50 protein-coding genes (2 of these 50 cut by a window edge) are annotated in these 57,671 nt (G+C 51.5%); 22 read left to right on the top strand and 28 right to left on the bottom strand.

The genetic code is table 11. The annotated features are described in order from the left end of the window. The 5 genes from AB1656_20005 to AB1656_19985 all read right to left on the bottom strand — a co-directional run. Positions 1-23: the 5' portion of a PIN domain-containing protein gene (locus tag AB1656_20005; GenBank protein MEW6237675.1), read on the bottom strand. 400 nt of this gene lie to the left of the window's left edge; 23 of the gene's 423 nt are visible here — the first part of the coding sequence; its start codon is at positions 21-23; its stop codon lies off the left edge, out of view. Beyond that, positions 23-262 carry an antitoxin family protein gene (locus AB1656_20000; protein ID MEW6237674.1) on the bottom strand — a complete coding sequence of 80 codons (240 nt, stop codon included), beginning with the start codon at positions 260-262 and terminating at the stop codon, positions 23-25. The genes AB1656_20005 and AB1656_20000 overlap by 1 nt, the downstream gene beginning before the upstream one ends. 123 nt (positions 263-385) lie before the next feature. Next, the gene (locus tag AB1656_19995) at positions 386-1,807 is read right to left on the bottom strand and encodes a radical SAM protein (GenBank protein MEW6237673.1); all 1,422 of its coding nucleotides are present in this window, start codon (positions 1,805-1,807) and stop codon (positions 386-388) included. 17 nt (positions 1,808-1,824) lie between these two features. Further along, positions 1,825-3,228: an FAD-dependent oxidoreductase gene (locus AB1656_19990; GenBank protein MEW6237672.1), complete on the bottom strand. Its 1,404-nt coding sequence runs from the start codon at positions 3,226-3,228 to the stop codon at positions 1,825-1,827. A gap of 12 nt (positions 3,229-3,240) precedes the next feature. Beyond that, positions 3,241-3,987 carry a glycosyltransferase family 2 protein gene (locus AB1656_19985; protein MEW6237671.1) on the bottom strand — a complete coding sequence of 249 codons (747 nt, stop codon included), beginning with the start codon at positions 3,985-3,987 and terminating at the stop codon, positions 3,241-3,243. Positions 3,988-4,262: 275 nt separating this feature from the next. Here AB1656_19985 and AB1656_19980 point away from each other — a divergent pair, with 275 nt between their 5' ends. Further along, complete coding sequence (locus AB1656_19980; protein ID MEW6237670.1) at positions 4,263-5,318, top strand: hypothetical protein; 1,056 nt, start codon at positions 4,263-4,265, stop codon at positions 5,316-5,318. 280 nt (positions 5,319-5,598) lie between these two features. Then, positions 5,599-6,249 (top strand): prepilin-type N-terminal cleavage/methylation domain-containing protein, encoded by a 651-nt coding sequence (locus tag AB1656_19975; GenBank protein MEW6237669.1) that lies wholly within the window; start codon positions 5,599-5,601, stop codon positions 6,247-6,249. 40 nt (positions 6,250-6,289) lie between these two features. Here AB1656_19975 and AB1656_19970 read toward each other — a convergent pair whose 3' ends face one another. From AB1656_19970 to AB1656_19960, 3 genes are all read right to left on the bottom strand, one after another. Further along, positions 6,290-6,607, bottom strand: coding sequence for an addiction module antidote protein (locus AB1656_19970; protein ID MEW6237668.1), 318 nt, complete (start codon positions 6,605-6,607; stop codon positions 6,290-6,292). After that, the gene (locus tag AB1656_19965) at positions 6,585-6,941 is read right to left on the bottom strand and encodes a type II toxin-antitoxin system RelE/ParE family toxin (protein MEW6237667.1); all 357 of its coding nucleotides are present in this window, start codon (positions 6,939-6,941) and stop codon (positions 6,585-6,587) included. The genes AB1656_19970 and AB1656_19965 overlap by 23 nt, the downstream gene beginning before the upstream one ends. 115 nt (positions 6,942-7,056) lie before the next feature. After that, positions 7,057-8,373, bottom strand: coding sequence for a methyltransferase domain-containing protein (locus tag AB1656_19960; protein ID MEW6237666.1), 1,317 nt, complete (start codon positions 8,371-8,373; stop codon positions 7,057-7,059). Positions 8,374-8,715: 342 nt separating this feature from the next. Here AB1656_19960 and AB1656_19955 point away from each other — a divergent pair, with 342 nt between their 5' ends. Then, positions 8,716-10,062: a Gfo/Idh/MocA family oxidoreductase gene (locus AB1656_19955; GenBank protein MEW6237665.1), complete on the top strand. Its 1,347-nt coding sequence runs from the start codon at positions 8,716-8,718 to the stop codon at positions 10,060-10,062. A 26-nt stretch (positions 10,063-10,088) separates the two neighbouring features. Continuing rightward, entirely contained in the window at positions 10,089-10,877 is a 789-nt protein-coding gene (locus AB1656_19950; GenBank protein MEW6237664.1) for a HEAT repeat domain-containing protein, read from the top strand. A gap of 436 nt (positions 10,878-11,313) precedes the next feature. Here AB1656_19950 and AB1656_19945 read toward each other — a convergent pair whose 3' ends face one another. From AB1656_19945 to AB1656_19925, 5 genes are all read right to left on the bottom strand, one after another. Further along, positions 11,314-11,850 carry a VOC family protein gene (locus AB1656_19945; GenBank protein MEW6237663.1) on the bottom strand — a complete coding sequence of 179 codons (537 nt, stop codon included), beginning with the start codon at positions 11,848-11,850 and terminating at the stop codon, positions 11,314-11,316. A 299-nt stretch (positions 11,851-12,149) separates the two neighbouring features. After that, entirely contained in the window at positions 12,150-13,472 is a 1,323-nt protein-coding gene (gene galK / locus AB1656_19940) for a galactokinase (protein ID MEW6237662.1), read from the bottom strand. A gap of 160 nt (positions 13,473-13,632) precedes the next feature. Then, positions 13,633-14,376, bottom strand: a complete 744-nt coding sequence (locus AB1656_19935; GenBank protein ID MEW6237661.1) for a nucleotidyltransferase family protein — start codon at positions 14,374-14,376, stop codon at positions 13,633-13,635. A 108-nt stretch (positions 14,377-14,484) separates the two neighbouring features. Then, complete coding sequence (locus AB1656_19930; protein MEW6237660.1) at positions 14,485-15,597, bottom strand: hypothetical protein; 1,113 nt, start codon at positions 15,595-15,597, stop codon at positions 14,485-14,487. Positions 15,598-15,667: 70 nt separating this feature from the next. Beyond that, on the bottom strand, positions 15,668-18,667 hold the full coding sequence (locus tag AB1656_19925) for a hypothetical protein (GenBank protein MEW6237659.1): 3,000 nt from the start codon (positions 18,665-18,667) through the stop codon (positions 15,668-15,670). A gap of 239 nt (positions 18,668-18,906) precedes the next feature. On the opposite strand from AB1656_19925, the gene AB1656_19920 reads away from it, so the two are divergent. The 8 genes from AB1656_19920 (at position 18,907) to AB1656_19885 (ending at position 26,145) form a co-directional block, all read left to right on the top strand. Beyond that, positions 18,907-19,209 carry a nucleotidyltransferase domain-containing protein gene (locus AB1656_19920; protein ID MEW6237658.1) on the top strand — a complete coding sequence of 101 codons (303 nt, stop codon included), beginning with the start codon at positions 18,907-18,909 and terminating at the stop codon, positions 19,207-19,209. A gap of 329 nt (positions 19,210-19,538) precedes the next feature. Then, positions 19,539-20,696, top strand: a complete 1,158-nt coding sequence (locus tag AB1656_19915; protein MEW6237657.1) for a glycosyltransferase family 4 protein — start codon at positions 19,539-19,541, stop codon at positions 20,694-20,696. A gap of 289 nt (positions 20,697-20,985) precedes the next feature. Then, positions 20,986-21,819, top strand: coding sequence for an RNA polymerase sigma factor RpoD/SigA (locus tag AB1656_19910; protein MEW6237656.1), 834 nt, complete (start codon positions 20,986-20,988; stop codon positions 21,817-21,819). A gap of 201 nt (positions 21,820-22,020) precedes the next feature. Next, the gene (locus tag AB1656_19905) at positions 22,021-22,995 is read left to right on the top strand and encodes a CPBP family intramembrane glutamic endopeptidase (GenBank protein ID MEW6237655.1); all 975 of its coding nucleotides are present in this window, start codon (positions 22,021-22,023) and stop codon (positions 22,993-22,995) included. A 132-nt stretch (positions 22,996-23,127) separates the two neighbouring features. Continuing rightward, the gene (efp, locus tag AB1656_19900) at positions 23,128-23,688 is read left to right on the top strand and encodes an elongation factor P (GenBank protein ID MEW6237654.1); all 561 of its coding nucleotides are present in this window, start codon (positions 23,128-23,130) and stop codon (positions 23,686-23,688) included. A gap of 47 nt (positions 23,689-23,735) precedes the next feature. Next, positions 23,736-24,221: a hypothetical protein gene (locus AB1656_19895; GenBank protein ID MEW6237653.1), complete on the top strand. Its 486-nt coding sequence runs from the start codon at positions 23,736-23,738 to the stop codon at positions 24,219-24,221. Continuing rightward, positions 24,218-24,730 carry a hypothetical protein gene (locus AB1656_19890; GenBank protein MEW6237652.1) on the top strand — a complete coding sequence of 171 codons (513 nt, stop codon included), beginning with the start codon at positions 24,218-24,220 and terminating at the stop codon, positions 24,728-24,730. The genes AB1656_19895 and AB1656_19890 overlap by 4 nt, the downstream gene beginning before the upstream one ends. A 290-nt stretch (positions 24,731-25,020) precedes the next feature. Then, entirely contained in the window at positions 25,021-26,145 is a 1,125-nt protein-coding gene (locus AB1656_19885; protein ID MEW6237651.1) for a serine hydrolase domain-containing protein, read from the top strand. A 78-nt stretch (positions 26,146-26,223) separates the two neighbouring features. Here the strand turns inward: AB1656_19885 and AB1656_19880 are convergent, their stop codons facing one another. Next, positions 26,224-27,666, bottom strand: a complete 1,443-nt coding sequence (locus AB1656_19880) for a radical SAM protein (protein ID MEW6237650.1) — start codon at positions 27,664-27,666, stop codon at positions 26,224-26,226. A 250-nt stretch (positions 27,667-27,916) separates the two neighbouring features. Here AB1656_19880 and AB1656_19875 point away from each other — a divergent pair, with 250 nt between their 5' ends. The 3 genes from AB1656_19875 (at position 27,917) to AB1656_19865 (ending at position 31,780) form a co-directional block, all read left to right on the top strand. After that, positions 27,917-28,597, top strand: coding sequence for a hypothetical protein (locus tag AB1656_19875; protein ID MEW6237649.1), 681 nt, complete (start codon positions 27,917-27,919; stop codon positions 28,595-28,597). A gap of 360 nt (positions 28,598-28,957) precedes the next feature. Continuing rightward, a complete protein-coding gene (locus AB1656_19870) occupies positions 28,958-30,301 on the top strand; it encodes a Gfo/Idh/MocA family oxidoreductase (GenBank protein ID MEW6237648.1) in 1,344 nt (447 codons plus the stop codon). Positions 30,302-30,430: 129 nt separating this feature from the next. After that, on the top strand, positions 30,431-31,780 hold the full coding sequence (locus tag AB1656_19865) for a Gfo/Idh/MocA family oxidoreductase (GenBank protein MEW6237647.1): 1,350 nt from the start codon (positions 30,431-30,433) through the stop codon (positions 31,778-31,780). 200 nt (positions 31,781-31,980) lie between these two features. On the opposite strand, the gene AB1656_19860 is transcribed toward AB1656_19865, so the two are convergent. The 6 genes from AB1656_19860 to AB1656_19835 form a co-directional block, all read right to left on the bottom strand. Further along, a complete protein-coding gene (locus tag AB1656_19860) occupies positions 31,981-32,184 on the bottom strand; it encodes a cold-shock protein (protein ID MEW6237646.1) in 204 nt (67 codons plus the stop codon). Positions 32,185-32,354: 170 nt separating this feature from the next. Then, entirely contained in the window at positions 32,355-33,638 is a 1,284-nt protein-coding gene (locus tag AB1656_19855; protein MEW6237645.1) for a dihydroorotase, read from the bottom strand. Between the two features lie 221 nt (positions 33,639-33,859). Beyond that, positions 33,860-34,825: an aspartate carbamoyltransferase catalytic subunit gene (locus tag AB1656_19850; GenBank protein MEW6237644.1), complete on the bottom strand. Its 966-nt coding sequence runs from the start codon at positions 34,823-34,825 to the stop codon at positions 33,860-33,862. A 163-nt stretch (positions 34,826-34,988) separates the two neighbouring features. Further along, positions 34,989-37,073 carry a hypothetical protein gene (locus AB1656_19845; protein ID MEW6237643.1) on the bottom strand — a complete coding sequence of 695 codons (2,085 nt, stop codon included), beginning with the start codon at positions 37,071-37,073 and terminating at the stop codon, positions 34,989-34,991. Positions 37,074-37,203: 130 nt separating this feature from the next. Continuing rightward, positions 37,204-37,743 (bottom strand): bifunctional pyr operon transcriptional regulator/uracil phosphoribosyltransferase PyrR, encoded by a 540-nt coding sequence (gene pyrR / locus AB1656_19840; protein ID MEW6237642.1) that lies wholly within the window; start codon positions 37,741-37,743, stop codon positions 37,204-37,206. Positions 37,744-37,748: 5 nt separating this feature from the next. Continuing rightward, the gene (locus tag AB1656_19835; protein ID MEW6237641.1) at positions 37,749-38,684 is read right to left on the bottom strand and encodes an RluA family pseudouridine synthase; all 936 of its coding nucleotides are present in this window, start codon (positions 38,682-38,684) and stop codon (positions 37,749-37,751) included. A 152-nt stretch (positions 38,685-38,836) separates the two neighbouring features. Between AB1656_19835 and cysK the strand changes: the two genes are divergently transcribed. From cysK to AB1656_19805, 6 genes are all read left to right on the top strand, one after another. Further along, positions 38,837-39,772 carry a cysteine synthase A gene (gene cysK / locus AB1656_19830; GenBank protein MEW6237640.1) on the top strand — a complete coding sequence of 312 codons (936 nt, stop codon included), beginning with the start codon at positions 38,837-38,839 and terminating at the stop codon, positions 39,770-39,772. 95 nt (positions 39,773-39,867) lie between these two features. Next, positions 39,868-42,444 (top strand): beta-galactosidase trimerization domain-containing protein, encoded by a 2,577-nt coding sequence (locus tag AB1656_19825; protein ID MEW6237639.1) that lies wholly within the window; start codon positions 39,868-39,870, stop codon positions 42,442-42,444. Between the two features lie 231 nt (positions 42,445-42,675). Continuing rightward, positions 42,676-44,244: a sigma-54 dependent transcriptional regulator gene (locus AB1656_19820; protein MEW6237638.1), complete on the top strand. Its 1,569-nt coding sequence runs from the start codon at positions 42,676-42,678 to the stop codon at positions 44,242-44,244. Between the two features lie 207 nt (positions 44,245-44,451). Next, positions 44,452-44,832 (top strand): hypothetical protein, encoded by a 381-nt coding sequence (locus AB1656_19815; protein ID MEW6237637.1) that lies wholly within the window; start codon positions 44,452-44,454, stop codon positions 44,830-44,832. Between the two features lie 66 nt (positions 44,833-44,898). After that, the gene (locus AB1656_19810) at positions 44,899-46,383 is read left to right on the top strand and encodes an HIRAN domain-containing protein (protein MEW6237636.1); all 1,485 of its coding nucleotides are present in this window, start codon (positions 44,899-44,901) and stop codon (positions 46,381-46,383) included. 28 nt (positions 46,384-46,411) lie between these two features. Beyond that, the gene (locus tag AB1656_19805; GenBank protein ID MEW6237635.1) at positions 46,412-46,729 is read left to right on the top strand and encodes a hypothetical protein; all 318 of its coding nucleotides are present in this window, start codon (positions 46,412-46,414) and stop codon (positions 46,727-46,729) included. An 80-nt stretch (positions 46,730-46,809) separates the two neighbouring features. On the opposite strand, the gene AB1656_19800 is transcribed toward AB1656_19805, so the two are convergent. The 8 genes from AB1656_19800 to AB1656_19765 are packed head-to-tail and all read right to left on the bottom strand — an operon-like array spanning position 46,810 to position 55,541. Beyond that, positions 46,810-47,568 carry a 4Fe-4S binding protein gene (locus AB1656_19800; GenBank protein ID MEW6237634.1) on the bottom strand — a complete coding sequence of 253 codons (759 nt, stop codon included), beginning with the start codon at positions 47,566-47,568 and terminating at the stop codon, positions 46,810-46,812. Between the two features lie 9 nt (positions 47,569-47,577). Continuing rightward, positions 47,578-49,098, bottom strand: coding sequence for a hydrogenase (locus AB1656_19795; GenBank protein MEW6237633.1), 1,521 nt, complete (start codon positions 49,096-49,098; stop codon positions 47,578-47,580). Continuing rightward, a complete protein-coding gene (locus AB1656_19790) occupies positions 49,095-50,534 on the bottom strand; it encodes a proton-conducting transporter membrane subunit (protein ID MEW6237632.1) in 1,440 nt (479 codons plus the stop codon). The genes AB1656_19795 and AB1656_19790 overlap by 4 nt, the downstream gene beginning before the upstream one ends. 3 nt (positions 50,535-50,537) lie before the next feature. Then, on the bottom strand, positions 50,538-51,179 hold the full coding sequence (locus tag AB1656_19785) for a hydrogenase (protein ID MEW6237631.1): 642 nt from the start codon (positions 51,177-51,179) through the stop codon (positions 50,538-50,540). A 5-nt stretch (positions 51,180-51,184) separates the two neighbouring features. Continuing rightward, complete coding sequence (locus AB1656_19780; GenBank protein ID MEW6237630.1) at positions 51,185-52,093, bottom strand: NADH-quinone oxidoreductase subunit H; 909 nt, start codon at positions 52,091-52,093, stop codon at positions 51,185-51,187. A gap of 17 nt (positions 52,094-52,110) precedes the next feature. Next, positions 52,111-54,078, bottom strand: coding sequence for a proton-conducting transporter membrane subunit (locus tag AB1656_19775; GenBank protein ID MEW6237629.1), 1,968 nt, complete (start codon positions 54,076-54,078; stop codon positions 52,111-52,113). Between the two features lie 53 nt (positions 54,079-54,131). Beyond that, complete coding sequence (locus AB1656_19770) at positions 54,132-54,803, bottom strand: PTS sugar transporter subunit IIA (protein ID MEW6237628.1); 672 nt, start codon at positions 54,801-54,803, stop codon at positions 54,132-54,134. Between the two features lie 45 nt (positions 54,804-54,848). Next, a complete protein-coding gene (locus tag AB1656_19765; protein ID MEW6237627.1) occupies positions 54,849-55,541 on the bottom strand; it encodes a PTS sugar transporter subunit IIA in 693 nt (230 codons plus the stop codon). Between the two features lie 541 nt (positions 55,542-56,082). Here AB1656_19765 and AB1656_19760 point away from each other — a divergent pair. Then, positions 56,083-57,671 carry the 5' portion of a hypothetical protein gene (locus AB1656_19760; protein ID MEW6237626.1) on the top strand. The gene runs 520 nt beyond the window's last position, so 1,589 of the gene's 2,109 nt are visible here — the first part of the coding sequence; it begins with the start codon at positions 56,083-56,085; its stop codon lies beyond the right edge, outside the window.

The raw sequence follows: 57,671 nt of genomic DNA, 5'->3' as shown, positions 1-57,671 counted from the left end.
ACGAGCACCCGCTTAGATGTCATTAGCGTCCAAATCCTTCAAAATATTTTGGATTCACGCTCAAATCGGGAGGCGCATCCTCGATCATGCCGATAATGCCGTTTCGCATGGCAATGTCGTAACAATTCTCCGATTGGTTTTCTGACAATGTTTCTTGACTCTCTTCAATCGCAACGATCATCTGTTGATGCTCGCGAAACGTTACAGGCTCCAAAGGCCGGAATACTCCATTTTCATAGATTACTTTTACGTTTTTACTCATAAGTCAATTCTCCTATGGAAAAATTACGCAATTTATTGCGAATGAAAAATCTCTAGGAGATAGTATAGCATGAAATCGAAAGTAGATATTGAAGGATCAAACGGCGCGGTCTATCTCAAGGAACTACGAAATCAAATCCCGCAGTTGCTTCCATCCATATATGAAATAGTTCATCCAAACCTTGGGCGAAGGATTGTTCGCTAATGTCCGCAGGATATAGCGGGGGCGGAGGTAGAAGGCGCGCAGGGCTTCTTTGCGCAGGGGCATAAGTTGTTCTAGCGTCAGGTACTTGGTGGGGATGGCGGGGGCGTTGTAGGCGGCGCGGGGCAGTTCGCCATCTTTGAGCAAGTCTTCTTTTACGGCTTCGCGGTAAAATTCGGTTCCGTAAAAGGGGTAGGCGTAAAAGAATTCGATGAAGTCGGGATCGAGCTGGCGGGCGAAGCGGACGGAGCGCCGGAAGGTTTCCAGGTTTTCCCAGGGAAGGCCGATGAGGAAATAAACGCTGCATTTAAGACCGGCGCGGCGGCAGAGTTTGACGCAGGGTTCGATCTTTGCGAAATCGATCTGCTTGCGCATCTTTTCCAGCATATCGGGATCTCCGCTTTCGACGCCGAAGGAGACAAGCCAGCAGCCAGCGGCTTTCATGGCGCGCGCTAATTCCTCGCTGAGCGTATCGGCGCGGCTGTTGCAGGACCATTGAATCTTGAGACCCGCCTCCTGAATGGCCTGGCACAGCGACAGCGCCCAGCGCTTGTTGGCGGTGAAGAGATCGGAGCGGAACAGAAAATCGCGGATGCCGTGGCGTTCGACGCATTGCTTGAGCTCGCCTACGACGTTTTCGGGCGAACGGTTGCGTACGGCTTTTCCGGAAACTTCTCCCGCCAGGCAATAAACGCAGGGAAAGGGGCAGCCCCGGCTAGTGACTATTGTTGTCTGGAGTTCTCCAGTATCGGGACGGAAATAAGGCGTATTGTCGATGAGATGACGGGCGGGATAAGGAATGGCGTCGATCTCCTGGATGAAAGCGCGGTCGGGTGTTTTATGGATAGCATCGCCATTGCGGAAAGTAACGCCGTCCGTCTCCGCCCATTCTTTTCCCGCCGCCAGTTCGGCGATGGTCTCTTCGTACTCTCCGCGCATGACGAGATCGAGCTGGGGAAATTGCCGCAATGCGTCCTCGTCGAGGTATTTGAAATGCGCGCCCTTGGAAACTGTCGCAATGGCGGGATCGAATTGCTTGGCGCGGGCGGCGGCTTCGAGATCGTCCTTCAGCGTGGGCGTCGTGATGGATATGACGAGAGCGTCGGGATGGAATTCGTGCAAATCGCGGTCGAAATCGTCCCAAGTCAAATCAAGAGCAGGATAGTCGCACAGGAGGCATTCCATGCCCAACGGCTCCAGAACGCCCGCCATATACAACAAATCCATCGGCGGACGCAGCGCCACCGTATGCAAATCTTCCAATGGCGTTTGGCAACGCTCTTCCCGGATGTATTTTCCCGTGGGCGGGACGATGAGAAACACTTTTTTCCACGGTTGAGCCATGTCGCAATAACCTGCCTTCAATCCACGATGCGGTAGTCGTTGAATCGGGAAACGGAATCGTACCAATGGGAAAAATCGGATGCCTGCGCCATGATTTCCTCGGCGGCCAAGAGTCCCATTTGGATCGACTGATCGATGTTGTTGTGACGGAAAAGCCCCTGGCGTCCGGCGGTAAGAACATTGCCCATCGCGCGCAAATGAGCTAGGACGCGGCGCAACGGCTTCTCGTACCCCGCATGATAAACAGGATATCCCTCGCGCAGGTGCAGGGCGAGGGAATCAATGGGTTTGGATTGCACTAAACCGGAAGAGGCGAGAACGGCGTTAGCCTTATCCGCCAAATCGGCGTGATCGGAGTTCCAAGTTTGGTCGCCAGCCTCGCAGCAAAATTCAAGGCATAAACAATTCTTCGCCCGCCGGGAAGGTTCGGAATCGAAATTGCCGGGGACGCTGATGCGGGTAAAGGGAACGGCCATTTCCGGATAATAAAGCCAAGTGTCGGACAGGACGAGGTCGTTTTTATACAGCAAATAAAGCAATACCACGCCCCGGAAATGGAGTTCGTCCGACGCGCCTGCGATTTCAGCGGGAACGGAAGGCGTAAGCAGACGAATCATATCGGGAAGGGGAATCGTATTGATGAGAACATCGCAGGGCAGGCAATCCGAACCGCCCGAGCCTTTCAATTCGACGCTTTCGATGCGCCCCTCATGAACGCGGAGCGAGACGGCCTCGCGTTGGTAAAGAAACTTCCCTCCCGCCGCTTCGACCTCCTCGGCGAATTTGCGGGCGATTTCGCCGATGCCGCCGGGCGGATAGAGAAACTCGGCGACATAGGTTTCTTGTTTGGACAAAAAGCCGTCTATCAAGGAGCGCCAGATGTTGTCTCCCCGCAGCCGGACGCGGGCGGTTTCGGCGGCGATGCGGGAAGGATGAAGCCCCCAAACTTTGATGGCGAAGGGTTCGAAGATGCGGAGGTATAAACCATCGCCGTAATAGCCTTTGACGTATTCTTCGTAAGTCTCCGCCGGACGGGCTGGTTGGCGGAAAAGAACGGACAAGGCGGATAAGGCGAGAGCTGCCGCCGACCGCATTCCCAACGCCCGCAGCGTTGGCCAAGGGCTGATGGGATAGGGGATGTAGCATCCATTGAGAAACATGCGGCTGAAGCGTTTGACGCGGACAAGCCGCTTCAAGCAGAAGCCGCGCATAAATTCCTGGATTTCGGGAATTTCGGTATGGAAGCGATGGGGGCCGAGATCGAGAGATAGGCCATTCCAGGATAGGGTTTTGGCCATGCCGCCGGGGACGGCGTCCCGTTCGACGAGCGTTATATCGTATCGATCCGAGGATTTCAGGAGCTTCCACGCCGCCGCCAGACCGGTAACGCCCGCTCCTAAAATCACGATTTGGGGCTTCATGTTATACTTATGCTAACCTTTCATTTCCACAGGCGGAGCAGCTTTTTTACGGCTCCAAAAAAAGCGGACTTTGACGATCGTCCAGACGGCGACGATAAAATCGGGCCAGCCGATCTTTTTGCCTTCGGCGAAGGTGCGCGCTTTGAAAGTAACAGGGACTTCCTTGATCTCGCAACCGATTTTGAGGACCTTACTTGTAATTTCAGGGCAAAATTCGAAGCCGTGGCATTCCAAAGGGATTCGCTCGATGATGGAGCGGTGGAAGGCTTTGTAGGCCGTAGCCTCGTCCGTAATGCGACGCCAAAAGAGAAGGGATACGAGTTTGGCCAGCATCCAATTGGCGGCGCGATTGGCCAGGCGCATGTTCTTCACGACGCCGAGGAAGCGCGAACCATAACAGACGAGCGCTTCGCCGCGAGCGATCGGCTCGACGACGCGGACGATTTCGGCGGGATCGTATTCCATATCGGCGTCCTGGATTATGACGATATCCCCCGTGAAGTATCGCAAGCCGGTGCGGATAGCGGCGCCTTTGCCTTGATTAATTTTATGCGTCAGTACAATCGTATCCGGACGCTCTTTTTCCGCTTCCAGAATCGCTTCCGTGCGGTCGGTAGAACAATCGTTGACGAGAATAATCTCCTTATCCTCCCAAGGAACGGCGCGGACAAGCCGAAGTACTTCGGGAAGCAGCAATTCCTCATTGTAAATGGGGATGATGATGGATAATTTCGGCTTCGCCGCCAATGGTTCCCGCATCGATTCGATTTTCCTTTACCGCCGGTTCTTTCGATCCTCTATGGAATAAATATATAAAAAAATGGGCGAAAGCAACCCATTTTCGTTATCGGTTCTAAAAATCGGCTTTTATTGAATATTAAACACGAAGGGGGTATAGAGAGGAATTCCTTTGCGGTAAAGAAGCAGAATGAAAAAAAATAAAAATAAAATCGATTCTCTTCTTGATATCCCTATTCGCATTTTGTTTTTATGGATTGGTTTTTCGATTCTATACTTTTAGGGAGGATTAAAAAATGAGGCGTTGCGCAAGTCTAGCTTTGGTTTTGTTCATCATGGCCATCCCGGTTGTGGGGGATGATGCGGTTCGCGAATATACGGCGAACAAAGTGAAAGGAACTCCACCCGTCATCGATGGAAATTATACGGATGCGGGGTGGGCGGGATCGGAGTGGACCGGCGAATTTTTTGGATTGAGGAATGGAGCGGTAGGGGCAGCGTATCAGGGGCAGAAAGTCGACGTCAACTACCAATGGCGGGCGTTATGGGATGAGGATTATCTGTATATTCTCATGACGGCTGATTTTTATTATTTGACGCCCAACGGATGGACGTATGCGGGCGATATCGTTACGGCTTTAGCGGCGGACGATACGGGCTATGCGGGATGGGGAGTAGGAACCTGCGTCGACTTCGAGTTTTTCTTAGAACCGAATTGGAAGGACGGGGACGGGTATAACAGCAATCCGCCCGCTTATACGGAAGCGACGAATGGCGGGGGCGAACCTTCTTATCAACTTTGCTATTTCCCGCTCATTGAAGACCGGGAAGGAGATAAAGTATGGGAAGTCGGCAACTTTGGCGTACGCGATAAAGATGAAGGGCCGCCGTTTTTCTACACGGGCGTCCCCGCAGGATTAGGTGGAAACTGGATGCCCATCTTCGATGCGGCGTATGCGCAAAGCTTGGGCGCAAAACCGATGAAATTGGCTGCGCTGCCCCATGAAATCGCCGGGGCGAAAGAAGGACAAGTCGTCGCGACTCCTGTCCTGGAAATCGCTGTTCCCTTCAGCCAATTGAATCTGACCAGCCTTATGGGCGCCGGCGATATTACCGCCATCGCTCCGGCGGCGATCAACTGCGTCTTAGAAAAAGACGCCGACGGCCATTGGGTAAAGCCGGGTGACGAATGGCTTATCAATATCACCGGCTACACTGACGGCTATACGGCGGGGCACGGTGCGAGTTTGGTTACGTGGAATAACGTCGTGGGCGGCGGTTTTAGAACCTATCCCCGGGGAATCTTGCGCTTCGCCGCTGGAACTAGCGTTGAGAACTGGATGCTGAATTGAAGCCATGATCTAAGATGTTCTCTTAATACTAGAAATCCAACCGATCGACGGGGGACAGTAAATTCGTCCCCCGTTTTTTTTATTTATCATTCGACGATAATTAACGAATCCATCAATCCTATGAGGATTTAACTCGCATTGACAACACCCTAGTTCTTCCAGGAAAATCATGATTTCTTGGTGTGAATGGTTATACTATATTTGTTATTAACCTGCTTTCATGACGATCTAAGATATATAATGATAAGGGAAAAATTCTTTTTTTTGAAAGGCGTTAAAGATGAAGAGAACGTGCGGATTTACTTTGATCGAATTGCTCATCGTTGTGGCGATTATCGGTATTCTGGCCGCGATCGCCGTTCCCAATTTCTTGAACGCCCAAATACGGGCGAAACTGGCTCGCTCCTACTCCGACGTCAAGATGCTCTATAACCAAAATATGGTGAGAAAACTGGATGTCAACTTGTGGATGGTTGATGGAAACGACGAAGGCGCTCAAGGAACCGGCAGAGCGCAAGACTGCGTCTTGACGCCGTGGGGACCTTCCCGCTGGGGCAAGTTATGCAGTCAAATTGGATTGTCTTGCTACGATCCCAACAACGACGGGCGCATCTACGCCCAATTAACGACGCCGGTATCCTATATCACCTCGATTCCAACCGATCCCTTCGCCAAGGGGATTTTTTACACCTTTGGCACCAGCCATTGCCCGAACGGCAGTTTGGGGGCGTATTGGTGCGTCATCGCCGCTGGGACGGACGGGGATTATAGCGATGTAGCATGGTTGATCTCTCAAGGAGGATCGATCCCCTATATCTCGTCCAACGGTCTCGTCTCCAACGGGGACATTTGGGTGTCCTATAAACTGACAGGGCAATCGGACCGCGATTACAACGTCTCGTTCGGAAAATACGAGAATACGTTTTTCTAAAACGGCGCATTCAATGCCAAATGTTTGGCTCCAATGATTATTACACGCCTGTCGCTTCCAGTTTTCGCGGGGCAAGACGATAGCCTAAAGCGCGCATGATGGAATTGATATTATCAAGGCGGGGATTGCCTTTTTCAGACAGCGCTTTTTGCAAGCCCTGCCTGCTCATTCCAATTTCGTCAGATAGGGTGGAGATGCCTTTAACTCGGGCAATAACGCGCAAGGAAGCCAATAAAGCGGCTGAATTCTCATCTAAGGCGTACTCGTCGAATATCTCCGACAAGTATGGCTCAATCTCTTCCGGATGATCCAGAAAGTATTGCGTTTCGATTTCGTCAAGCGTTGGGTATTGCTTCATGTCTTTTGTTCTCCAGGTAATCGTTCCAATACTCGGCGGCGCGGATTATATCTTTTTTCTGCGTTTTCTTGCCGCCGCCGACGAGAAGAACTACGACTGTACTCCCATCTTCTGCAAAATATATGCGATATCCCGGCCCAATATCAAAGCGGAGTTCCAATAAACCTTCGCATCCCGCCAGCCCTTTGCAATCTCCATAATTCCCTTGCTCTACGCGATGCAACCGGCAAAATATGCGCCGTCTGGATTTAGTATCTTTAATGCTATACAGCCAATCTTTAACAGGAACTTTTCCGTTTTCTTCTTTGTAAAAAATTACTCTTTTAGGTTGCATGACTCCAGGCACTTTTGCATTCACCCCTATCATTATAACAATTGCCACAACAATTGCCAACTATAGTTGGCAATTATTTCGAAAGCAAGTCTTTTTATACCTCGTGCTTCGCTTTCTAAAGCGGTTTTTCGAGGATAAGACAACCGATACTGGAGGGAGTAAGGTTTTCGTTGGATTTGTTGCGGTAAAACGTCGCAGATAGGAGCGGCTGCAAAGGCCGCAGGAACGCGGCGCGCCAGGAACTGCGGAAAGGATCGAGCCATCGGCGGATGGGGAATACGCCATCGTCATAATATGCAATTTCCACAACGCGCCAGGGAGCGGCGGCGGCAAGACGGTTCATCATTTCGGCGGGGGAATAGTTGCGGCAGAAGACCTCTTCCCAATCCGTCTTGGTTGGCGACGCGCCCTGCGCCTGGTAGCCGATTTCGTATGGTACTTCCATCCATTGTTCGCTGAAGGCGGCGGATGTTTCCACCGTGACAATGGCGCGTCCTCCAGGACGGAGAACGCGGAATATCTCGCGCATACATTCGGCGTCGCCGTCGGCGGGGATATGCTCGATGACGCAGAGAGCGGAAACGCCGTCGAAGACGTTGTCGGCGAAGGGAAGGCGGCGAGCGTCTCCCATTGCGAATTCGGCGGAGTAAGAAAAGGCTCGCCTGTTCATGAAATTACGGCTATGGCGCAGAAGAGAGAAACCGTAAAAAGAGCCGTCCATGATCGTAACATCGCAGCCTTGAGATGCCCAATAGAGGGGGAGAAGATTTTTGCCCGTTCCAATGTCGAGAAGTCGGCGGGGAGCGCCGAAAGCGAGGGTGTTGGAGGCGAGAATTGCCTCTCGAGTTTTATGATAGGCGTAACTTTCCCGCCAAAACAATGGATCGAAGCGCATGAGGAAACGGATAAAGCGGCTTAATTGAAAAGGCTGTCCTTCCTTCTTATTCATCTCATCCCAAAACCAAAGCCCCAGCCAATTCAACCAAGTCAGAATCCATTTATACAAGAGAATCAATGGGTGCAAAAGAAATCCCCAAAGCGGACGGATGTTTTTTTGTAGAATAATACGCCTCCGGACGCGAGAGATTATCCGGGAAAGCGTTGGCGAGAAACCTTCCATGTCCTTTTGGCGTTGCAGCCAAAGGAGCGCTGTTTCGGAATCGCGGCGGGCTTGCGCCATTTCCGCCATTAGGGCGCAAATTCCGGCGTCGGGAAGAGCCAATGCGGAGAAGCGTTGGAATGCGCCGATAGCGCGGCTATAACGTCCGGTTTTGTAATAATAAAATCCTAAATGGGCGAGAAGATCGGCGGATTGCGGGAAGCGTTCGACCGCCTGCTCCAGGAGGCAACCAGCGGCAGACGCATCCAACGCGGCTAATCGGGAGGCTTCCTGGATATAATCGGCGGGAGAAGCGAAGTTAGGGTTCTTCATGAAAAAAGAGGATTCTCCTTCGCGTAAAGTCCTATTTCGAAAAAGCATAAAGGACTATTAGCGTTATTCCATTCGCCAGCCTAGGGGAAAGGCGCGATTCTCAAGACTAGGGCGAGTTGCCATACGCTTCTGCTGCCAATAATAAATTATTCATGATTAAATCGCATGAATAAATATTGTCATTCATGGCGTTTGATGGCTATTCATGGTTGACGAAGAGCAATCGTTTATGAGAGAATCATCTAAATCTCAATGAAATGGGAGAACTTTTTCATTTCTACGGGAGATATTTCGGTTTTACGTATATGCGCCCGAAAGCCATTATTTTATGGAGGCAGCACAATGATCGAATCGAAGAAAACTATGAAGCATTCGCCCTCAACGAAACCGAACCGGCGCCAGTTTTTTAAAACCACCGCGCAAGCCGGGGCGATCTTGATGGCGCCCACCGTCATTCCCGCGTCCGTCCTGGGCAAGGATGGCGCAGTCCCGCCTAGCGAGCGCATTGTGTTGGGCGGCATCGGCATCGGCGGCCGGGGAGAATTCGACTTGCGCATGTTGATGCAAGAAAAGGACGTTCAATGCGTTGCGCTTTGCGATCCGCAAAAAGCGCGGCGCGAAAAAATCAAACAGATCGTCGACAGCCGCTACGACAACAGCGATTGCGCTTCCTACAGCGACATTCGCGTATTTCTGGCCGAACGGACGGATATCGACGCCGTTTTGATTACGACGGGCGACCGCTGGCACGCATTGGCCTCCGTCATGGCGATGCGGGCAGGCAAAGACGTCTACTCGGAAAAGCCGTCGAGCATGACGATCGCGGAAGGCCAGGCGGTGGTGGAAACCGCCAAACGTTACGGGCGCGTCTATCAAACGGGCACCCAACGGCTCAGCGAAGACCAATTCACTTTCATTAACGAATTGCTGCGCCTGGGACGGCTAGGCAAGATTCACACCGTACGCGCGCACATCGCCCCTTGGGACGCGGCGGAAATGAGTTTCGATTGGCGGGAAGGCGTCCCCCAACCTCCAAAGGAAGAGGTGGACTGGGACGCATGGCTGGGACCTTGCCCCTGGCGGCCTTACCACCCAAATTATTGCAGCGGCGGCTGGCGCGGCTACTACGATTTCCATACCAGCTGCATCGGCGAATGGGGCGCGCATACCTTCGCTCAATGCCAAGTGGCTATGGGCGCGGCGAACACCTCCGCCATCGAATACAGTTATGTAGACAACCCCACCGGCGACGGCATGGTGACGAAATTCGCCAACGGCATCGAGATGATCCTGCATCGCGATATGGATAACAAATATTTCCACGGCTCCTGCGCCGTGCGCTACGAAGGCGACGAAGGCTGGGCGACGACGGGAGACGGCTACAAACAACCGGATGTCTCATCGCCCGCCTTGCTGGCCGATTTCGATAAAATCGTCAAGGATTATATGGAACGGACGATGCGCCCGATGAACCATTGGCGTAATTTGCTGGATTGCATTAAATCGCGCCGCCAGACCGTCGCGAATCCGGAAGTGATGCATCGATCTATGACAACAGTCCACGCCGCCAATATCTGCATGTGGCTGAAGCGAACCATGAAATACGATCCGGTCAAGGAAGAATTCATAAACGACGACGAAGCCAACCGGCTGCGTTCGCGCGCCATGCGGGAACCGTGGATATTTTAAAGCCAACAAATGAAGGAGAATCGATTATGTTGAATATAGCCAATACCGTCATCACCGCCGCCGTGGAGAAGAAAAATCTGCTGGCCGCCGCTTCGGGATCGCGAAAATCCGTCGCTAACGCTTGCCGGGAACTGGCCCGCGTCGCGACGAAAGAGGATGTTGCGCCGCTGGCCGCCATGCTTGGCGACGCAGATCAATCGCATATGGCGCGCTATGCCATGGAAACGATACCCGATCCGTCCGTCGACGACGCTTTCCGCGATGCGCTGGGCAAACTAAAAGGTTTGCCGCTAGTGGGCGTCATCGGCAGCATCGGCGTGCGCCGCGATACGAAAGCCATCGCCGCTCTGACTCAATTGCTGGCGAACGACGATGCCGTCGTCGCCCAAGCCGCCGCCCGCGCTTTAGGCAAAATCGGAACCGTCGATAGCGGCGAGGCGATTATCGCCGCCTTGGACAAAACGCCCAAGGCCAATCAACTCGCGTTTTGCGAAGGCTTGTTCCGCTGCGCGGAAGCGCTCACGGCGCAAGGCCTGTGCAAAGAAGCTCTGGCCATCTACGACCGCCTGCGCGCCGTCAAAGAGCCGCACCAAGTGCGCGCCGGAGCGCTGCGCGGCGCTGTGTTATTGCGCCGGGAAGAGAGCTTGCCCCTGCTATTGGAAGCCATCCGCGGCGACGATTACATCCTCACCGCCGCCGCCGCCCGCGCCGCGCAGGAACTGCAAATCGCCAGCGTAATCAAAGCTATTGCTGGCGAATTGGGCAGCTTGTCCGCCGATAAGCAAACGCTGCTGAAACAGGCTTTGGGACTGTAAGTTTTATTAGAACCTCTTCGTACAAAACGCCGCCGCGCTTGGATAGACTATCTGGACGCGGCGGTTTTGTTCTTCAATACTTTACTGTTTTTAGAGCGTTTCAGGATTGAGTAGACGCGATTTTCTGGTTGTATGTCAGAATTTGGATGGCCAGAATTTTCAGGATTTTCAGGATAAAAGAATCCTGTTCATCCTTTCATCCAGGATATCCAGATTCAGACAATGATAGCGCGTTAATATGGCGTTAGAATGTGATTGGCTTTGAAATGCTCTACCTATCTATGTAATCCAGCAAACGCTCTAAGTTTGAGATGTTTTAAAAATAGGACGTGTAACGCTTACCTTTAAACCCGCCCTGCTTTATTTATATTCGTTTATCTAAAAACGAGGGGGGACGCGGTGGGTCCCCCCTTAATCGTTTTTTATCCGCTATCGCTTATTTCATCGGCCCGATCAATTCGACGAAGGTTCCATCGGGGTCTTTCACTAGGACGAAATGATTGTCGCCGAGGGGAATGGGGGTTTCACCGGCGAATTTTACGTTATGTTTTTTAATGCTTTCCACGAAAGGCGTGAGATTCTTCACCCGAATGGTGAGGTACTGAACGCCGGTGTGGGTGGAGATGTAATCGTTTTCCTGCTTTTTAGCCTTCTCGCCGAAGGTCATCAGTTTCAGCTGCGTCGATTCGGAACCCGCTCCCAATTTCAGCACTTCGACGTGAATGGGGAGCGAATCCGTCAGTCCCGACTTTTTGCCGAAATCGGCGTTTACGTCAAAAGAAGGCCGGTCGGCTTCTTGCATGAAGCCCAATATTTCCTTATAGAATGTCAATGAGGCGGGCAGATCGGAGACGATCATGCCGATTTGGATTGTGTTGGAGTCGAATTCCATCTTGGCGGCTTGCTTTTCCGCCACGAATCCGGCCAAGGCGGCGAGGCTGACGAGGCAGAGGATGAGAACGGTCTTTTTCATTTTAATTTCTCCTTTATCAAAAAAAATCATAATAAATCGAACAACCAATGTACTCCAATCTTCGCTCCTTTGTCCAGACGGGAGTAAATTGGTTTAGCGGAGAAGTATTTATCCAAATAAATTCAACTAAATCGAGGCTCTTGCAAAATTTATAAAATCCGCTTTTAAATTCTCCCCCCAAACTTGGGGGGAGTTAGAGGGGGGTTGATTTTCTTAGACTTATCTCAACCCCCTCCTGACCTTCCCCAAGCTTGGGGGAGGAATAATAGAGTTTTGCAAGAGGCTCAATCGAATGGTTGTTAACAAATAGAAGATTCATTGACAACCTGCGCTCCATCGGCGGGATCGGTATTCAGGACGGTTTCTTCTATGGGCGGCTTGGGCTGCGTCATGGCGTAACAGGATTCATACATGGCTTGCCGGAAGCGCTCGGCTTCGTCGCTGTAGACCAGGTTCACGGTGCATCCGCCGAAGCCTGCTCCCGTCAGACGGGAACCCAAGGCGCCCTGTTCCCGCGCCGCTTCCGTGAGCCTATCCAATTCCGGGCGGGAGATTTCAAAATCGTTGCGGGCGCTGTCATGCCCCTCGTTCATCAAGCGTCCGAATCCCCGAACGTTTCTCTCTTGCAGCAACCGCTTTCCCAATTCCACCCGTTGCGCGTCCCGAATGACATGACGGAAACGCTTGCCGCAAGCGAAACTCAAGTTCTCTCCGTCATCATCAAAGGAATAATCCAGCAAAAGCGAGCGAATCGCCTCCTCATCGCCCAAAGCGGAGCATAATTCGGAGTAGCCGTAGCTATCCTTTAGCGCTTCTTCCGCCAAGCGCGCCAATTCGGGATAGCCAAGATTCCAAGGCGGCAGCAACAAGTCGCCGAGCCGTTGAAAATCGGCGGGATCGCCTTTTCGATGCAAAAACCGGCGCAGCAACAGAACCGCAAAGCGGCATTCCAAGGCGCGGAGATTATACGCCTTCAACGCCGTTTCGCTTTTTTTGGCGCGGATGAGGCTGTCGCAGATCACTACCGTAACGCCGTCGGGCAAGGAAACGGGAGCGGCGCGCAACGGGAAAAAATCGATCTTCAATAGATGCCCCGCCCGGCTTAACAAACAGGCCGCTTGATCCATCCCGCCTCCGCGAGTTCCCGTATAATGCTCCGCTTCGGCCATCTGCTCCGCCAGGGCGATCGGCGGCCTATCGATCCGATTGGCTTTTAGAAGCGCCAGCGCCGAGGCGACTACCAGCGCCGAGGAGGAAGACAATCCCACGCCTTGGGGAATGGTTCCGCTCACCATCAAGTCGCAGCCGCGAATTTCCTGCGTTTCCGACTGAGTAAGCGAATCGAGAACGCCCTGCATTCCCGCCTTGACGTAATTGATCCAATGCCCTTGCGGATGCTTGGGGATGGGGCTGCGAAGCGCGAATTCTACGCTCTCTTGCGGTATATCTTCCCGCGAGGCGGCGACCATAGCGTCCATACGGGGTGCGCCATAAACGCGGATGCGGCGATCGATAGCCATCGGTAAAACGGGCAAACCATTGTAGTCGGTATGTTCTCCGAGAAGATTGACGCGACCGGGAGCGTAAACAGTGAAGCGATTCGTGTTGGAAGAAATTGTCATATTATTTAAATCTCATGCAAAATTCTTTTATTCCTCCCCCAAGCATGGGGGAGGTTAGGAGGGGGTTGTTTTAAGTCTAACAAAATCAACCCCCCTCTAACTCCCCCCAAACTTGGGGGGAGAATGAAAAAAAACGGAATTAATCATTTTTGCTAGAAGCTCATTTTTCAAGAAAATGAGGATTTTGCCGGAACATGTTTTCCATCCATTCAAGGTCTTCCGGCGCGCCGATCTCGCAGCGATAGCCGCTCAATTTCAAAGCGCGCATCTCTTTTCTCGCCGCAATGGATTGGGCGACTGCTTCCGTCAATTCATATTCGCCCCGCGTTGAGAGCGAAAGATTATCGATACAAGAAAAAATGCACGGATCGAAGATGAATAGCCCCGCCTGGTTCCAGTTCGAGGCGGAGGTTCCGTAGGGCGGCTTTTCCACAATCTGCGTGATTCTCATCGACGGTTCCTCGAAATAAACCGCCGCTCCCAGATGGGGATCGTCAACCTGATTGACGGCGAGCAGGCCATCGGGACGGTTCTTGCGAAATTCTTCGATCATGCGGGGATAATTGGGAAACGAGGCGAGGATATCGCCGAAGGTCAACAGGAACGGCTCTACTCCAACAGCGTTGCGAGCGAGCCGCAACGCCCCAGCGGTGCCATTCTGGATTTCCTGGCGAACGTATTGAATATCGACGCCGAAAGCCGCGCCGTTTCCAAAGTATTCTTCTATTGTTTGCGCAAGATACCCGGTAACGATAACGAACTCATGGACGTCCGCCTTGCGAATGGCGGAGACGATCCATTCCAGAAGTCTCTTGCCGCCGACGGGCGTTAACGGTTTGGGCAAAGTATCCGTAATGCGCCGCATACGGGTTCCTTTTCCAGCGGCGAGAATAACAGCCTTCATCTTCTATGTTTTCCTTGATGGGAGGTAATGAAATTGGAAATGGCAATATGGAAAAGGGGCGCAAAACGGTGCGCCCCCATTCTTGAGCCGATCGGATTCTCTTAAAAACTAAAATTCGTAAACCAAACCGAAGACGTGCATAAAATCGCCGTCGCCGCCGGTATCGGTATAGAGGAAGCCGTAATCGAGCGAAATGGCTTCGTACATATAGCCCAAACCGCCGGAGAAGCCGCTTACGGAGGGACTCGCGCCGAAACCGCTATTCTCCGTATAATCGAAATCTTCGAAGAGGTATCCGGCGCGCAGATAGAGATTTTCAATAACTTCATATTCGGCGCCCAAATGGAGGCCCCATAAATCGTCTTCCGTACCGCCGCCAGTGAATTCCCGGTTTTCATACTTGACGTCGAAAGCGATTAAAAGCGGGAGATCGATCAACGGATTCCAGGCGGCGCCAGCGCGAACGGCCCAGGAATCCGCATCGCCGGAAGAACCGCCATTAACGTCCCAATCGCCCAGCCCAAGGTATCCGTCCAAACCCAGCATCAGGGTTTCGTTGACGCTGTACTGAACGCCGAACTGATTGCGGTGACCGGAGAATTCTTCCTCCACGCCGGGCAAAGAACCAAAGTTGGTCAAGTCTGTTATGTTCGTATCCATATTCCAATCGATATAGCTGTAACGGTATCCAAAGGAAAGTTCGTCCATATAGCGATAAGCGGCGGAAAGGGATATGTCATGCCGGCTTACCTCGCTGGACATGCCCATATCGAAAGTTCCCCTATCGAAAGAACCGATATCTCTATCGTCATCGCGATAGTTGTAATTCAAGCCCAAGGCGCCCCACTCAAAGGGATAAGCGCCTCCGGCGCCGATGCTCCAAATATTGGAGTCGCTTGTGGAAGAGTCGAATCCTCTCGCGTTGGGAGACGGCAGCGAAGTCGATCCCGAAATTTCATCCAGATCGCCTTTCAATATCGCCAGGCGATTTTCCAGAAAGCCTAAACTGGCGGGATTTCCGAGAAGGCCGAGTTCCCCTCCCCGCAGGGCGCTGTATGCGCCGCCCATGCCGGCGGAGCGGGCGGACATCCCCAAGTTATAGAACAAATATCGATGGTAATGCGCGTTGAAATCGTTGCCCTGCGCCTGAACAGCCATAGGCGTCAACCAGAGAACGGACAATGCGCCAAGAATGAATATCGGCATCCATTTGCGATTCATATTCGTAAACTCCCGCATCGATCTTATAGAGTACATACCAATGGGCCTCTTTTCTTTCTATAATATGCTCTCAGTTACCGATCGTTCCCGCTTCCAGATCGAAGAAACCTTTCGTTCCCAGCCAATTGTCGAAATCGCCGGTCTTGCCGATGACTTCTCCCGTCTGCGGCGCAAAAATAACGCCGAATTCATTGAGGATGAATATCGTATCCGAGACAACGGCGAAGTCGACGACGTGCGGTTCTTTATCGACGCGAATTCCTATCGTGGGTTCGCCAAACGTCTTTGTCGCCAAGTCATATTTCATGACTCGGCCAAGGTAGTTCATCACGCGATAACCGGCAACCGATCCGGACTCAACGATCAGATCCAAAGCGACAACCGATCCAAAGCTGGCGGGGACTCTATCCATCGCGGGAACGCCGCCGAAAGATAGGAGCTGTCCGTCGCTGGCGAGAACGTAATAACCCGCATCCACTCCCGCGTTTTCCACCACTTCGAGATCGACGGCGATGGGCGCAGGTTGTTTGACGGTTATACGTCCGAGATTCAATGTTTGTACGAAGACCTGGCTGCCGAAATAAGCCGCATTGCCAAAGGCGTGGATGCGGCCATAGCGGTCAAGCGCAAGATATCCGGACAGATCGCCGCTGGTAGGTTCGAGATCGAGATAATCGCCGAACTGCGCCAGCGGCGCCCCGCCATTGTCCGTCAATTTCAGATTTTCGCCGTTAAGATAGGCTTTTCCTTTTTTCGTTAGGATCAGCGGTTGATTGCCGATGATTTCGAGATCGATCGGATCCACGATTATGCTTGGCGTATCCTGCAATTTACCGGTTTCGTAACCCCTATCGATGAACAAGCCTAACTGAGACAACATGACCAAACCGCGATCCGCCTCTACTACGCGCAACGGCGTGGGAGTAGCTGCGGGCTGCGTCGGCGTTACTGTTGGCGTCGGCGAAGGTGGAACTGGAATCTCAGTGGGCGTCGCTGTTGGCGTGAAGGTTGGCGCCACTGGCGTATTGGTTGGCGCTATTGTCGGCGTCGCCGTAGGCGTATTCGTCGGCAATGGAACCGGCGTATTCGTCGGTGGTGGAACTGGAGTATTCGTAGGCGCCATCGTTGGAGTGCTCGTCGGCGGCGGAACCGGAGTGTTCGTAGGCGCAACCGTCGGCGTGTTGGTCGGCGGCGGAACCGGCGTCGGCGTATTGGTTGGCGGCGGAACCGGTGTGTTAGTCGGAGCCGGAAGCGGCGTATTCGTCGCCGTCGGAACCGGCGTCGGCGTGTTGGTCGGCGGCGGAACCGGCGTATTGGTTGGAGGTACTGGAGTTGGTGTGCTTGTGGGCGCTATAGGCGTAGCCGTGGGCGATTCCGGCGTCGGCGTCGATGTGGGCAATGGCGTATTTGTCGCCGTCGCTGTCGGCGTATTCGTCGGCGTCGCTGTTGGAGTTTGGGTTGGAATCACGGGCGTTGCCGTGGGAGATTCAGGAGTTGGCGTACTGGTCGGAATTACGGGCGTAGCCGTGGGCGATTCCGGCGTTGCCGTCGCCGTCGCTGTCGGCGTATTGGTCGGCGCAGCTGTCGGAGTAAACGTAGCCGTGGGCGTATTGGTTGGAATCACGGGCGTGGCCGTGGGAGATTCAGGCGTTGGAGTGGATGTGGGCGTATTCGTTGGCGGCGGCGTTGCCGTCGGCGATTCGGGCGTGGCTGTCGGCGCCGGGGTATTGGTCGATGTAGCCGTGGGCGTGTTCGTCGCCGTAGCTGTAGCTGTCGGAGTGTTCGTCGGCGTAGACGTTGGAACGACGACTGGCGTAGCCGTCGGCATTTCGGGCGTGGGCGTCGGGATTTCCGGAGTCGGCGTCAGCTCGGCGGCGGGTATTACAGTAATAATGCCGCCGCTGACGGCGGCGCTGCTTAAACCGCCGGTATTGGTAGGAATCGCAAATGTGGTCGTAGATCCGGCTGCTCCTACGATTTTGCCTTTAACGGTAAATAGCAGGCCATCGCCATTAATGATTTGACCTTGAGTGAATCCATCCGAATAAACAGCGATAATAACAAAATAACCGAGATTGTCTTTTTTTAGATGAGTTACCTTTATCGATGGCCAGGAGGCGGCGACGCCCTGGGCGAAATCCAACGTTGGTTGATATTCCACTACGGCAGGATCGTAACTGACGGAAAAAGTGAATGAGGTACCGTTAACGGCGCCTATTACATTGAAATCCAATTCAAATGAACCATTTTCAGGCGCTTCGATAGAATCGATCACGATTTGCTGAGCCGTTTCAGGCATTACAGAAAAGGGGCGAACGGTCTTTGCGCTGCGGCGGAAAGATTTTCCGGGATTAAAAATATCGTAGACGATCAAATCGTACAGAACGATAACGTCTTCGCCATCTAATATCTGGTCAACGAAAAGATCGGCTACAGAGAAGTCGTCCGCATTGATTGTTTCCCCAAAAATCGCTTTGACGATCAGATCGTAGAGAATAATCAAATCTTCGCCGTCTCGATATCCGTTTTTATCCAAATCTCCCGGTTTCGTTACTCCCGGACCGGCGGTAATTTCTACGGCGTCCGGTTGGGCGTAGGAGATGGCGGAAGCCAGACCGAGAGGCTGATTGAAGCCATCGGCGAAGAATTTGGCGTTGACGATTGCGGCTTTCAGCAAGCCGGCCGCCTCCGCCTTGACGCTGAGCGTGGCGACAACGGCGCCATCGGCGCTATTGAAAGCCGAGTCTTTCCCAATCAAGGAAGATTGGATGGTTACAAGATTATTTTCGAATTGGACATCCGTAACGGGGGCGCCAGCGGCGCTGGCGTTCGTCCAGTCTGCTTCATTGGAAACGGCGGGAGAGGAGATGGCAGCGCCTTCGAACTGAATCTGAAGAAAATAGGCGCGAATCGGAGAAGTAGTTTTGAGCGTCGCTTCATAAACTATGGTATCGCCCTTTTGAGCGGCGGCGGTTTGCGCCTTCAGGATAATTTCATCGCCAAACGATGCGCTTACGCCCAATAGGAGTATGGTGAATAAGGCGCATGATTTGAATATCGATTTCAACATCGGTGCCTCCGTTTCTATGAGGGGGGTAATGAAATTGAGATGCCCTAACCCTATTTTCATAAAAATAGTCAATTTACAATAACAAGACTTTCCTTTTTTTTCAACCTCGAATTCTTATTTTCCCGAAAAAATAAAGGCGTCCGCTTCTTTTCGCAGATAGGAAAAAAAGGGATTTTCGTTATAATCTTATTGGAAATCGCAACTCGTATTGGGCCAAGAAAACGGCGAGAGACGTCATTATGGAACCGCGGATCCCTATAGACATGGGGAAAATTAAAGCCTTTTGCGAAAAATGGAGGGTGACGGAGCTATCATTATTCGGGTCGGTTCTGCGCAGTGATTTCGGTCCCGAGAGCGATGTAGACGTGTTGGTGAAAATTAATAAGAATGCGCCCTGGGATACGATCGATTTTGTCTATATGATCGACGATTTAGAAAAAATTTTCGGAAGAAAAGTCGATTTGCTGGAAGCGGAAGGGATACGCAATCCTTTTCGCCGATATGAAATCGCCAAAACCCGGAAAATTATTTATGCCGCCTAAAAAAGAGATTATTAACTCATGTTACGCATAAAGGAAAATAGGTCAGGGTAATTTTCGTATCGAATTGAATCACGAAAACACGAATTGAAAAAGAAAGCACGAAAAAAAGAAAAGAATAACAATCAACGCTAGGAATCGCGTTACGCGAAAGATTTTTCCATGAAATCCAAAAGAATCTGCGAAATCCGCGATTCGAATATTTCGCGCATTTCGTGGAATTTCGTGTTTTCGTGATTCAAAAACGTAACAAAAATTAAACCCATATTTATCCTCCGTTCGAGTAGATATTATGCTCCTTTCTCCGATGGAAAGTTCAACTTGATACGCTTATGCGAATACTTTTATTGCAACGTTTCGATCTTGCTTCTGTATCCTGCGCGAGGCGGGTATTGTGCCAGGCGGAAGAACTCGCGCAGCGGGGCCATGAAGTGATTTTGACCGACTTCGTTCATCGCCAGCGCCAGCAGGAGGTTCCTTCCGTCGCTAATCTTTCTTCGTTGGGCGCCCGGATTCTGCCGATGAACCGCAGCGTCTTCGCAGCTGGAAGCAATTTGAAAGTTCTGCTCTCCTTACAGCCCCAACCGGATTTAATTCATCTTTGGAAAGCTTATCCCGATGCATCGCTGCCAGCGATTTATCTTTCCCGGCGTTGGAATATCCCCCTCCATTACGATTGGGACGATTGGGAAAAAGGAATCGCGAGGGAGCTTGCCGGTTCCTATTGGGCGGGGTGGACGGCGGGAAAGTGGGACCGTTTGCTGCCGCGCCTTAGCTATACGGTATCCGTGGCCAGCGATTTTCTGCGGGATAAAGCGTTGCAGTGGGGAACGCCGCCGGATCGGCTTTGGGACGCTCCCGTCGGCGCCGATCTAGAGCGGTTTCATCCCCGCGAAAAAGACCCTGAATTGCTCGAAAAACTGGGGATAGAGGGTCCAGTCCTCGCCTACAGCGGGCAATTGGAAGTGGCCAGTTATGCTGAGCAAGCCGTCGATATTTTCGCACTTGTCGTTAAGGAAATTCCAACGGCGAAATTGTTGATTCTTGGCGGGGGAAGAAAACTGGAATCCATCAAAAAACGGGCTATGGATAAGCAGGTCTTTTATCGCGTTCTTTTCACCGATTACGTTCCCGGCGGGGATGTGCCGCGTTATCTATCGCTGGCGGACGTCGCATTAGCCCCCTTCGAATTGAACGACGTTACGCGAGCCAAATCGCCCTTGAAGATCGCCGAATATTTGGCCATGGGATTGCCGGTTGTAGCATCCGACGTAGGGGAGACGCGCAAAATGACGTTAGGCGCTGGTTCGTGCGCTGCCTGCGGCGACATCAAAACTATGACGGAAAAGACGCTTTGGATTCTAAAAAATCCCAACGTCAGACAAAGCATGAGCGCGGCGGGAAGAAAAACTGCCGAGCGCAAATACAATTGGAAAGTCCATGTAGACTCATTGGAAGCGGCTTATCGATGCGCGTTGGGAAAATTATAAATTCTATCGATTCTATTCATTTAACTGCGCAGGAATCTGCGCACCTGCGCAGGATTCTGCCGAGCATAATCCCACACACCTACCCTAATCTTACCAATTATTGTAATGATACGATGCTTTTTTTGTGAAGAATTAAAACAATTTCCCGTTTATTACTTACTTGAATCAGTAAGGTTAAGTAAAACTATACCGGGATTTGGTAAAATTAAACGTTTTTCCTGGATGTTGGCATAATCCTTGTATTAATTGCAAACAAACGCGCATCATCAACATCCTAGGGAGAATGAAAATGAAATCCGATATCCTTCTCAATCATTATAACGATCCATGCGATGCTCCCTCCGAACCCTTATCGATCGAAATGGAAAAAGAACTGATCCTGCGCCATCGCGCTGGCGACGCCAATGCGCGCAAGCGATTGATCGAATCCAATCTGCGCTTCGTCGTTAAAATGGCTCTGCCCTACCGCAACCAGGGCCTTAGCCTTTCCGACTTGATTCAGGAAGGAAATCTGGGATTGATCGAAGCGTTGGACAAATTCGATCCCGAAAAGAACTGCCGCCTGATTACCTACGCCTCGTGGTGGATCCGGCTTTACATTCAACGGGCGCTGGAACAAAAAACTCGGCCAGTAAACCTTCCTATCAATAAACTGGAACTTCTGCGCAAGATGCGCGCTTTCGAAAAGAACTTCGAAATGGAATATGGAAGAAAACCCTATCGGGAAGAGATTGCCGACCGGTTGAATACCGAACAGGAACGCATCGAAGAACTCGATAATTTTGCGCCTACCTTTCATACTATTCATTCCATCGATGAAGACCATCCCGGCATGGAAAAGATATTGGAGGACGAGAATCAGCCGGACCCTCGCGAACGGATATGGATTAAAGAGGCCGCTCGGCGCCTCCTTTCCGCCATGAGAATTCTCAACGACAAAGAACGCGAGGTATTATCGTACCGCTATAATCTGAAAGGCGGCGGCAAGCGTCTGAGCCTGCGCAAAGTCGGGAAAAAGATGGGATTGAGCGCAGAAGGCGTGCGCCGCATCGAAGAACAAGCCATGAGCAAACTGCGTCGGCCCAATATCCGCATGAGAATGGAGCCGCTTTTCGTCCATTAAGATTTACCTCCCCAATCGCCACTGGGTTTTACGTCTCCTTTGCCCCGCTGGAAAAATCCGGCGGGGAACGTCTTTTTAATGATGAGTGATGAATGAGGAATGAGGAATGATGAATGAGGAATGATGAATGATGAATTCGGGACGCATCGAACTTGTTTTTTTTATTTCATCGAGCCAAGATCATAAAAACAGCGATGCGTGATGAATCTCGTTGAATTTCAAATTCTCATCATTCATCACTCATCATTCATCATTGTTTTTAGGTTGATTCATTCCATCATGAAAATCCCCGTCTTTTGGCGCGTGATCGTTGTCCTAATCGTTTCTACCTTAGCCGCATGTTTGCTTCATCCTTTGTTTTACGCCGCATCGGCTGTTTCCGGCTTAGATGCGCCGATAAAGATTTTCCGGCGTTTGTGGGAGATTTGCATTGTGCTCGGCTTGATGCTCGCCCGGCGGCAAATCGGGTTGCAGCATCCTGGTAAAGTAGGGCTTCGCGTTTCAAAGGATGGAATACGAAACTTGCTTGCCGGACTGATCGTCGCAGCGTGTTTTCTTTTTTCGTTGAGCGGTTTGTACTTATTTATAGGCGCATGGACATATTCCTTGCTCTTTTCCTTCTCCTATCTCCAACAAAAAATAATAGAAGGCTTGGCGACAGGCGCTGCGGTGGCTTTAGTAGAGGAATATATTTTCCGGGGATTGATTTTTCGATCGTTATCTCGGCGCTGGGGTTGGATTATGGGCGGCGGCGTTTCGAGCGCCATCTTCTCTTCCCTACACTTTTTAAGCGGCAAGGGCGGGACGCTGGAGAATCCAAATTCCTGGCAGGCGGGATTTCAATTATGCGGACAATTGTTGCACGAGATGATTTCCACATTTAAATTATTCCCGGAAGCGGCGGGTTTGTTTCTAGTGGGATTCATTCTCTGTTACGCTGCGCAGCGTACAGGGACGTTGTGGTTGTCCGTGGGATTGCACGGCGGCTGGGTCTGTTTCTTCGTAATGCGGAAAGCGCTCTTTGAAACGGCTCCGCTTTGGGATTCTTTTTGGATTGGGGGAAATCGCATCTATAACGGCGTTATCCCCATCCTAGGAATGCTGGTCATCTTTCCCATCGTTCATTATCTGCGCCAATGGAAGATCGTTCGCGGTGAAGAGATGGCGGAGGAATGATTTTGCCCGGCTTCGACCGCCGGGCTAAAAGAGTCAAAGCGGGGAATTTCGGCGAATCCCACTTGAAAAAGAACGGAAATAAGGATAATCAAGTTTTGAAAATCCAGTAAATACAATAAAGGAATGGCTTTCATGAAGGGAAACGATATTCGCAAAGGCAACGTCATCATTTTCAAAGGGGCGCCGCACAAGGTTTTGGACTTTCAACATCGTACGCCCGGAAACTTACGGGCATTCGTGCAATGCACGCTGCGCAATATCCTCAACGGAACGCAGTGCGATACGCGATTCAGCTCGACGGAAGAGATCGAAGTGGCCGATTTCTTCACGTTCGACGCGAGTTACATGTACTTCGACAGCGCCGGATTCCACTTCATGAATTCGCAGACCTACGACGAAGTGCTTCTTTCCCCAGAACTTGTCGGCGACGCCAAGTATTTCCTGCGGGACGGGATGGTGGTACAAATCGCGACGTTGGAAAATCAGCCGATCAGCGTAACGCTGCCCAAAACCTCGATCCAGGTCATTGCGGATACAATGCCGGAATTGAAAGGCGCCACCGTCTCCAACTCCCCCAAACCGGCGACCACGGAATCGGGCTTTCAACTTTCTGTGCCCAACTTCATTAAGGTAGGCGAGAAGATCGTCGTGGATACGCAAACCGGCGAATACGTCAGCCGCTCGACGGAGTGAGGAATAGACAGGATATTATCCATCGCGTTTTGAAAGGAGACCTCATCATGAATCATGAAACAAATCCCGAGCATTTGCGCGATGAATATCTTTCTCGCTTGAACGAACTCTACAGTAAAGTAGATGATTGGGTTCGCGATATTGTTCCAAAAGCGGATATTGAGGAAGAACGCATTACAATAAAAGAAGAACCTATTGACGCTTACCAAGCGAAGGTCTTAGTTATCAAACGCCCTAACCGCAAGACTGTTCGTCTGATTCCCCGAGGACGCTGGATCATTGGCGCTGAAGGGCGCGTGGATATGAAAAGCGACCTTGGAACCGAAACGCTTATCTATGTTTCCGAAGGCGCTCCAACAATTCGAATCGACTTGCTGACGGAAAATGGCAAGATTCTCGAAGAAAGGGAATCTCATCCCTATTTAACGGACATTGTAAAAGGATGGGTATTTCTTCAAAATCGTCAGTTGGGCATGTTGCCATCGTTGAATGCCGATCTATTTTATCGGTTGATAGAAGTGTTGGGACGATGATGAATCCGCTTGACGAACACATAAAAACCTTCCAATTCACAATGGCCGCCATCAAAGTTGCCAGACGCGCGCTTGATCGGCGCCTAGACCCATTATCCAATACGGATTTATACTCCTTACCTCCTCAAGAAGGGCGCGAGATGCTCGACCAAGCGGAAGAAAATCTATGTAAACTCATGGTTTTTGCTCTGTTTGCAACCTTTGAACGGACACTCCGCGACCACCTTTCCGAAAGCCTGGAGTCCTTATCTACATCCGCAACAACTCCGGCGGAGTTGGCGGCAAAGTTGCACGAATTTTTAAGAAATGGAATCGATAATTGGCGCGTAAATGATATTATCGAATTGTTCTATCCGCCTGCGGCGGAACAAGATATTAACAACGCCAAGAATATCCGAACATTTCGCAATCATGTAGCTCACGGTTCCACGCCTCCCAGTTCCATTCCGCCAGAGACAGCGCACGCCCAATTGTCCAATTTTCTCAAGAGTGCAAGTCTTGCTGTTTGACGATGGTTTAATCGGGATCGCAAGATGAGTCGCGACGTTTGCCTCATCTATTTGTTATATCCGTTAAAAACGATGGTTTATACAACGCGACCCATCTTACTTTTCTATGCTTCGCTTTTTACCAATCCTATCGAGCTGCGATCCTTACAAAAATTACCGCGTTTCATTTGCAGAAAAAACGCATAAAGATCGAAGCGAATGTCGTTTATATGATATAATCAAATCTCATTTACTATTTTAGGTGAAAGAATATCCGCCTCTTAATTGATAGAAGGAAGGGAAATTTTCCGATGCGATGGTACAAAGTAGGCCAAGTTATTTGGGGCGCCATACTAATTGGGCTGATAACCTCGCCGGCTTTTGTAAGGGAAAGTGATGCCGTCACCCCGGAAGCCGTGGACGGTATTGTGAAGCCGATCATGGAAAGGGCGAATATCCCTGGCCTGTCGATCGCCATATCTCCAGCCGATGGCAAAATCATTGAACGATCTTATGGATTTGCGAACTTGGAGCACCAAATCCCGGTGACAACGGATTCGGTTTTCGAAGTTGGTTCGTTGACGAAGACGTTCACTGCTCTAGCTATTTTGCTGCTTCAAGAAGATGGGAAACTGCGGATTGAGGACAAATTGTCGAAATACTATCCCGAATTTCGCGGAAGCGGCGAAATCACGCTTCGGCACTTGCTGCAACACACTTCCGGGATTAAGGAAATCCTCTCCGTGGAGACTTTCAGCTCTAATCAGGCGAAGGACTGGCGTCCCCAGGAAGTAGTGAACATGCTCGAGTCTTTGCCTCTTGACTTCGAACCAGGACAGCGAGCGCAATACAGCAACTCCGGATGCATTCTCCTGGGACTCGTGATCGAGAAGGCGTCGGGAATAGCTTACGGCGAATTCCTGTCCGAACGCATCGCCAAACCGCTGGGCATGACTTACACCAGGTTGGGCAGCAATAGCGCCATCATACAGAAACGAGTCGCGGGCTATGCGCTGGATACGGCCACCGGAAACATGCAGAACGCCAAATACGCCAGCGTATCGGCTCCTTACGCCAGCGGGGGAATATTATCCAATCCCTCGGATCTTATAAAACTAAAAAAAGCCTTCCAACCGGATGCGCTGCTGAAACAAGCGAGCATCAAGGCGATGTTTGCGCCTGCCTGTTTAAACAACGGCCTTCCCTTTGAGCAACCCGGCACAGGAATGTCCTATGGCTACTGTTTGGAAATACTCAAGATGGGAAAATATCTCTTGCCGGGAAAGACAGGCGGCATCTCCGGTTTTAATGCCTACTTCGCTTACTTGCCGCAGAAAGACTGCATGATAGCCATAACGGGGAATCTCGATAACTGCCTTAATTCTTTGATGGAAATCTGTTTCTCCGTCATTCAACTTGAGGTGGATGAACAGTAATCGCGACTTCATTCTTCGTAAAAAATCGATGGGGCAAAAAACGCGCCTCATCTTACCCTTCATCATATCCCTCAGTTATCACATATCCCCTTCGGCGTAATCGGCTAGATCGGGGCGATTCCGCGTCGAGCGCAGGAGCGAAAAAGCGTTGCGGGCGGCGCGCCAGGCTTCGCGGGGGGAGCGGAAATCGCGGGCTTTGCGCCAGAGATAAGCGGGGCGCAGATGAAACTCGCGGATGGCCTGATTGCGTAGTTCGCGCACGCGGTCGCTGGATAAAGTCCCTATCTCCATTTGGGGGAAGGCGATGGAATTGTCCACCGTTTCCACATCTTTGGGCGTCCAGCCTTGGCGAATGGCTTCGGAACGCAGGTCGGTTCCCATGCGGGGAGCGGCGACGTTGAAGGAGATGAAGTCCGGGTCCAAATCTTTGGCGAATTCGATGCTGCGGAGAGCGGTCGCTTCGGTCTCGCCGGGCAGGCCGATAATGAAATGGGCCAGGGTGCGAATTTTGAGACGGCGGCAAAGACGGAATATCTCCATCACTCGCGCCGGTTCGATGCCCTTCTCGATCGAATTGAGGATGCCCTGATCGGCGGATTCGACGCCGAATTGGATCGTATGGCAACCCGCGCGGGCCATTAAAGTAAGCAGTTCCTCATCCATCACGTCGACGCGGGAGAGCGTTATCCAATCGAAATTCAACTTTTCTGCGATGAGCCGGTTAAGAAATTCCGTCGTGTGTTGGCGGTTGACGCCGAAGGTAAGGTCTTTGATCCACAACTCGCAGATGCCAAGATCGCGCACATAGCGCAGTTCCTGCAATGCGTTATCGAGGTCGCGCAGTTTGTGCGCCCATTTGCCGTTGAAGCAAAACGAGCAGTGATAGGGACAACCGAAATCAGTGAGAAACGAGGCGAAAAGGCGTCGTCGTCCGTGGGGAATGCTGTATTTGGCCAACGGCAATAGATCGTAGCGCGGCAGGGGAAAAGAGTAGTAGCGCTCGCCGGGATCGAGGCCGCGCAAAATAGCGCCGCCGGAGCGGTAGAGAAGATTGGGAAGCAGATCGTCCCGTTCGACGGCGCCGGTTTGGGCGTTCCAGGAGGCGAGAAAACCATCGATGCTGGAAGCAGTAAAATCGAGCAGAATCGCTTTCAGCCACGGATAACGCCCCATCAATTCGCGCCCCTTGCTGACCAAAACGTCGCCGGTTCCGGCGATGGGGAAATTATCGGGAAGGCCGAGGGATTCGAGAAAGGCGAAATCCTGCTTCCAGCAGACGCCGCCGGTAAGGAAGACGATCGCTTGCGACGCTAGATCGCGGACGCGCCGGGCGGCCTGGGGAAAAGTCAGCCCCAAGCAATTGGCGTCGAGAAATTCCACCTCATGGCGGCGGGAAAGGATGCCGCTCTGGACGACAAGATCGTAGGGATGCCAATAATAACGCGCCTTGGCGGAGTGGCTGCAATAATAATCGCGCAAATACGGCTTATCGCCGGGTGGATTCAACAATAAAACGCGCATGGTTTTTCCTTACAATCGGAATGTCATCTATAATTATGGCTGCGATTGCGCGGCGACCAAGGGCGTTTGAGATTCTAGGTGTTTATATGGATTATTTCTCAATTCTTACTATGGATGAATCACTCTTTCTGATATTAAAAAATCGAATCATCTTTATGAATACTTGGAACATTGACGCTCGGTTTCAACGACATATATAAATATCCAGCGATGCTGGAGATTCAATAAAAGCGCGAAAGGAGAATATCTTATGAAGAGGGCAGGATTAGCAATTGCGTTATTGGGAATCGTTGTCATGTTGGCTTCGGCGCAGGATCAACAGCCGCCGCGAAGAGGCTTTCGAGGGCAGGCGGTGATGATTCTTTGCGATGTTTTGATGCTGAATCCGGAATTATCGGAAAAAGTCGTTACGGTTTACACTGATATCTCAGCGAAGAGACGGGAGGCAATGCAAAGCGGCTCGGTCGATTTTCAAAGTATGAGCGACCAAGAAAGAAGAGATTTCTTCACTAAAATGCAAAAAGAGACCGCAGCGGATATGAAGAAGGAATTGAAAGAAGTGCTATCCGAGAAAGAATTGGAGGAGGTCGAAGGGGCATTGACGCGGCGCGTGTTTTTCCCTGACGCCGAGTTGCGCGCCCTGCGGCTGCTCGAGTTGAAAAAAGAACAGCGCGAAAAACTGCAACCGTTGGCGATCACCTTGGGCAAGAAGATGGTTCCCGCCGATTCGCCCTTCGCTGGAGTGCAAATGGAAGCGGCCGAAAGGGAGAAAGCGGAGAAAGAATATCAAAAAGAGAAAGAGTCTTTCATGACAAAAGCGGGAGAGGTTCTTTCCGAAGAACAAAACAACGCCTGGAAGGAAAAAGTGAAGGAAGTGAATAAGGAAATCGAGGAGATGCGCGAACGGATGCGCAGCTTCCAGCGCCAATAGTGTGCCAGCGAATGATGAAAAAGGCGGCTTTATGGGCGGAGCGGCGGCAGCCATTCCGCCCTTTTTGCGTTAAAGCCTTATTTATCGTTGGCGAATGGTAAGGAAAGACGAAGAACCACACTTCGTCTCTCCTCTCCGCCTTAATCTATTTTTTCGGATGTGATACATTCGAAACGCTGGATAGATGCGGCTAGCGCAATTAAGAAAAGCGCAAGAAGAATAAAGATCGTTTGGTATTGGCGGGGCTTGCTTCCCTCGATCCACCCTACAAGTTTATGCAATTCCGAATCGCACTAGAGCGGGACTATTGATTGCCGATTCTTGGCGATTTTTACGTTAACGTAAAGGATGGAAGGTAAAATGAAAAATCGAATCGCCAAAACTACGCGGCGCCATTTTATGAAGCAAGCGGCTATCGCATCGGCCGCTTTCACGATTGCGCCGCCTTCCGTTCTGGGCCGAGAGAGCGCTCAACCGCCGAGCGATAAATTGAATATCGCCGTAATGGGAGCGGGCGGCCGGGGTGGATACGATATGGAACAATGCCTCAGCGAAAATATCGTCGCGCTATGCGACGTGGACGAGAAGCAAGCGGCGAAATCGTTCAACCGGTTCGAGAAAGTTCCCAAATACAAGGATTTCCGCGTCATGCTCGACAAGCAGAAAGACGTGGACGCCGTGATCGTCGGCGCTCCGGATCATGTTCACGCCGTCATGGCCATAAACGCTATCCAGCGAGATAAACACGTCTATTTGGAAAAACCGATGGCGCATAATCTTTACGAAGTGCGCGCGCTGATGAAAGCGGCGAGCGAGCATAAAGTCCAAACGCAATTGGGAAACCAGGGACATTCCTCTCATCCGATTCGAAAGGTGTGCGAATGGATCGCCAATGGGGCCATCGGCGATGTGGAAGAAGTCCACGCCTGGTATACGCAATCCTACGGCGATGGCTCAGACCGTCCCAAGAATTCGCCGCCCATCCCCCCCACGTTGGAGTGGGATTTATGGATTGGTCCGGCGGCGTTTCGTCCCTATCATCCCACCTATTTGCCTGGAAAATGGAGAAGCTGGCGCGATTTCGGAACCGGCGTTCTCGGCGATTGGGTATGCCATATCCTGGATCCGGCGTTTTGGGCTTTGCAGTTGGGCGCTCCAGAATCCATTGAAGCGAAGAATGGAGGCAGGAATTATTCTCCCGAACGATTCGCATTGAATTCCGGCATCCTCTATCGTTTTCCCGCCCGCGGGGCTATGCCGCCTGTGAAGGTTACGTGGACCTACGGCAAAACGGTGGATATCCCGCAATTGCGGGACGTAAAATTGGACGATTGGAATTCGAAAGCGGGGGCGATTCTGATTGGGAGCAAGGGATCGATCGTTCATAGTTCGCACGGCGCGGGAAATCCCCGCATCGTCCCGGAATCGAGGGCGAAAGAAGTTCCCGATCCTCCCCAGACAATCCCTCGCATAGCGGACGACAATCATTATCGGGACTGGATACGCGCCTGCAAGGACGGGAAGCCCGCGTGTTCGAACTTTTCCTACGGCGGTCCGCTGACCGAATTGGCGCTGCTGGGCGTGATCGCAACCATATACGATGGCGTAGAACTGCGGTGGGATTCCATAAAGGGCCGGTTTATCAACCATGAAAATGCCAACCGGCATCTGCAATGCGAATACCGCCAAGGCTGGACGCTTTGAAATGATGAGTGATTAGTGATGAAAAGGTAGGATGGGTCGCGTTTTTTGACCCATCATTATTAAGTAGTGGAGTAATTGATGGGTCAAACGACGTGACCCATCCTACGATATACGCTCAGGAGAATAACTATGAATCGCCGGAAATTTTTACAAGCAAGCGCAGCGGGATTGATGCTATCGGCGGCGGGCGGTTACGCCGCGGAATACGATGCTCAAAAGCCAAGGCGCGTCGGACTGATCGGCAGCGGCTGGTACGGTAAGAGCGCGTTGCTGCGCCTGATTCAGGTAGCGCCGGTGGAAGTGGCGGCATTATGCGACGTCGATAAAAAAATGGTTGCCGAAGCCGCCGAGATCGTCGCTTCGCGCCAGCTCTCGAAGCAGAAGCCGCGAACCTACGGCGACTTCCGCGAAATGCTCAAGCAGGAACAGTTGGACATTGTGCATGTCGCCACACCCGATCATTGGCATTGCTTGCCCATGATCGCCGCCGTCAAAGCCGGAGCCGACGTATATGTTGAAAAACCCATCAGCGTCGATGTTATCGAAGGCCAGGCTATGCTGGCGGCGGCCCGCAAATACAATCGGGTGGTGCAAGTGGGAATGCAGCGGCGCAGCACTCCCCATCTCATCGACGCCCGCGATAAAATTCTTCGCGAAGGCAAATTGGGCAAGATCGGACACGTTGAGATTTGCTGCTATTGGCACATGCGCGCCAACGGCAATCCTCCCAACATCGATCCCCCCGAAAATCTCGATTACGAAATGTGGACGGGACCGGCGCCCATGCGCCCCTTCACGAAATGGACGCATCCCAGAGGCTGGCGAGCCTTCATGGAATACGGCAATGGCATTATGGGCGACATGTGCGTTCACATGTTCGATATGGTTCGTTGGCTGCTGGATCTGGGCTGGCCGAAGCGGATCAGTTCCTACGGAAACATCCTGATCCATCCAGACAGCAAAGCCAATACCTTCGATACGCAGACCGCATCCTTCGAATACGACAACCTCAACGTCGTATGGCAGCAACGCGCTTGGGGCGCTGCGCCCGATCCTAAGTATCCCTGGTCGGCGACGATCTATGGCGATAAAGGAACGTTAAAAATGAGCGTTTTCGGATTCGACTTCATTCCCGAAGGCGCCGGGGAGCCGATTCATCAGGACGTCGCTTACGAATACGATAAATATCCCGAAGACGAAACGGAAAAAGACCTGGAACGCCATGTCGCAGCGTCGTTGCGCACCCACATGAAAAACTTCCTGGCAGCGATCGATTCCCGCAGCAAGCCCGTTTCCGACATCGAGCAAGGCTACATCTCCAGTTCCAGCTGCATCATGGCCAATCTATCCGCCAAACTAGGCCGGACCCTCGCCTGGGATCCGGAAAAGGGGCGAGTCATCGGCGACGAAGAGGCGAATAAGCTGTTGCAGAGGCCATACAGGCAACCGTGGGAGCATCCCACGCCGGAGAGCGTGTGAGTTCGGAATGATGAATGATGAAAAAAACGGGGTGGCAAAGGCAAGACGAAGTCTGCCTTTGATCGTTCCCTCAAGGGTAGTCTGACGCCTTGCCCTTGGCGCCACGCGATAGATTCCTTTGCGATCGATTTTTAAAATTAAAAAGCCGTTGGCGGCTCGGATGAATCGCCAACGGCTTTTTTTGCGATTGGGAGATAATACTAGTCTAACGCGGAGACGTTTACGGCTTTCGGACCTTTGGGGCCTTGCTCAGTATCGAACTGAACTTTTTGTCCCTCATAAAGATTTTTGAAGCCGTTTCCGGAGATTCCCGTATGGTGAACAAATAATTCACGCCCGCTGTCTTCCGCAATAAAACCGTACCCTTTGCTCTCGTTAAACCACTTTACTTTTCCTGTCGCCATGATACTTCTCCTTGATTTGTTTTGAGTTGCATGTTCTAAAAGTACTTATTGTTGCCTCTCAAAACAATACGGCAGGGAAGTCATGAGACGCAAAACCGGTACGTCATAAAACTATGCTTATTAGGAATCATTTTACATGAATTTTTGGAAAACGTAAGCTTTGTTCTCTTTCAGACAGGAGAAAAGGGGTAAATTTTCTTTCCTCCAATATACGTCGCTTCGACGCGGCCTTTTACTTCCCAGCCATGGAAAGGAGTATTGCGGGATTTGGAATAGAATTGGTTTTTGTCGATTGTATAAACCGGTTCCGGATTCCAGAGGACCAGATCGGCGGGACCTCCAACCTCGATCCGGCCTCCCGGCAATTTCATTACTTGGGCGGGCTTAAAGGTGACAAGATTCAAGAGGTCCAGCAATTCCAAGCCGGAGCGTTGCCAAATGCGTCCCATGACCAAAGGAAGCAGTGTTTCCAGCCCAACAATTCCAAAAGGCGCCAGGGGAAATTCCTGATCTTTCTCCATGAGGCTATGAGGCGAGTGGTCCGTAGCGATGCAATCGATGGTACCATCCCGCAGTCCTTCGTAGAGAGCGTCCTGATCTTCCTTGCTGCGCAAGGGCGGGCGCACTTTTGCGTCCGTATTGTAATGATCCACCGCCTCATCGGTGAGAACGAGATAATGGGGCGCCGTCTCCGCCGTGGCTTTGACGCCTTTCGATTTGTAAAAACGCAGGATATCCACCGATTCCGCCGCGCTGATATGGGCGAAATGAATATGCGCCCCCGTTTTTTTGGCGAGAATGAGATCGCGGGCGACCTGGATGGCTTCCGCTTCTTTCGGAGAGCCGAACAAGCCCAGCGTTACAGACATTTTGCCTTCGTTGACGACAGCATCCTGCGTCAGCGCGTGATCTTCCGCATGGTTGATAATGGGAATTTGGAAGATCGTGGAATATTCCATCGTCCGTTGCATGAGGTAAGAATCCATAATCCCGTTTTCGTCGTCGGAGATGGCTACGGCGCCCGCTTCCGCCATTTCGCCGATGGGCGCCATTTCCAAACCCGCCATCCCCTTCGTCAGCGCGCCTACGGGATAGACGCGCGCCATGCCGGCGGCTTTGGCGGTTTCCTGGATGAAGTCGATGCCGGTTTTGCTGTCGATGGGGGGGGTGGTGTTCGCCATGCAGACGATGGAAGCGATACCGCCCGCCGCCGCCGCTCGGGCGCCGGAGGCGATGGTTTCCTTGCCTTCGTTTCCGGGTTCGCGCAAATGGACGTGAATATCGATCAGGCCCGGCAGCAGCCATAATCCTTCCGCGTCCACCGTTTCGGCGTCCTTAACGGAGAGTGAGGGGGCGATATCGGCGATCTTGCCTTCATCGATCAGAACGTCGGCGGTCAGGTCTTCGTAAGCCGCCGGATTTAAAACACGAGCTTTCCGGATGAGTGTTTTCATGTTTGCTTCCACGCTGGGTATACGCCGTTTTTATTAATGGAGCCTCTAGCAAAACTCTATTATTCCTCCCCCAAGCTTGGGGGAGGTTAGGTGGGGGTTGAGGTAAGTCCATTAAAATCAACCCCCCTCTAACTCCCCCCAAGCTTGGGGGGAGAATTGAATGATGGATTTCATAAATTTTGCAAGAGCCTCAATGGTTAATTCGACTATCGGTTTCCATGTCAAAAAAGCGTCGGCGTCTCTTCCTGTTTTTTGGGGGCTTTTTTTTCGCCGCTAAGCAGCAGATAAAGAATGGCCATGCGCACCGCGATTCCGTTGGTTACTTGTTCCAGGATGACGGAAGAATCGGAATCGGCGACTTCGCTGTTGATTTCCACACCCCGGTTCATAGGGCCGGGGTGCATGATGAGAACGCCCGGCTTGGCTCTTTTCAGACGTTCTTTCGTCATGCCGAAGAGGCGATTGTATTCTTTCAAACTGGGGAAAAAATTGCGGGACATCCGCTCCCGTTGGATGCGGAGAACATTGATGACGTCCGCGCCTTCGATGGCTTCGTCGATGTTGTGATGAATCTCCACCCCAAGTTCCTTGAACGCGGGAGGGATCAGGGTTGGCGGTCCGACGAAGCGCACTTTAGCTCCCATCGTCAACAGTCCCCACATATCGGAATGGGCCACGCGCCCGTGCAGCACGTCTCCAGCAATGACGACAGTCAATCCCTCGATGGTTCCCTTGCGTTCGCGGATGGTGAAGAGATCGAGCAGCCCCTGCGTGGGATGGGCGTTGGTGCCGTCGCCGGCGTTGACGACGGGAAGGTTGATGTTTTGGGCGAGGTGATAGGGCGCGCTGCTGACATTATGGCGAATGACGATCAAGTCCACGCCCATAACGCGCAGGTTGTTGGCGGTGTCGAGGACGCTTTCCCCCTTCACGACGCTGCTCTGGGCGGTGGAGATGTTGATAACGTCCGCGCTCAGCCGCGTCGCCGCCAGTTCGAAGGATGTCCGCGTACGCGTACTCGGCTCGTAAAAAAGATTGAGTACGATTTTCCCCCGCAAGGTGGGTACTTTTTTCACGGCGCGGGTTTGAATCTCTTTCATCGAGCGCGCCGTATCCAAAACCAATTCGATCTCTTCCCGCGATACGCCGCGCAATCCAAGGCAGTCTTTTCTTCCCCAGGTTGGCATAATCGGTCTCTTGTTGTACGAGCCTTCGTTCATCCCCCCAACGAAAGCAGAGATGGAGCGCAGGCTCTGCGTTTTCTTAACGCCGCCGTTGGTTATGTTCAGAAGCAAGGGTGGGCTACGCTTCGCTTTGAACCCACCCTACTGCTGACTATCAGTAAAGGCTCTATTGGTTGACGCCAACCACATTGCGAATGTTCCACAACTTCGCCGTTCCATCCCAACTCCTAGTCAACACCTTGTTCCCGTCGGGGGAAAAGGCCACGGAATAAACTATATCCGAATGCCCGGTGAACGTGTAAATCTCCTGACCGGTATCAGCATTCCATAGTTTCGCCATACCATCCCTACTCCCTGCCAAGACCTTGCTCCCATCGGGGGAAAAAGCAACGGATTCAATCCCACTCGTATGCTCGAACGTATGAATCTCCTGGCCGGTATTGGCGTCCCACATTATTGCCGTTCCATCATAATTCCCAGTATTCCCGGTCAACACCTTGCTTCCGTCCGGGGAAAAGGACACGGAACTGACTTCATCTTCATTCATATAACCGGCGAACGTGCGAATCACCCGACCAGTATCAGCGTTCCAAAGTTTCGCCGTCTTATCCTCACTCCCGGTCAACACCTTGCTTCCATCCGGGGAAAAGACTACGGAATTGACTGGATCCGTATGCCCGGTGAATGTGCGAATAACCCGCCCGGTATCAACGTCCCACAGCTTCGCCGTATAATCATCACTCCCGGTCAACACCTTGCTTCCGTCTGGGGAAATGGCCACGGAATTGACTAAATCCGTATGCCCGGTGAACGTGTGAATCACCTGGCCGGTATCAACGTTGAATCTGCTTGGCGCGAAAGTCCACTTGGTTGAGCAGCCGGTGAACGTGCGAATCACCTGGCCTGTATCAACGTTCCAAAGTTTTGCTGTTCCATCCCTACTCACAGTCAACACCTTGCTTCCGTCTAGGGAAAAGGACACGAAACTGACTTCATACATATAACCGGCGAACGTGCGAATCTCCCGCCCGGTATCAGCGTTCCAAAGTTTTGCCGTACCATCATAGCTCCCAGTCAACACCTTGCTTCCGTCCGGGGAAAAGGCCACGGAAAAGACATAATCCGTATGCCCGGTAAACGTGCGAATCACCTGACCGGTATTGATATCCCATAGTTTCGCCGTATTATCCCAACTGCCAGTCAAGACCTTGCTCCCGTCTGGGGAAAAGGCTTCGGGACCGACACCACCTGTATGCCCGGGGAACGTGCGAATCTCCCGCCCGGTATCAGTATTCCACAGTTTCGCCGTATGATCATAACTCCCAATCAACACCTTGCTTCCATCCAGGGAAAAGACTACGGAATGGACTTCATCCGTATGCCCGGTGAATATGCGAATCTCCTGCCCGGTAGCGGCGTCCCACAGTTTTGCTGTTTCATCCCAACTCCCAGTCAAGACCTTGCTCCCGTCCGGGGAAAAGGCCACGGATTCGACTATACTCGTATGTCCGGTGAACGTGCGAATCTCCTGCCCGGTAGCAGTGTCCCACAGTTTTGCCGTTTCGTCGCTGCTCCCGGTTAACACCTTGCTCCCATTGGGGGAAAACGCCATGGAACTGATGCCATCCGTATGCCCGGTGAAGGTGCGAATCACCTGCCCGGTATCAGCATTCCATAGTTTCGCCATACCATCATAACTCCCAGTCAACACCTTGCTTCCGTCCGGGGAAAAGACTACGGAATTGACTGGATCCGTATGCCCGGTGAAGGTGCGAATCATCTGCCCGGTATCAACGTCCCACAGCTTCGCTGTACCAATAACATCCTCACCATTCTCAAAACATCCACCAGTCAAGACCTTGCTCCCATCCGGAGAAAAAGCCACGGAAAAGACACTACTCGTATGACCGGTGAATGTACGAATCTCCTGCCCGGTATCAACATCCCACAGCTTCGCCGTATAATCATCACTCCCGGTCAACACCTTACTTCCGTCTGGTGAAAAGGCCACGGAATTGACACTCCCTGCATGCCCGGTGAACGTGCGGATCACTTGGCCGGTTTCAATATCCCATAGCCGCGCTAATCCATCCCCACTCCCAGTCAGGAATTTCGCGCCATCCAGGGAATATGCAAGCGAGGTTAGATTCCCACATCCAAACTGCATGATGGGTTTGTCCTGCGCCATAATGGCGGAACCGATCGCTAAAGTCAAAACCATAACACTAAGGAATAATACTTTGCACTTCATGATAAATTCCTTAGTAGTGAAGATAGGATGGGTTGCATCATTTCAATCCATCCTGCATTCTGCCATTTTCCACCTCACCCTAGCCCTCTCCCAAAGGGCGAGGGAATATAGGATTGCGTAACATGAGTTACTAATTCCCATTAAAACCGATCACCACTTCGTCTTTTCCGTCTTCTTCCTTCATGCGCACGGCGACGATTTCGTTGTGATAGGTTTTGATTTCCTTGCCTACGTAATCTGGCTGGATTGGCAATTCCCGATGTCCGCGGTCGATCAGCACCAGCAATTGCACCTGGTTAGGACGGCCTAGGTCCATCAACGCGTTCAACGCCGCCCGCACGGTTCGGCCTGTAAAGAGGACGTCGTCCATCAGCACGACGTCCTTTCCTTCCACATCGAAGGGGATTTCGGTGCTGCGCACGGCGGGAGGCGCTGGGGCCAGGTTGATATCATCGCGGTAGAGGCCGATATCCAGTTCGCCTATCGGTATTTCGCGCCCTGCGATTCGCGATATTGCTTCCTTAAAGCGCCGGGCCAGCGTTACGCCCCGGCTGCGGATTCCCACTAGAACCAGATCGCCGCTGGCGTTGCGTTCCCATATTTGGTGCGCCATGCGTTGAATGGTGCGCGCGATATCTTCATCCGTCATAATAAGACGGGGGTCTTTCAACATTGTCATTTCAATCGATCCATTACGGCGGCTAAAGGGCCGGGCGGTTCCGCCGTTATCGTCATGATTTCTCCCGTAGCGGGGTGTTCGAACCGGATAGAGTGGGCGTGAAGCGCAATGCCGGGATATCCCTCCAAAAGCCGTTCCAACTCGCCGCGGCCCAGATATTTTTTTGTCCCATAAAGAACATCCCCCACGATGGGACAACCCAAATGGCGCAGATGCACCCGAATCTGATGCGTGCGGCCTGTTAAAGGATAAAGCTCAACCAGCGTTCCGCCTAGTCCTGCTCGCAGAATTTTATAGCGGGTTACCGCATTTCTTCCGTCCGGTCGAATCGTCATTTGTTTGCGGTCGGAAGAGCTTCTTCCAATAGGTAGATCGATTTCCCCTTGCAGTTGCGGCGGCGTCCCGTGCACGATAGCCCAATAGGTTTTATGAATACGCCTGGCTTTGAAAGCGTTGCTAAGTTTGCGATGAGCGTCGTCCTGTTTGGCGGCAATGAGGACGCCGCTGGTTCCCCGATCCAAACGATGCACAATGCCGGGACGCAAAACGCCGCCGATGCCGGATAAATCTTCGATATGATAAAGCAGAGCATTCACCAGCGTTCCGCTGTGCATCGACTCGGTAGGGTGAACGCTGATGCCGGGCTGTTTATTGATAACAACCAGATAAGCGTCTTCATAAAGGATATCGATTGGGATATTTTCCGGTTCCACATCGCTAGGCGCAGGCGGCGGCAGAAGCAGCGCAATCAGGTCGCCTCCCTTTACTTTTTCGCTGACGCGAGCAATCGGCGCGCTATTGAGAAAGACGGAACCGGTTTGGATGAGTTGCTGCAAGCGGCTGCGGGATAAGGATTCCACGCGCTTGGCGAGATACTTATCGATGCGCGTTCCTTTGGCGTTCTCTTCGACGATCAGGCGTAATTCTTCCATCGATTTTCCAATTTTTCATTTTGGAAGCCTCCTTATCCCTAATCCAGTTGTCAAGAAGGCATGTTCCATTTACTTGCTTAATATCTACAGTTAACATAGTATATATATAGACAATAGACAATGCAACGCGGGGAGATTTTTTGGAGGCATTTATGGCGAAAAGAACAGCAAACGTTTTAGGACTCATAGGCGACACCCCCATCGTTCGTATGAATAAGATGCGGCCTAATGGCGGAGCGGAAGTATGGCTCAAGTTGGAAGCGCAAAATCCCGCGGGTTGCGTGAAAGAACGAATCGCTCTTTACATGGTTGAATCAGCGGAAAACTCGGGACAGCTCCAGCCTGGCGGCGTTATCGTGGAACCGACAAGCGGAAATACAGGCATCGGTTTGGCTATGGTCGCGGCGGTGAAAGGATATCGCCTAATTCTCTGTATGCCGGAAACAATGAGCATCGAGCGCCGGAAGATACTGCAGGCGTTCGGAGCAGAAATTGTTCTTACGGAAGGTCCTAAAGGCATGAAAGGAGCGGTAGAAAAAGCCCAGGAATTAACGCAGGCGAATAATGGCTATTTCATGCCCCAACAATTCGAAAATCCCGCGAACGTTCAAGCCCATTACGAAACGACCGGGCCGGAAATTTGGGAACAGACCGAAGGCCGGATCGACGCTTTCGTATCGGGGATCGGAACCGGAGGAACCATCACCGGCGCAGGCAAATACTTGCGGGAAAAAAATCCCAAAATCTTGTTGATCGGAATCGAACCGCTCGCCTCCCCTGTTTTATCCGGCGGAAAACCCGGCTCCCACAAAATTCAAGGCATTGGCGCCGGATTCGTTCCCGCCGTACTCGATCGCAGTCTCTTGAACGAAGTAATGCGGATTTCCAATGAAGACGCATTAGAAACCGCCCGCCGACTTTGCAAAGAAGAAGGCGTTTTTTGCGGCATATCCAGCGGCGCCGCCGCCTACGGGGCGATGGAAATCGCCAAACAACTCGGCGAAGGCCAGAACGTCGTAACCATCCTTCCCGATACGGGAGAGCGCTATCTTACAACCGAACTTTTTTCCAACAACGGGTTATCCTAAAAACAACGATTAGCGGCCAGTAAAGGAATCTGGGGGCGTTTCGGTCGGAATTAGATGGCGTTTTCGATTCATAATCCGCTTGTGCGAGGTGGACCATGCGATATAAGATCGCGTTTATCATCATGGCGGGAAACGCCTCTTGGTTGTTGGCCGCTGCACCCGTTCCGATAGTGAAAGAGTTTGCCATTCCCGCCAAGACTTCTGTTCCCTATACTTATTGCATCGAGTATCTGCCGGAACCGGAAAACGAATCGTTTCTCCAAGAACTCAGGAATAGCCCTCCCGATTTGTTTCATCTTGGTTATCAGATTCCCTTTAAAGCGGCGCTAGGGCCGACCTACGGCCATGAGTTATTCACCGATGAAATTCTCCCGCCGGATCAAATCCCTCGCGAGATTGAACGAATTCATCGCATCATCGCGAAAATGAAGGAGGCTGGAGTCAAGCGCTTAATCCCCTATGTTTATACAATGGCTTTCTTTGGCCATCCGGACAAGCGAACCGGATTTTTCCATTTCTACGATCATTGGGACGACTATCGGGATTTCGGTTTGGGACCGCGGCCGGACGCCGATCCAACGTTATGGTCGCAAGTACGCGGCCCAATGCCTTTGGGCGGAGGCCCGCCGGACGTATATCATTACGAGCCGTGCGTCAATCATCCAGGCTGGTCGGACTATCTCGACCTGGTAGTGCGGCAGCTGGCATCCGTGGGCTATGACGGCATGTTTTTCGATGTCAATACGCAGTATTGCTACTGTCCTTACTGCCAAGTCAAATTCGATATCTATCTGTTCCGCAAATACGGCCGCGAGGGGCTGCGTTCGGCGTTGGGAACGGACGATTCCCGCGAGTTGAATCTTTCCGGCATTTATCGGGACTTTGAGCGCGCGATTCTTGAGGCGTTCCCATCCTATTTACATTCGCTTCCGCCGGACGAATCGATTCCCGGAATAGATGTAAGCGCGATTAAATTGGAAGAAGATTGGCGTCTTCTCCGCTGCTATATGCAGGATTCGTCAGGCGAGTTTCCTCCCGAGGACGATTTACATGCTTATTTGCAGGAACGTTTCGGCGATACACAAATTCATGAGTTGTCAGCGGATAAGAAGAATCTCTACATCCAAACCATCCTTCGCTATCGCTTTCGCGAATTCTTGAAAAGCCGGGAATTGGCCGATTTGTTGAACCGGCGCTTCGGTTCTGCTGATATTCGAAGACGATGCCGTTCCAATCCGCGAGATTTGTTGTTGTGGGTGGAGACTCAACGGTTTTGGTGTGAAAGCATGGCGTCGACGCATGCCCGTCTCAAGCAAGTCGGGAGAAGCATCTTCGCCAGTCAGGGCCGCCGAGACGATTTTTACACGGTGGCCAATCTCGGATCGATGCAAACCGTCGACGCGCTCAATAAGCGGCGGGTGGATGGAATCGACCTGGTGCATTTCGCGCCGATGTCCGATATGCAAATGTTCGAAGAGATGCCGCAACCCGGTTCGTTGGAAAGCGGAGTCATTATCTCCAACGTTTTCGCTTTCCGCTGGGCTATGGCGGCGGGAACGCGAGCGGGAACATTGCTTTATAAAGTCATGGATGACCGGAGTGCGGATTTAGCGCAAGCCGAGGCGGCGGCGGGCGGCGGCGGCGCGTTTATCCAAGGGGGATTAGGCGCGCCGAAATCGCGGGAACGTTGGAAGCGGTTTTTCGCCGAACATTCCGATCTGTGGAACGGCGGCGATTCGGGAGCGCGCGCAGGTCTGCTATTTTGGAGCGATCAGGTTTTTTACGAATATCCGGAACATCTCGCCATGACCCATCGCCTGGTTCGCATCTTTTCCGAAACCCAGATTCCTTTCGATATAATAACCGAAGAGGGGCTTTCCCGTTTATCTCAATACGATGTCGTATTTGCGCCCATGCTGCGCTATGCAGAGGAGCCGCAAATCCATCAACTCTTGTCTTACGCCGAATCCGGCGGCTGCCTGGCCGTTATCGATCCATTTGGAACCGAGAATCATTACGCTCAACCTCGACCGAGCCATCCCTTAAGCAATGTTAGTTTTTCCGCCGATGAATGGAAAATAGCTTCCTATGGAAAGGGTAAAATCTTAAATCTCCAGCCGGAACATATTCCCAGCCGCCTGTCGGATTCCTGGCGTCTTATGGAAGAGCGTTCCAATTCCTTTGTCTTAGCCGGAGATTTTTTGAACAAAGCGCGGCGCATCGATCGGGAAAAACAAGTCGATTTGGGATCCTCTTTCATCAAGCGGCTAGAACAAACGCTCCAGATTCCCTTGCGTTGGTGTCCGCCGAATACGGATGCCGGCATATACATTCATCCTTACATTCTTCCAGGAAAGGAAAAACAACCCGATCGCATGGTAGTTCATATCGTAAATTACCATATTCCGATTCTCCTGGAAAAAGAATGGCGCGAAGACGACGATCCCATATGGAATGTTAAAACTAAATCCGGCGATCCGGCGATTCATAAAAGCGTCCATATTACAATTCCCTTGCGGGAAAAACGGGAAATACAAAATGCGCAAGCCTTCAGTCCCACGGATACAATCCAACCCATCTCATGGGAATCCAAAAGCGGATGCATTGCCATTACCCTGCCCGAACTTAAGATTTACCAAGCGGTAGTTATTGAGTTCAAGAACAAGAGATAGTAATGAACCATGCGCTATTGGGGGGCGTTGTTGGCGTTTCGCAGGATTATTTACTTCAGATTGGACGGTTGGAGGAAATACCGATACCGTTTCTACCCATTCCGGTATTAAGACTAGGCTTTTCAATTCGCTATCGCCAGATTCATCGTCTTGACATTGATCTAGGTATCCATCAATAATTGATCGATTTCTTCAAATATTGAGCATATGGCTATCTGGAGGAGGATCGTGATGGGAGAAAGGGCGGTCATCGTTACGAGCCATGGTCTGGATGGAGCCTGCTCGGCGGCTATGGTTCTGCAGAAACATCCCAAAGCCGCCGTGACGATTACCAGTGCGCGGCGCGTGGCCGGAACGTTAGCGGAAATCGCGGATTTGGAGTTTCTACCGCGTTTCATTGCGGTCTGCGGGCTTGGCCTTCCGGATCCTATCGATCATTTGCTTTCCGTCCTGCGGTATTTGAAAAGCCATAAGGTTCTTGTCCACTGGTATTGCGGACGGGGGTATCTATCTTCTCGCCAAACCACTCTTCGCGCCGTATGCAAAACCATCTTTTTCGACTGCGCCAGCAACACGGAAGCGATATATCGCAGCCTTAAGATCGCCTCCAACTCACTAGCCGATCAGCTGTTGCAATTGGCTGAACAATACGCGCAGAATAAGAAGAAGATTTCGGAAAACGATCGGTTCTGGCATGATTTGGTCGGCGGTTCCTCGGACCGGTATTTCAAATACGGCGACGGAAACAGTTTTATCCGCGCCATTCATATTTTGGCGGGATTGACTTCGCTGACCGACGCCGATCGCAAATTGGCTGAGTTCCATCGGCAAAACGGACGCTTTATTCCTCTTGGAGATAGCCCAGCCATGATAAAACTCCGCGCCATGATTCAACGGTTGGGACCGGTGGAAGAGCCGGTGCTAATCTTCGGTCCCAGCGGCGTGGGCAAAGAGATCGCGGCGCGAACGCTGCATGAAGCCAGCCGCCGAAGCCAAGGTCCCTTTGTTCCGGTCAATTGCGCGGTGCTGAGCGTCAATCCGGATTTAGCGAACGATCGGCTTTTCGGGCATGTAGCCGGCGCATTCACAGGAGCGAAAGAAAAACAAGAGGGAGCGTTTGACGCCGCCGAGGGAGGATCTCTTTTTTTGGACGAATTGGCGGAGCTCCCCTTGCAGGCGCAAACTCAGCTGCTGCGGGCGCTGGAAGAAGGCGCTATTACCCCGCTGGGCACGATACAACCCCACCCGGTGGACGTCCGGATCATCGCGGCTACTAACCAGGATTTGACGAAGTCAATCGCCGAGAATAAATTCAGGCTTGACCTCTATTACCGGCTGAATGTCCTGCAAATGCGCATCCCTTCTCTTAAAGAACGGCCGGAGGACATGAAACCTATCGCCCGGTCGGCGATCTACAACCTAAAACAAAATGGATATTCTTTGCGTTTGAAGGAAGAAGATTGGCGCGCGGCCTATGAGTACGATTGGCCGGGGAACATTCGCCAGTTCGTCAATTTGCTCAAACGCTCGGCCTATTTCGATTGCCCTCTCCGCGAACTGATCGAACAAGAAAAACTCCATTCTCTCCACGAGGGGACGAAAGAAGATCGGCCAATGCAGGACGAGTTCCGCCGATTCCTCCCGCAACGCGAATCGGATATCGTTCCCGAAGCGGAGATCCGCCGTCTCTACATGACCCGCGCGTTGAAATTATGCGATGGGAACTGGACTCAGGCCGCCCGGCGGTTGGGTGTTTCCATCAATACTTTGCGCAAGTGGGCCGCCCTAAATGAAGATTAAGCCAATCATTTATTGATCGATCAAGCAAATATTTTGATCGTCCATTCGCGATTTCTTTTCTCCTGCATAATTACAGCAATTTGAATCTTCTTCCGCATAATCTCCTATTTTCAAGAGCGTTATAATCAATCGTTTCCCGCTCCCAGCGAGTTGGCATAACCCTTGTTTATAATGAAATCGTTATCGAAAAAAAAGGAGGAGGCCATCATGGCGATACGGGGTTGCAAATTCTTAAAGGTGAGCAAAGCGAAAGGCCTGACGATCCGGCTGCATGCTTTGGAACGGATCAAGGAACGCGCAGGGATTTCTTTGACCTTGGAAAAAGCCTACTCCCTGTTCTGCGAAGGCGTACAACTTCGGTATGAAGAAATGCATCTGCGGGGTTATCGTCCCGCTTACCTGCCGCGGCTGCAGAAGGGCTGCCCCTCGTGGTATTTCCTTCTCCCCTGCATAGATCAGGAATTGATCGCCGTGGTTCGGCGGGGAGAAGAGAATGGCGAATACGAATGGATTACAACCTACGCCCCCGATCGCCGCACGCGCTTCAATTTTTTTTGGGAGACCCATCCGGCCAGACGGGCCGCTTGAGATTCCATTGCGATGGTCCAATTCCGTTTGGTATTGCTTCATTCAATCCAGGAAAGGAACGCTCCCATGAAGAAAACGTTCATTCAACCGGAAACGGCAATAGGGGAAATCTATTGCCAGATAAAAGGCATGCCGTATGCAAAGGGGGAAGGAAAACCGGGAGAGGAATTGCGCTTTGAACGGCAACCCGACAATCCTCATGATCCTTGGGCCATCCTTGTAAGGAACAGCGAATCGGAAGAGATCGGGTTTCTACCCAGAGAAATTTCCCATTGGGCGGCGAAACTGACGGATGAGGGAAAAATTTATCTCACTGGATGCATACCCGAAGGCGCCGTCCTCTCCAAAACCGACCGGCCTCGCGGATGGCCTCTCCGGCTGAATATCTATCTATCCGAAAAAGGGCTGGATATTCTACGCCCCAATCTTTCTCCCAATAACGAAAGAGAAGCTTTGCATGAATTGGTTCGTTCTACGTATGAGTCCTTGGATCGATACGATTCTCCGGAAACAATCCAAGGAATGGCGGAACGATTGGGAGCGGCTGCGCAATGGAATGCCGCCCCGGAAACCCTTCTGTTGATTTCTCTTTTCTCCGGCAAGGCGGAAGAACAACGGCAAAAAAAACGAGATAGTCGTCTCGGACGGATTCAGGAAGCCCTGTCTCAATTGAGCATAGGCAAAGCGATTCATCACCGCAATCTCACCCTATTTCCATTGCGTAAGCAAAACGGCGCTCGCGCCGATTACGTACTCCTGAAAACTGCTTTGGAATCGGGAGAAGCCATTGTAAAGGAGGTATCCGAAGAGGGGCGAATCGGCGAATTGATCCTTCTCAATCGCGGATTGAAGCCGATCCTGATTCCCGAAGGAGAAATCCTGGTCGGAGCCAAACAGAACCGGGTGGTGAATATCAGCCTCATAGCCGCCGCTCAGAATTCCTTGCAGATTCCCGTCAGTTGCGTAGAGCGAGGCCGTTGGCGATTTACGACAAAGAACTTCCAGTCCACCCATTACGCTCACCCTAAACTGCGCAGCCGCAAACTGCAGAGCGTTCGAGAGTGCCGGATGAGTTCAGGCGCCGCTTACAGCGACCAAGAGGCAGTATGGGACGAGGTGGCCATGAATCTGAAAGAACGCCATACTCGTTCGGATACCGAATCGGTCACGGACTCCTATCGGAGTTCAAGCGAACGAATTCGCGAATATAAAGACCTTTTCGCTCTTCCGGGCGATGCGATAGGCGTTTTAGCTGGCAATGGCAATCGCATTGTGGGTATGGACTGCTTCGATTCTTCCGAGAGTTTCCATCAATGCTGGGAACGCCTTTCCGATTCGTATTTCATGGACGCGATCAATTATCCCGACATGACGGCGTGCCCCCAAAAGACGGCCCGAGCCTTTCTCGATCGCATCCGAAATTCCCTGGCGCTCTGCGATTCCTCCATCGGCCTGGGGAACGAGCTGATCGTCCAGAACCAAAACTGCGCCGGGGTTGGAGTTTGGTATTCCGATTCGCTCTGCCACCTGTCGGCGTTCGCCGTAGAGTAAACGATAACATTCAGGAGGAATGCATTTCATGTGGTTATTCACGAGCCGATCGTTCGTATCCATCGTCGTCGACAAGGACAATCCCGGCCGCCGCTTGGTTCGGGCGCGCTGCAAGGGGGATATCGAGGAACTGTTCCCCGATGCGGACGTATTCGAAGACCAAACAGCCGATTATCGCTACAGAACTTCCGTCAGTACGGATGAATTAATTGAAAAGTTGACCGAGTATATTGAAGATATGGATTATGCTAATTTTAAGAACTCCATCCCGCCGAATAAGAAAAAGTACCGCAACGCCTGCATCGGAGTATGGTCGCTAATGTTGGGGTTGCAGAAGATAGGATAAATGATTGTTTGTAATGGTAGTGTTGAAATACGATCCATAGCGATCAAAGGGAAATTTCACGCTTTCCGTTCCTCGGATTCTTATAACCGGCCCAATATTCTGAGAAGTCCATCGAGTATCGTTAAGGGATGGGGCGGGCAGCCGGGAATGTAAACATCTACGGGGATGGTTGAAGGAATCCCATTATGTTGCTGGGGGCGTCCGGCGAAGGGACCGCCGGAAATGGCGCAGGCGCCCACGGCAATCACGATCTTAGGCGAAGGCGTCGCCGCATAAGTTTTTTCGAGAGCCTCGCGCATGTTTTCCGTAACGCAGCCGGTAATCAATAAACCATCGGCATGGCGAGGCGAGGCGACGAATTGAATGCCGAAGCGTCCGATATCCCATCCGATGGTAGTCAATACGTTCGAATCGGCTTCGCAGGCGTTGCAGCCGCCCGCGCTGACCTGGCGAAGTCTCAGCGAACGGCCAAAGAGGCGAAGCAAATGCGCATCGAGCGCTTTGGCGAGAGCGATTTCCTTCCCAGAAGCAACGATTAAATCTTTCCGGCTTCGGCAAGAGAGACTGTAATCCTTCGAATATTGAATGTTATTCTGCGGGCAGGCGTCGGCGCAATCCGTGCAAAATATACAGCGTCCAAGATCGAATTGGATATTCTCTCCGATCTCGATGGCGCGGGTGGGGCAGGATTCTTCGCAAACGCGGCAATCGGACGGACAGTTGGAGCGATCAGCGATGGGACAACCACGAAAATGGGCGGGCAACGCAGGCGCCGGTCCGTCCGGATAGGCCGTCGTTTTGTAACCTTGTTGCAAGCGAGCAAGTATGGCTTTGATCATATATTTTTCTCAAAGATCGAATCCGCAATAGGAAAGATTGAAACTTTTATTGCATAACGGAAAATCGGAAATGGGTTGTCCGCGCAGCGCCAGCGCAAGACCAAACCAGTTATGAAACGATGGATCGACAATTTTATATCGATGAAAAGCGCCGTTTTCTCCCGTGACGGCGACATGGCAGATTTCGCCGCGCCATCCTTCGATCATCGATACCGCCAATTGGCCGGGACGGATGGGATGTGTATCCGTTCGAATCGGACCTTCCAAGAGGGTTTGCAAGTGTTCGACGAGAAAGCGCAACGAACGCCGAATCTCCAACCAGCGGACGAAAGCGCGGGAATTGACATCCCCATAATGCGCCGTGGAGATAGGGATATTGGCGTATTGAAAAATTCCGGTTGGGTGCGTACTGCGCACATCGCGCTCTAAGCCGCAAGCCCTCGCCGCGGGTCCGACCAATCCCGTTTGGACGGCCAGATCGCGGCTAACCGCTCCGGTATTGTCGAAACGGCCCATTACCGAGGGAGAGTCCCACATCAGGTTCACCGCTTGGGCGGTTTCGCGTTCGGCTTTCTCAAGACTTAGGAGGAGTTGGCCGATTTCGTTATTGCCGAGATCGAAACGAACGCCGCCCGAGCAAAGAAGTTGGCGGCCAAAACGGCTGCCGCACAATACGGCGGTCATATTGAGGAGATCGCCGCGAATTCGTCCGCAAAACGATTGGGTGGGCAAATAGCCGACATCGCCCGCCAATGCGCCCAGATCGCCAACGTGATTGGCCAGCCGTTCCAGTTCAAGGGCGATGGCGCGAATCGCATGAGCGCGAGGAGGAACTCGGACGCCGTTTAAGGCTTCGACCGCTTGCCAATAGGCCCAGGAATGTCCGATCGTCGTATCGCCTGCGAGCGTACTCATTTGATGAGGCGTGATAGAATAAGGTCCTCCGATGACCGCATTCTCGACGCCGCGATGCTGATAGCCCAACGATATTTCCAGATGATAAACGGTTTCTCCATGGCATTGAAATCTAAAATGGCCTGGTTCGATCACGCCTGCATGAACCGGTCCTACCGCCACTTCATGGATCTCGTCGCCTTCAATCCGATAGTAATCCATAACGCCGATTGCAGGCGAAGTGTTTCTTCCCCCATCGCAACCTGCGCTCGCGGGAAAACGGACCGGTTTGAGCCAAGGATGGCCTTCCGGAATGAGATTATACTGTTCGGCGATTTCGCGTTCGAAGAGGTGCGCCTGCGGACATTCCGGCGTCAGTGAAAGGAACGATCGGCCATGAACGTTCGTTAAGACAACCCGGATTTCGCCGTTCCAGTCGTCTGCAATCGTTGCAACTAAATCAACGCCGGAACCGTTGAGGGGAGGCATGGCGAACAGTGAGGATATTCGGCAGCCTTCGCTTACCGATTTAATAATTGCGGAACGGAATTCTTCGAATTGGAGCGATGGAATAGCCGAGAGAGGAATGGATTTTCCGTTGCGCATAATCGTTAAAGCGTTTTGAAAGCCGTTCATCGCGCAACCTCCATAAACGCAACGGCGTTTGTCAAGATCGCTCCCAAGGAAGACGGCAAGCATACGCCAGCTATGAGCATCAACAGCAACAACAGAATGATCGGCCCCACCGTTAACGTGGAATCTTTATACTGGTTATCCTTTACCGGTTTCGACGCTTCGCCGAATATCACGGAGAGAACCGTCGTCCCCATTCCAAGAAAGACGGCGAGCATCAGCGCAAGATAAAGCGCGCCGGTTTTATACTGCTTCGCAAAGAAAGCCGCCTGGAGGATGGCGAATTCGCTTACAAAGGGTCCAAAAGGCGGCGAACCCGTAATGGCAATGAAACCGAGAAGAAACAGGGAAGCGGAAACCGGAATCCGATGCAGAGCGCCGCGCACGGAATCGGTGCTTTTGCTGCCAAACGCCCGATGGATGTTGCCCGACGAAAGAAAGAGCACCGCTTTCCCCAGCGCATTGTTCCAAACATGAAAAAGCGAACCCCAAAGTCCCAGCGAACCGATACCAACCCCCAACAAAAGAATTCCCATATGCTCCACGCTGGAGTAGGCGAGAATTCGTTTGTAATCTTTCTGCCGGGACATAAACACCGCGGCGAAGGTCATCGATAACAGACCCATGACGATGAGAATATGATTCGTCCATACCGCTTCCCCCGCGGCGTACATAATGCGGATGATGCGCAGAAGCACTAGAAAGGCGCAACTGGTTAATCCTCCCGCCAGCAAGGCTCCCACGATTCCCGACGTTTCCCCGTAGGCGTCCGGCTTCCAGACGTGCAGGGGGGCGATGCCCATTTTGGTTCCATATCCCACCAACAAGGTGACGAAAGCGGCGCGCAGCCAGGGTTTGGACAAGAGGCTGGCGGATTGCGCCAGTTTTGGAAACAGGAGTTGATTGGAATTTTCGATTTGGAAGGTCGAATAGGCTAGGAAAAATGAGCCTAAAAGGGCTAAGGCGATTCCCACCGAACAGATCATCAAATATTTCCAGGCCGCTTCGATGGATCGCGAGGTGCGATTGAAAAAGATCAAAGGGCCGCTGCATAAAGTCGTCGCTTCCATGACCACCCAGATCAAACCTACATGTTGAATAAACGGGACAAGCGACATCAAAGACAACAGCAATAACATGCAGCTGCAAAAAATCCGGTTAGGCCGCTCGAGACGATGATATAGATACGCCGGCGCGTAGAGCGCGCAACAAAAAAACAACACGCTTATCGATATAAGGATCGTCTGTCCCGCCGGATCGAGTTCCAGCCAACGCTCCTCCGCCGACAACCGCGCGGGAGACTGCATTAAGGTTATCGCAGCCATCAGATGCCCGAACGCCGCCGCCGGCATCACATAAGGCCGATAGCGATTCGAGGGGATGCTATAGGCCAGAAAAGCCGCCAGAAATGGGATGAAAAAAACCAGGATGCCCGCCATGATCTATTCTTTTAACTCCGATAAAATGTCCATATCGATGGAGGAGAAGGTTCGTTGAATGTGGTTCAAAATAATTCCCATCACGAAAACCGCTACGAAAAGATCCAACAATACGCCGATTTCCACCATGAAGGGAATTTTCCCCACTAAAAGCAAACCGAACACGAATATGCCGTTTTCCAAAATCAAATATCCCAAGACCTGACTGATGGCTTTAGTGCGGGTCGTCAAAAATAAAAATCCGGCGAATATAGTGGAAATAGAAGCCGGGGGAATGAGGGAAGAAGGATGAGGATCCGCGAGAGGCAGCGCTTGGGAGAAATAGAAGGCGAAAGCCGTACTGGCGCCTCCTAACGCCAAAGAGGGTACGAATCCAAGGATCGGTTCCACTTCCCGCCGAATATTGACTTCACGCATCGCCCGATCCAACAAATGGGGAATGATGATAGATTTAATGGTTATCGTTAACAGGCACATCAGGATAATCGTGATTCCGAAATGGCGATGAACGGATAACAGAAGGAGACCAAGAACCGCGCCCTGTATAGCCGTCAAGCGGATAACGGCTTTCATGCGGCTGGAGGCAAGCGCGGAAAAATTCAATAGAATCAAAACCATCAATAAGAATTTAGTTGCGATATCCACTATCTTCACCTCAATAGCAATACTACGGCGAATCCCGACAAGAGAATGGACGAAATCAGCAATTTGGGAACATTAACCAATTTCAAACGCGCCATGATGGATTCGATGACGCCAATTCCGGCATATAACAATAAAATCCCCGCTGCGTAGGCCAGCCATTTAATCCACACCGTTACAGGCAGAACGATGAGTATGACGTCAACCAATAACGACGCCATGATGAATAATTTGATGGCCGCGCCGTAGAGAATGAAACCAAGCGCCGGGCCGCTGTGATCGAGAACCATGACTTCGTGAATCATGGTTAGTTCCAAATGCGTGTTAGGATCGTCGAAAGGAATGCGGCAGTTTTCAGCCAGGAGAACAATTAACCAACTGGCCGCGAGCAGCAAAATCGCGCTGGTGGTCATATCCGGCGGTTTCGAAAGTCCCGAAAAAATTTCCGTAAAGGAAATCGAACCCGTAATCATGGCTAAAACAATGAAACCCAAGAAAAACGCCGGTTCTCCCAGTGAGGAAAAGGTCAATTCGCGCGATGCGCCCATCCCTTCGAACGACGAGCCGGTATCCAACGCCGCCGCCGCCGTCAAAAAGCGGCCCAATCCGAGCAAATACGCGAAAACGAATAGATCGCCTTGAAAAGAAACCGCCGCCGAGGGAAAACCCAATGGGACCATCAGACCCGCCAACAAAGGAGTCGCTAAACATGATGCCGCGCCTATAAAAAAAATCCCGGTTGTCGTTTTGCTGATGGCCATCCCTTTGCGAAACAACTTGAACAGATCGTAATAGAGTTGAAACAGGGATGGCCCGCGCCGGCCTGCGAACCAAGCCTTGGTTTTATTGACGATTCCAATCCCCAAAGGAGGAGCGGCTAACAGGATAAGCGCTTGTAATATTTGCATAATTCGCATCGATGGCTTCCTCTGGTTCAAATAAAAATCAAGAGAATAAACAGCGTCAGAAAAATGTAGAGTATATAGACCTGCAATATCCCGCTTTGAAACGCCTTCAACGATTCGATCCAATTGGAAAGAATACGAAAGAACGGCAGAATCCCTCGATCCATAATCGCATCGGGAACGCGGCTGTGGAAAGAACTCGCTTCCGGAAAAAGTTCGCGAAGGACGGGTTCTTTTTTAACCGGCCAAAGAATCCATCCGAAGAAGTCGACGATCATTTGCGCGAACGATGAGGCGGTATATTGCATTCGCGCTTGGGGACGAACATATCCGCAATCCCAAGTTCCAATCTCCTCGTGGGGGAATAAATTTCGTACTTTTCTCAAATAGAGAAGCGCCGTAAAAATCGCAAGACAAAGGACGACGCCGATCGCAGTCAGTCCCTTCAACGGGACGAGCCTAGCCAATGGTTCGACATCTCCGCTCCACAAAGTAACGACGGAATCCAGCAGCGGAGTAACAAGAATGGGAAATAAACCAATGGCGAAACAGAAGAAAACCAATACCATCAGTGGAACCGTCATGAAGAGACTTGATTCCTTGGCTTGCTGCGCGGATGGAGTGCGCGGCTCGCCTAAAAAGACAATCCCATAGACTTTGACGAAACAGGCGGCGGCCAATCCGCCGATAAAGGCCAGAGACGCGATCGACAGGACTGCCATGCCAAGGGAAGGAGACGCGGCAGTATGAAGAGAATGAAAAAGTCCAAGGTAAATCGCCAGTTCGCTGACAAAACCATTCAAGGGCGGCAATCCGCTAATGGCCGCCGCTCCAATCAGAAATCCAAGGGAAGTCCAAGGCATTCGTTTCGCCAGTCCGCCGAGTCGGTCGATTTCGCGAGTATGCACAGCATGAATCGCAGAACCGGCGGATAAAAAAAGCAGCGACTTGAATAATCCGTGATTCCAGACATGCAGAACCGCTCCCGCAAAACCCAGCGCAACCAAGGCATTCTGCCGATAATGAATTCCGATCAATCCCAATCCTACGCCGAGAAAAATAATTCCTATATTTTCGATGCTGTGATAAGCCAGCAATCGTTTGATATCGTGCTGTCCGATGGCGTAAATTACGCCCAACAATCCCGAAGTCATCCCCAACGCGAGAACCAACATTCCCCACCAAACCGGCGGATCCGAAAACATCCAAGCCGCCCGTATGACGCCATAAACTCCCATCTTGATGAATACGCCGGAAAAGAAGGCGGAGATATGGCTGGGAGCGTTCGCATGGGCGGGAGGCAGCCAGCCGTGAACGGGAAATAAACCCGCTTTAACGCCAAAACCCAACAACGCCAGCAAAAATAAAGCATTGGCGGTAGAAGAATCGATCGTCCCCCCGCCGATGCGTTCCATAATCAACGATCCATGCGCCGCTCCGTACAGAGCGAAAAACGCGAATAGGACCAGCGTGCTAAAATGCGCGGCGACGAAATAGATCCAACCCGCTTCCCTTGCCTTCTCGTCGTCATCCTGCGCGGTTAACAAAAAATAACCGGACAAAGCCATGATTTCCCAGGCGATGAGAAAAAAGACGCCGTGACGAGCTGCGGTTAAAGCCAGCATGGCCGCGGCCATTATGCCGTAGTAGAAACGCAGTTGGCGGCCATTTCCCGGATTTTCGCTTTGCTTCCAATACGCCAATCCATAAAGAGAATTCAACGCCGATAGCAGTAAGACGGGAATCATGAATGCCGCGGAAAGAGCGTCGATCGTTAGCAGAAGCGGTCCTCCTGGCATCGTCCAAGAAAAACTCCAAGCTATTTCCGTTCTGGTCAGCAAAACCGCGAAGGAAGCGTACAAACCCGCCGCCGAGCCGATGACGTTCATGATAAACGCCGTCCATTGTCCCGCATTCCGCTCGCGAGACATGAACAAAGAAGGAACGCCGCTGGCGGCTAAAACCGACCACGATATCAAAAAACACGGCCCGATCATTTAACGCATCCTTTTTCCCTTGCGTAATTTTTTGTTGGGATCGATCTATCCGGTCAGGAGAAAGAAACAGGATTCTTTGGGGAATACTCCAACTCATGCAACCTTGCCAGCAAAGCTTCTTTATCCGATTGCGTCCGAATCAACCGCAGAAACTCGCCGTCGTTCAAGGCGTTCCCTAACCTAGCCAACAAATGCAGGTGTAGGCGGATTGTGGAGGTTACCAGCAAAAAGAGAACGCTCACCGGCTGTCCATCCGCCGCATGGAAATCCACCGGCTTTTTGAGGAACGCCACTGTCATGGAGGAACGCTCCGCATCCAGCATGATGGGACGCCGGGCGTGAGGAATCGCGATGCCTTTTCCAAAACCGGTGGAGCCTAATTGTTCGCGAGACCAGATCATCTCGAAAAGAAACTCGCGGTCTACGCTCTCGGGAAGCGGCATACGCTCCGTAACCGCCCGTAGAACATCACGCTTCGTTTCTCCCTCGACATGATGCAAAACATCGCCTGCGGCGAGCGCGCTATCCAACGACGGCAAACGCTCTTCCATTTCGACAACGAGAGGTAGATGGCGCTCATGCGCCCATTCGATGAGACGTTGGCGGTTGATATGATAGCGATCGTTAAACTGAACGGCGGGGAAATGCTCCTCGCGTATGAAACGATAAATGGTCTCTTCCGAAACATTCAAAAGTCGAGCGGCATCTTGAACCGTGTATTGCATGTAAGCATTCCTATGAAATAAAACGATTTTATCCTTCGCGGCTTACTAATTCGGATTCTTTGCGCGGTCAATACTTTCGTCGATGCGGCGGCAATGGCTCAATATCGTTTCCCGCAATTCCTGTTTGCGAAGAGCCTCTCGGAAGCCAGCGTCCCTCAAAGCCAACAGAAAACGGGAAAGAACATGCAGATGGGCCTGCAAATAGGGACTTAACACCGTGAACAATATCCGGACGGGCTGGCCATCCAAGGCTTTGAAATCGACGGGTTCTTCTAGAAATCCAAGGGCCGCCATAGGACGCACGATATAAGGAACCACGCGAACGCGCGAATGGGGAATGGCGATCCCATCGCCGATCGCCGTCGAGTTGAGTTCTTCGCGTGCCCAGTAACTTTCCAACAGAAATTGCCGCACCGTTTCATCGAAAAGCGGCAGCGCTTTAATAAGAGACCCGACCGCCGATCGAAAATCGGTTCCTTCCAACCGAAAAAATATACCGCCATTCCGCAATACTTCGGCGAGCGATGGATTTACGAAATTCTTCGCTTCCGGCGTTTCGAATAGCTTTGGCGAGATATTGATTTTCCGGATAACCGCCCATTCCAGAATTTCCGCTTCGTTGAAACGATATTGATCTTTAAATTTGTAGGCGGGGATTTCGCCCTGGCTCACCCAGCGATAAATCGTTTTATCCGAGACGCTTAGTAATTGCGAAACCTCGTGGACGTTCAACTGCATTTTGATTCTCTATGAGTACTGTTTTTTCTTATCGAATCTCAATTTTCTCTATTCTAGCATTCGTATCCAATAATGAGAACCGATAAGAACTAAATTAAATCCGATTTCGATAGTTTTGCAATACATGATACGGCCTCTGCTCTCCTTCGCCTTCTGGCAGAGTCTAAGGGTGAAGAATTATATCAAATAGTAACAGTTCTTGCCTATCTTTATCGGACTTCAATCACATAAATTTCAGAATCATAATCGCAAATTCATTAAATTCAACTAGATGCTAATATTGTTGATGTTGCATTAGAATGATATTTTTTTTATAAATAAATATCATTCTGCTCTTTACAATGAAATTTAATTGCTGGAATATATTGATATAATCCTTACAGTTAGAATTTATTCGGCGTAATTAACAAAACGTTACATTTGATATTTCTGCGTTATACTTCCAATAATATCTGTATTTATGTCTATAATTTTGAATAGGTTGTATTGATAATTATTTCCGAGAAGCATTAACTCCATCAAAAACTAAAGGGGGCGATAAATGACTCATCCAATTTCTCTAAATCATTATCAATTACCGAAATTAGTATTACTAACTGCGCTTATGCTTTTTGCTGTTGTTTCCGCCCATGCCCAAACGCGGGAATTATCTCTACCGGATTTGGAAGCGGCGCCTGGCGAGACGTTGACGATTCAAGTACGCCTCAGCGAGGGACAAGGCGTTGTCGGCTTCCGCATTGTCATCGACCTGCCCAATTTCTCCGCCGATTATCCCTTGGAATACGTTAACGGCAGTTCCTCCGTCACGGGAACCATGGCGGACGGTTGGGCGTCATTCGAGAACAATGCCTCGACGAACTCCGACCTTTCAAATCCCATAGCTGGATTAGTGCTCATCAACGGTTCGGGAATGTCGCCGCTAAGTGGAGAAGGCGTATTAGTAACATTCCAATTAAAAATAAAAGAAAACGCCGCCAGCCAAACCATTTCTTTGAATTTTAAAACAACAGGATCGAAAGTTTCCCGGCTCAATGACGGAGCGATTCCCGTCTCGCTGCATCATGGCTCGATCAAGATCAAGCGTCCGCCGCCCATCGTTTTCGTCTCGGATAACGAATCGTCCAACGACGACATTAGCAACGGCCAAGATCACGATCCAGCGAATGGAAGAGTATTGGTTGTCCAGTGGGATATTTCTCGAGCGGGCGTCGATCCTCAAGACATAAAAGAAACGCATGTCTATGTGAAAAACGGCGGCGGCGATTACGCCTTTCTCGGGCGCGCTCCCAGCGGAAATATGACCCAACTTGTTTGGAGACAATGGGGGCCAAACCTGGCCCCTACGTTCCGGGACGGACCGCAGTTCGGCGGCGCCTATCAATTCAAGATATATCCTATTAAAAAACATGGAGGCAATCCTCCGTCTTTCGGTCCTTTCGCGAATGACGGCCCCGTTTTGTTTCTTCCTATGATTACGATCACGGATTCCATCGCAACAACCGAAGACCTTAGCAACGGCCAAGACCGCGATTACGAGTCCGACCGCTCCTTGGCGATTCGATGGACATTCGATTCCACCGATATCGATCTTACCCAAGTAACCAATTTCCATGCTTACGTCAGAATCAACAGCCAAGGCGTTTATCGTTATCTCGGCCAAACGGGAAGCGGAACCGCAGCCTATCTTGAATGGAAGCCGGGAAATGCGCTGATCGCATCGGCGTTCCGCAGCGGACCGCAATTCGACATTGCCTATGAATTCCGCGTCTACGCCGTCAAAAGTAGCGCGCCGCCGATTTACGGCCCCTTGGAAAACGCTGGGCCGGTATTATTCCTGCAAGAAGCGCCGCCGCCGGGATCGACGCCCACGCCCACCCCCACGCCGGTTCCAACGCCGAAAGTGTACGTTGCGGATAACGATTCATCGGATGCGGATATCAGCAACAGCCAAGACCACGACGATCCCAATCAACGCGAATTGGCGATTGGCTGGGATTTTACCCAAACTAACATCGATGCATCGATGCTCAAAGATATTCATGTATATGTAAATATTGACGAAAGCGAAAATTATTCCTTCCTCGGAGCCGCAGGCAGCGGCGCGGCGCAAAAATTGCTCTGGAAAAAGGG

This window comes from Candidatus Omnitrophota bacterium, from assembly GCA_040755155.1.
Lineage (GTDB): Bacteria > Hinthialibacterota > Hinthialibacteria > Hinthialibacterales > Hinthialibacteraceae > JBFMBP01.
Note: the sequence above shows the minus strand (reverse complement) of the source record. Positions and strands in the feature narration are given on the sequence as shown.

Bases quoted from the DNA above. Each gene is read 5' to 3' on its own strand.
- AB1656_20000 (MEW6237674.1), bottom strand. From the start codon at position 262: ATGAGTAAAAACGTAAAAGTAATCTATGAAAATGGAGTATTCCGGCCT.
- AB1656_19995 (MEW6237673.1), bottom strand. From the start codon at position 1,807: ATGGCTCAACCGTGGAAAAAAGTGTTTCTCATCGTCCCGCCCACGGGA.
- AB1656_19990 (MEW6237672.1), bottom strand. From the start codon at position 3,228: ATGAAGCCCCAAATCGTGATTTTAGGAGCGGGCGTTACCGGTCTGGCG.
- AB1656_19985 (MEW6237671.1), bottom strand. From the start codon at position 3,987: ATGCGGGAACCATTGGCGGCGAAGCCGAAATTATCCATCATCATCCCC.
- AB1656_19980 (MEW6237670.1), top strand. From the start codon at position 4,263: ATGAGGCGTTGCGCAAGTCTAGCTTTGGTTTTGTTCATCATGGCCATC.
- AB1656_19975 (MEW6237669.1), top strand. From the start codon at position 5,599: ATGAAGAGAACGTGCGGATTTACTTTGATCGAATTGCTCATCGTTGTG.
- AB1656_19970 (MEW6237668.1), bottom strand. From the start codon at position 6,607: ATGAAGCAATACCCAACGCTTGACGAAATCGAAACGCAATACTTTCTG.
- AB1656_19965 (MEW6237667.1), bottom strand. From the start codon at position 6,941: ATGCAACCTAAAAGAGTAATTTTTTACAAAGAAGAAAACGGAAAAGTT.
- AB1656_19960 (MEW6237666.1), bottom strand. From the start codon at position 8,373: ATGAAGAACCCTAACTTCGCTTCTCCCGCCGATTATATCCAGGAAGCC.
- AB1656_19955 (MEW6237665.1), top strand. From the start codon at position 8,716: ATGATCGAATCGAAGAAAACTATGAAGCATTCGCCCTCAACGAAACCG.
- AB1656_19950 (MEW6237664.1), top strand. From the start codon at position 10,089: ATGTTGAATATAGCCAATACCGTCATCACCGCCGCCGTGGAGAAGAAA.
- AB1656_19945 (MEW6237663.1), bottom strand. From the start codon at position 11,850: ATGAAAAAGACCGTTCTCATCCTCTGCCTCGTCAGCCTCGCCGCCTTG.
- galK (MEW6237662.1), bottom strand. From the start codon at position 13,472: ATGACAATTTCTTCCAACACGAATCGCTTCACTGTTTACGCTCCCGGT.
- AB1656_19935 (MEW6237661.1), bottom strand. From the start codon at position 14,376: ATGAAGGCTGTTATTCTCGCCGCTGGAAAAGGAACCCGTATGCGGCGC.
- AB1656_19930 (MEW6237660.1), bottom strand. From the start codon at position 15,597: ATGAATCGCAAATGGATGCCGATATTCATTCTTGGCGCATTGTCCGTT.
- AB1656_19925 (MEW6237659.1), bottom strand. From the start codon at position 18,667: ATGTTGAAATCGATATTCAAATCATGCGCCTTATTCACCATACTCCTA.
- AB1656_19920 (MEW6237658.1), top strand. From the start codon at position 18,907: ATGGAACCGCGGATCCCTATAGACATGGGGAAAATTAAAGCCTTTTGC.
- AB1656_19915 (MEW6237657.1), top strand. From the start codon at position 19,539: ATGCGAATACTTTTATTGCAACGTTTCGATCTTGCTTCTGTATCCTGC.
- AB1656_19910 (MEW6237656.1), top strand. From the start codon at position 20,986: ATGAAATCCGATATCCTTCTCAATCATTATAACGATCCATGCGATGCT.
- AB1656_19905 (MEW6237655.1), top strand. From the start codon at position 22,021: ATGAATCTCGTTGAATTTCAAATTCTCATCATTCATCACTCATCATTC.
- efp (MEW6237654.1), top strand. From the start codon at position 23,128: ATGAAGGGAAACGATATTCGCAAAGGCAACGTCATCATTTTCAAAGGG.
- AB1656_19895 (MEW6237653.1), top strand. From the start codon at position 23,736: ATGAATCATGAAACAAATCCCGAGCATTTGCGCGATGAATATCTTTCT.
- AB1656_19890 (MEW6237652.1), top strand. From the start codon at position 24,218: ATGATGAATCCGCTTGACGAACACATAAAAACCTTCCAATTCACAATG.
- AB1656_19885 (MEW6237651.1), top strand. From the start codon at position 25,021: ATGCGATGGTACAAAGTAGGCCAAGTTATTTGGGGCGCCATACTAATT.
- AB1656_19880 (MEW6237650.1), bottom strand. From the start codon at position 27,666: ATGCGCGTTTTATTGTTGAATCCACCCGGCGATAAGCCGTATTTGCGC.
- AB1656_19875 (MEW6237649.1), top strand. From the start codon at position 27,917: ATGAAGAGGGCAGGATTAGCAATTGCGTTATTGGGAATCGTTGTCATG.
- AB1656_19870 (MEW6237648.1), top strand. From the start codon at position 28,958: ATGAAAAATCGAATCGCCAAAACTACGCGGCGCCATTTTATGAAGCAA.
- AB1656_19865 (MEW6237647.1), top strand. From the start codon at position 30,431: ATGAATCGCCGGAAATTTTTACAAGCAAGCGCAGCGGGATTGATGCTA.
- AB1656_19860 (MEW6237646.1), bottom strand. From the start codon at position 32,184: ATGGCGACAGGAAAAGTAAAGTGGTTTAACGAGAGCAAAGGGTACGGT.
- AB1656_19855 (MEW6237645.1), bottom strand. From the start codon at position 33,638: ATGAAAACACTCATCCGGAAAGCTCGTGTTTTAAATCCGGCGGCTTAC.
- AB1656_19850 (MEW6237644.1), bottom strand. From the start codon at position 34,825: ATGCCAACCTGGGGAAGAAAAGACTGCCTTGGATTGCGCGGCGTATCG.
- AB1656_19845 (MEW6237643.1), bottom strand. From the start codon at position 37,073: ATGAAGTGCAAAGTATTATTCCTTAGTGTTATGGTTTTGACTTTAGCG.
- AB1656_19835 (MEW6237641.1), bottom strand. From the start codon at position 38,684: ATGGAAGAATTACGCCTGATCGTCGAAGAGAACGCCAAAGGAACGCGC.
- cysK (MEW6237640.1), top strand. From the start codon at position 38,837: ATGGCGAAAAGAACAGCAAACGTTTTAGGACTCATAGGCGACACCCCC.
- AB1656_19825 (MEW6237639.1), top strand. From the start codon at position 39,868: ATGCGATATAAGATCGCGTTTATCATCATGGCGGGAAACGCCTCTTGG.
- AB1656_19820 (MEW6237638.1), top strand. From the start codon at position 42,676: ATGGGAGAAAGGGCGGTCATCGTTACGAGCCATGGTCTGGATGGAGCC.
- AB1656_19815 (MEW6237637.1), top strand. From the start codon at position 44,452: ATGGCGATACGGGGTTGCAAATTCTTAAAGGTGAGCAAAGCGAAAGGC.
- AB1656_19810 (MEW6237636.1), top strand. From the start codon at position 44,899: ATGAAGAAAACGTTCATTCAACCGGAAACGGCAATAGGGGAAATCTAT.
- AB1656_19805 (MEW6237635.1), top strand. From the start codon at position 46,412: ATGTGGTTATTCACGAGCCGATCGTTCGTATCCATCGTCGTCGACAAG.
- AB1656_19800 (MEW6237634.1), bottom strand. From the start codon at position 47,568: ATGATCAAAGCCATACTTGCTCGCTTGCAACAAGGTTACAAAACGACG.
- AB1656_19795 (MEW6237633.1), bottom strand. From the start codon at position 49,098: ATGAACGGCTTTCAAAACGCTTTAACGATTATGCGCAACGGAAAATCC.
- AB1656_19790 (MEW6237632.1), bottom strand. From the start codon at position 50,534: ATGGCGGGCATCCTGGTTTTTTTCATCCCATTTCTGGCGGCTTTTCTG.
- AB1656_19780 (MEW6237630.1), bottom strand. From the start codon at position 52,093: ATGCGAATTATGCAAATATTACAAGCGCTTATCCTGTTAGCCGCTCCT.
- AB1656_19775 (MEW6237629.1), bottom strand. From the start codon at position 54,078: ATGATCGGGCCGTGTTTTTTGATATCGTGGTCGGTTTTAGCCGCCAGC.
- AB1656_19770 (MEW6237628.1), bottom strand. From the start codon at position 54,803: ATGCAATACACGGTTCAAGATGCCGCTCGACTTTTGAATGTTTCGGAA.
- AB1656_19765 (MEW6237627.1), bottom strand. From the start codon at position 55,541: ATGCAGTTGAACGTCCACGAGGTTTCGCAATTACTAAGCGTCTCGGAT.